General features: G+C 34.7%; 41 protein-coding genes (2 of these 41 running past the window's edge). 23 read left to right on the top strand and 18 right to left on the bottom strand.

Annotated elements, in window-relative coordinates:
• Both QLQ94_RS14650 and QLQ94_RS14655 read right to left on the bottom strand, forming a co-directional pair.
• Window positions 1-483, bottom strand: the 5' portion of a protein-coding gene (locus tag QLQ94_RS14650) for a hypothetical protein (RefSeq protein WP_427403110.1). It extends 18 nt beyond the left edge of the window; 483 of the gene's 501 nt are visible here — the first part of the coding sequence; it begins with the start codon at window positions 481-483; its stop codon lies beyond the left edge, outside the window.
• A gap of 178 nt (window positions 484-661) precedes the next feature.
• Entirely contained in the window at window positions 662-973 is a 312-nt protein-coding gene (locus QLQ94_RS14655; RefSeq protein ID WP_271338097.1) for a hypothetical protein, read from the bottom strand.
• 189 nt (window positions 974-1162) lie between these two features.
• On the opposite strand from QLQ94_RS14655, the gene QLQ94_RS14660 reads away from it, so the two are divergent.
• The 3 genes from QLQ94_RS14660 to QLQ94_RS14670 all read left to right on the top strand — a co-directional run bounded on the left by QLQ94_RS14660 (window position 1163) and on the right by QLQ94_RS14670 (window position 3253).
• Window positions 1163-1735 carry a YciE/YciF ferroxidase family protein gene (locus QLQ94_RS14660; protein ID WP_271338095.1) on the top strand — a complete coding sequence of 191 codons (573 nt, stop codon included), beginning with the start codon at window positions 1163-1165 and terminating at the stop codon, window positions 1733-1735.
• A gap of 76 nt (window positions 1736-1811) precedes the next feature.
• Window positions 1812-2543, top strand: a complete 732-nt coding sequence (locus tag QLQ94_RS14665; protein WP_427403111.1) for a DNA-formamidopyrimidine glycosylase family protein — start codon at window positions 1812-1814, stop codon at window positions 2541-2543.
• Window positions 2540-3253, top strand: a complete 714-nt coding sequence (locus QLQ94_RS14670; protein WP_427403112.1) for a DUF72 domain-containing protein — start codon at window positions 2540-2542, stop codon at window positions 3251-3253. The genes QLQ94_RS14665 and QLQ94_RS14670 overlap by 4 nt, the downstream gene beginning before the upstream one ends.
• 571 nt (window positions 3254-3824) lie before the next feature.
• On the opposite strand, the gene QLQ94_RS14675 is transcribed toward QLQ94_RS14670, so the two are convergent.
• Entirely contained in the window at window positions 3825-4325 is a 501-nt protein-coding gene (locus QLQ94_RS14675) for a pyridoxamine 5'-phosphate oxidase family protein (RefSeq protein WP_271338089.1), read from the bottom strand.
• Between the two features lie 253 nt (window positions 4326-4578).
• On the opposite strand from QLQ94_RS14675, the gene QLQ94_RS14680 reads away from it, so the two are divergent.
• Entirely contained in the window at window positions 4579-5010 is a 432-nt protein-coding gene (locus QLQ94_RS14680; RefSeq protein WP_271338087.1) for a response regulator, read from the top strand.
• A gap of 5 nt (window positions 5011-5015) precedes the next feature.
• Here QLQ94_RS14680 and QLQ94_RS14685 read toward each other — a convergent pair whose 3' ends face one another.
• A complete protein-coding gene (locus QLQ94_RS14685; RefSeq protein WP_427403113.1) occupies window positions 5016-8225 on the bottom strand; it encodes a PAS domain S-box protein in 3210 nt (1069 codons plus the stop codon).
• 226 nt (window positions 8226-8451) lie between these two features.
• Between QLQ94_RS14685 and QLQ94_RS14690 the strand changes: the two genes are divergently transcribed.
• Together QLQ94_RS14690 and QLQ94_RS14695 are read left to right on the top strand one after the other, a co-directional pair.
• Complete coding sequence (locus QLQ94_RS14690) at window positions 8452-8790, top strand: hypothetical protein (RefSeq protein ID WP_271338084.1); 339 nt, start codon at window positions 8452-8454, stop codon at window positions 8788-8790.
• 1623 nt (window positions 8791-10413) lie between these two features.
• Complete coding sequence (locus tag QLQ94_RS14695) at window positions 10414-11244, top strand: hypothetical protein (RefSeq protein ID WP_427403058.1); 831 nt, start codon at window positions 10414-10416, stop codon at window positions 11242-11244.
• Window positions 11245-11680: 436 nt separating this feature from the next.
• On the opposite strand, the gene QLQ94_RS14700 is transcribed toward QLQ94_RS14695, so the two are convergent.
• Together QLQ94_RS14700 and QLQ94_RS14705 are read right to left on the bottom strand one after the other, a co-directional pair.
• Window positions 11681-11941, bottom strand: a complete 261-nt coding sequence (locus QLQ94_RS14700; RefSeq protein ID WP_427403059.1) for a SemiSWEET family sugar transporter — start codon at window positions 11939-11941, stop codon at window positions 11681-11683.
• 259 nt (window positions 11942-12200) lie between these two features.
• Window positions 12201-13049, bottom strand: coding sequence for an SDR family oxidoreductase (locus QLQ94_RS14705; protein ID WP_427403060.1), 849 nt, complete (start codon window positions 13047-13049; stop codon window positions 12201-12203).
• A gap of 301 nt (window positions 13050-13350) precedes the next feature.
• Between QLQ94_RS14705 and QLQ94_RS14710 the strand changes: the two genes are divergently transcribed.
• From QLQ94_RS14710 to QLQ94_RS14730, 5 genes are all read left to right on the top strand, one after another.
• Window positions 13351-14565 (top strand): hybrid sensor histidine kinase/response regulator, encoded by a 1215-nt coding sequence (locus QLQ94_RS14710; protein WP_427403061.1) that lies wholly within the window; start codon window positions 13351-13353, stop codon window positions 14563-14565.
• A 14-nt stretch (window positions 14566-14579) separates the two neighbouring features.
• Window positions 14580-18149: a response regulator gene (locus QLQ94_RS14715; protein ID WP_482497597.1), complete on the top strand. Its 3570-nt coding sequence runs from the start codon at window positions 14580-14582 to the stop codon at window positions 18147-18149.
• 210 nt (window positions 18150-18359) lie between these two features.
• Complete coding sequence (locus tag QLQ94_RS14720) at window positions 18360-18725, top strand: response regulator (RefSeq protein WP_271338073.1); 366 nt, start codon at window positions 18360-18362, stop codon at window positions 18723-18725.
• Window positions 18726-18732: 7 nt separating this feature from the next.
• A complete protein-coding gene (locus tag QLQ94_RS14725; RefSeq protein ID WP_271338071.1) occupies window positions 18733-19542 on the top strand; it encodes a CheR family methyltransferase in 810 nt (269 codons plus the stop codon).
• Window positions 19524-20108, top strand: a complete 585-nt coding sequence (locus QLQ94_RS14730; protein ID WP_427403063.1) for a chemotaxis protein CheB — start codon at window positions 19524-19526, stop codon at window positions 20106-20108. Before QLQ94_RS14725 ends, QLQ94_RS14730 begins: the two co-directional genes overlap by 19 nt.
• On the opposite strand, the gene QLQ94_RS14735 is transcribed toward QLQ94_RS14730, so the two are convergent.
• On the bottom strand, window positions 20109-20879 hold the full coding sequence (locus QLQ94_RS14735) for a porin family protein (protein ID WP_427403064.1): 771 nt from the start codon (window positions 20877-20879) through the stop codon (window positions 20109-20111).
• Window positions 20880-20889: 10 nt separating this feature from the next.
• Window positions 20890-22014, bottom strand: coding sequence for a hypothetical protein (locus QLQ94_RS14740; RefSeq protein ID WP_427403065.1), 1125 nt, complete (start codon window positions 22012-22014; stop codon window positions 20890-20892).
• Between the two features lie 317 nt (window positions 22015-22331).
• Between QLQ94_RS14740 and QLQ94_RS14745 the strand changes: the two genes are divergently transcribed.
• The 5 genes from QLQ94_RS14745 (at window position 22332) to QLQ94_RS14765 (ending at window position 30896) form a co-directional block, all read left to right on the top strand.
• Window positions 22332-22655, top strand: coding sequence for a DUF6660 family protein (locus QLQ94_RS14745; protein ID WP_271338062.1), 324 nt, complete (start codon window positions 22332-22334; stop codon window positions 22653-22655).
• A gap of 97 nt (window positions 22656-22752) precedes the next feature.
• A complete protein-coding gene (locus tag QLQ94_RS14750; RefSeq protein ID WP_427403072.1) occupies window positions 22753-25878 on the top strand; it encodes an efflux RND transporter permease subunit in 3126 nt (1041 codons plus the stop codon).
• A 183-nt stretch (window positions 25879-26061) separates the two neighbouring features.
• On the top strand, window positions 26062-27345 hold the full coding sequence (locus QLQ94_RS14755; protein WP_482497600.1) for a TolC family protein: 1284 nt from the start codon (window positions 26062-26064) through the stop codon (window positions 27343-27345).
• Window position 27346: 1 nt separating this feature from the next.
• The gene (locus QLQ94_RS14760) at window positions 27347-28639 is read left to right on the top strand and encodes an efflux RND transporter periplasmic adaptor subunit (protein ID WP_427403067.1); all 1293 of its coding nucleotides are present in this window, start codon (window positions 27347-27349) and stop codon (window positions 28637-28639) included.
• A 262-nt stretch (window positions 28640-28901) separates the two neighbouring features.
• On the top strand, window positions 28902-30896 hold the full coding sequence (locus QLQ94_RS14765) for a heavy metal translocating P-type ATPase (RefSeq protein WP_427403068.1): 1995 nt from the start codon (window positions 28902-28904) through the stop codon (window positions 30894-30896).
• 66 nt (window positions 30897-30962) lie between these two features.
• On the opposite strand, the gene QLQ94_RS14770 is transcribed toward QLQ94_RS14765, so the two are convergent.
• From QLQ94_RS14770 to QLQ94_RS14815, 10 genes are all read right to left on the bottom strand, one after another.
• On the bottom strand, window positions 30963-31361 hold the full coding sequence (locus QLQ94_RS14770) for a tautomerase family protein (RefSeq protein WP_427403069.1): 399 nt from the start codon (window positions 31359-31361) through the stop codon (window positions 30963-30965).
• Window positions 31362-31422: 61 nt separating this feature from the next.
• Complete coding sequence (locus QLQ94_RS14775; protein ID WP_482497602.1) at window positions 31423-32073, bottom strand: VOC family protein; 651 nt, start codon at window positions 32071-32073, stop codon at window positions 31423-31425.
• Window positions 32074-32375: 302 nt separating this feature from the next.
• Window positions 32376-33518, bottom strand: coding sequence for a cytochrome-c peroxidase (locus QLQ94_RS14780; protein WP_427403071.1), 1143 nt, complete (start codon window positions 33516-33518; stop codon window positions 32376-32378).
• 101 nt (window positions 33519-33619) lie between these two features.
• Complete coding sequence (locus tag QLQ94_RS14785) at window positions 33620-34525, bottom strand: transposase (protein ID WP_482499983.1); 906 nt, start codon at window positions 34523-34525, stop codon at window positions 33620-33622.
• The gene (locus tag QLQ94_RS14790; protein WP_482500005.1) at window positions 34444-34803 is read right to left on the bottom strand and encodes a hypothetical protein; all 360 of its coding nucleotides are present in this window, start codon (window positions 34801-34803) and stop codon (window positions 34444-34446) included. The genes QLQ94_RS14785 and QLQ94_RS14790 overlap by 82 nt, the downstream gene beginning before the upstream one ends.
• Window positions 34804-34907: 104 nt before the next feature.
• A complete protein-coding gene (locus QLQ94_RS14795) occupies window positions 34908-36374 on the bottom strand; it encodes a hypothetical protein (RefSeq protein WP_427402824.1) in 1467 nt (488 codons plus the stop codon).
• Complete coding sequence (locus tag QLQ94_RS14800; RefSeq protein WP_427402823.1) at window positions 36361-37818, bottom strand: RagB/SusD family nutrient uptake outer membrane protein; 1458 nt, start codon at window positions 37816-37818, stop codon at window positions 36361-36363. Before QLQ94_RS14800 ends, QLQ94_RS14795 begins: the two co-directional genes overlap by 14 nt.
• Before the next feature lie 4 nt (window positions 37819-37822).
• Window positions 37823-41182 (bottom strand): SusC/RagA family TonB-linked outer membrane protein, encoded by a 3360-nt coding sequence (locus tag QLQ94_RS14805; protein WP_271337143.1) that lies wholly within the window; start codon window positions 41180-41182, stop codon window positions 37823-37825.
• 10 nt (window positions 41183-41192) lie between these two features.
• Complete coding sequence (locus tag QLQ94_RS14810) at window positions 41193-42296, bottom strand: FecR family protein (protein WP_427402821.1); 1104 nt, start codon at window positions 42294-42296, stop codon at window positions 41193-41195.
• Between the two features lie 67 nt (window positions 42297-42363).
• Window positions 42364-42963 carry an RNA polymerase sigma-70 factor gene (locus QLQ94_RS14815; RefSeq protein ID WP_271337141.1) on the bottom strand — a complete coding sequence of 200 codons (600 nt, stop codon included), beginning with the start codon at window positions 42961-42963 and terminating at the stop codon, window positions 42364-42366.
• Between the two features lie 498 nt (window positions 42964-43461).
• Here QLQ94_RS14815 and QLQ94_RS14820 point away from each other — a divergent pair, with 498 nt between their 5' ends.
• From QLQ94_RS14820 to QLQ94_RS14850, 7 genes are all read left to right on the top strand, one after another.
• Window positions 43462-45510, top strand: a complete 2049-nt coding sequence (locus QLQ94_RS14820) for an alpha-galactosidase (protein WP_427402820.1) — start codon at window positions 43462-43464, stop codon at window positions 45508-45510.
• 9 nt (window positions 45511-45519) lie between these two features.
• A complete protein-coding gene (locus QLQ94_RS14825; RefSeq protein ID WP_271337139.1) occupies window positions 45520-47493 on the top strand; it encodes a sialate O-acetylesterase in 1974 nt (657 codons plus the stop codon).
• Window positions 47494-47512: 19 nt separating this feature from the next.
• Entirely contained in the window at window positions 47513-49717 is a 2205-nt protein-coding gene (locus tag QLQ94_RS14830) for an alpha-galactosidase (protein ID WP_271337138.1), read from the top strand.
• Window positions 49718-49780: 63 nt separating this feature from the next.
• The gene (locus tag QLQ94_RS14835; RefSeq protein ID WP_271337137.1) at window positions 49781-50797 is read left to right on the top strand and encodes a GntR family transcriptional regulator; all 1017 of its coding nucleotides are present in this window, start codon (window positions 49781-49783) and stop codon (window positions 50795-50797) included.
• A gap of 3 nt (window positions 50798-50800) precedes the next feature.
• Window positions 50801-52393, top strand: coding sequence for a solute:sodium symporter family transporter (locus tag QLQ94_RS14840; RefSeq protein WP_482497606.1), 1593 nt, complete (start codon window positions 50801-50803; stop codon window positions 52391-52393).
• An 819-nt stretch (window positions 52394-53212) separates the two neighbouring features.
• Window positions 53213-56236, top strand: coding sequence for a SusC/RagA family TonB-linked outer membrane protein (locus tag QLQ94_RS14845; protein WP_271337135.1), 3024 nt, complete (start codon window positions 53213-53215; stop codon window positions 56234-56236).
• 32 nt (window positions 56237-56268) lie between these two features.
• A protein-coding gene (locus QLQ94_RS14850) for a RagB/SusD family nutrient uptake outer membrane protein (protein WP_427402818.1) crosses the window boundary here: on the top strand, window positions 56269-57671 show its 5' portion. 127 nt of this gene lie beyond the right edge of the window; 1403 of the gene's 1530 nt are visible here — the first part of the coding sequence; it begins with the start codon at window positions 56269-56271; its stop codon lies beyond the right edge, outside the window.

Here is a 57671-nt window from a genome sequence, read left to right on the forward strand (position 1 = left end):
TTCTACATCTTCTTCCTGAACATCATCTTCGATGTATTCATCCTCTTCTTCATCCTCGTCGTCATCGATATCGTCCAGATCATCTTCGGTTTCATTTAAGTCTTCCTCTTCTCTTTCCAGAGATGCCTCAGACGGATTATCAAGTTCGTCATTTACATCATCGACATTGTTGCCGTTCTGATCCAGTTTTTCTTTGTATAAATCATCGCTATCATGCTTTAGATCATCTTCGTCATGAAAGTCATCGTTCAGGTCTTCTTCGTCATCAAGTTCATCTGGATTTGGTTTATCGGGATTATGACCATTTCTAACGGTATAACCACGTTCAGCGATTTCTTTGTTACTATCATCGCCTTCTTTCATTTCATCGATATTATACATTTCTTCGTTCATAAGTGTATTTTTATCTGTCGTATCTGGATTCTGATTTCTAGGATCTCTATTTCCTTTAATCATGCTGTTTTTTTGATCTGTAGTATTCATGATTTCTGTGTTTTAATATTTTTATATTACAAATCTATAACGAAACCCACCGATTGTATTATAAAATTATGTGATGTAATTGTATAATTAACAGATGGTTATATTTTATTTAAGTTTACAACAAAAAAAAGACCGATATGTAAATAACAGTCTTTTGTGTTTAGTATGTTCAGAAACATTAGTTATCGTTTCTTTCTAAATCATCATCATCAAAATGATCTTCGTCTTCGATATGTTCTTCGTCATCCAGATTGTCAACATCAATAATTTCAAATTCTTCGTCCTGATTATTGTTGATGTAGTCGTCCTCATTTACTGCCTGTTCTTCATTTGGGATATTTTCATTTCTTGCAATATTGTCTTTCTTAAGAAGATTGTCAATCGCATTATCAATTAAAATAGCCGTATCAACATCTAAATGTCCCCTTTGATATTTTTGTTGAAAGTAAAGTTCAGCTTCCTGATAGGTATAGTCTGTATATGTTTTCATTGTAATATGTTTTTTTAATATTGATACTACAAATCTATCTCTCAAAGCAAAAAAATGTCTTACAGAATTCTAAAATCTAATTGTATAATATACAGGTGCTTAGAATGAAATTTTAACTTATAATAGTATAACCGGCCTGATAATCAAGATGGTAATTTTATCAAATATTAATTAGCAAAAATTATTACCATGAAAAGTACAGATAGCAAAAAAGAGACAGCTTCTAAACCAGAAGTAAAAAAAGGAGCTACAAAAGCAAAGTCAGATGCAGCGTCAGGACTGACAGAATTATTTGAAGATGGATTAAAAGACATTTACTGGGCCGAAAAGGCTTTGACCAAGGCAATACCTCTCATGACCAAAAACGCAACGTCAGAAGAGCTAATAGACGCTTTAAACAATCATTTGATCGAAACCGAAGAACATGTAACAAGATTAGAGAAGGTTTTTGCGCTAATTGGTAAAAAAGCTTCGGCAAAAAAATGCGATGCGATGGCCGGCTTAATCGAAGAAGGGAAAGGCATTATTGAAGAAACAGAAATTGGAGTTGTGCGTGATGCAGGTATTATCGCGGCAGCACAAAAAATAGAACATTACGAAATTGCTACATACGGAACTTTAAGACAATTTGCAGAAACTCTTGGTTTGCCTGAAGCTGCCACAATCTTAGAACAAACACTTGACGAAGAAAAAGGAGCTGATAAAAAACTTACAGAAGTGGCTGTAAATGCCGTAAATCTTGAAGCTGCAGAAGCAGATTAATTCACAACATAAATATCCTGAAAAGTGCGACCGCCAGGTTGCACTTTTTTTAGTTTATAAATTTAAAATTGATATTATGCCAGAAGGTCCGTCTATAATAATTCTAAAAGAAGAAGTACAGCAATTCGCGGGACAAAAAATAATCGAAGTTGATGGAAATAGTTCTATTGACATTGAACGTCTCAAAGACAAAACAATTCTTGATTTTAAAACATGGGGAAAACATTTTTTAATTTGTTTTGATGATTTCACCGTTAAGATTCATTTGCTCATGTTTGGAACATATCGAATAAACGAACGCAAAGAAACCAAGCCAAGATTGAGTATGATTTTTTCTAACGGAGAATTGAATTTTTATACATGCTCAGTTAAAATTCTCGAAGGCGATATTAATCTTTATTACAATTGGAGCGAAGATGTAATGAATGAAAAATGGAATCCCAAAAAAGCAAAAAAAAGTTTAGATAAAATTCCGGACGAAATGATTTGTGATGCAATCCTGGATCAGAATATTTTTTCGGGAGTAGGGAACATTATTAAAAATGAAGTTTTGTACCGATGTAAAATTCACCCCGAATCTTTGATTGGAAAAATCCCGTCTAAAGATTTAAAAAATATTATCAACGAATGTTCGATTTATAGTTTTGAATTTCTGGATTGGAAGAAAAACTATGAATTAAAAAAACATTGGCTCGCTTACACCAAAAGTGTTTGCTTGCGATGCAATCTTCCCATTCACAGGAAACACACAGGGAAGAGAAATCGCAGAAGTTTCTTTTGTACCAACTGTCAAAAACTACACGTATGAAAAATCAGGTTTTAATAGGCTGCTCAAGTTTCAATAATCGCTTTTGGAGAGGGATTTTCTATCCTGACAACTTGTCATCTTCTAGATGGTTTGAGTTTTATTGCCAGTACTTTAGCACGTATGAGTTCAACGGAAGCTTTTATAAGTTTCCAACAGTTAGAATATTTGAAAACTGGTACAAAAAAACACCCGAAAATTTCATTTTTTCCGTAAAAGCACCAAAAGAAATTACGCATATTAAGAAATTTTCTGATTGTCAGGACCGTATAAATGAGTTCTATAATGTATGCAAAACAGGTCTGAAAGAGAAATTAGGCTGTATTTTATTCCAATTTCCTCCCAGTTACCAATTTAGCACCGAAAAGCTCCATCAAATCATCTCTAATTTAGATTTAAACTTTCAAAACGTGATCGAATTTCGTCATGAAAGTTGGTGGAATGAAGAAGTTTGGAATGCATTTCGAGAAAATAATATTACGTTCTGCAGCGTCAGTCATCCGCAATTACCGAGCACTATTTTTAAAGATTTTCCGCTAATTTTTATTAGATTACATGGAAAACCCAAAATGTTTTACTCCAGTTATCTGCCTAAAGAGTTGCTTTATATAAAGGAAGTAATACATTTAAAATCAGCATTTGTGTATTTTAATAATACTGCAAGTGAGGCAGGGGTCCTGAATGCTTTAGAACTAAAACATATGTTGGAATGATGTTTTTGAGTATTTGAAAAATTTAACTGTAAAATACTATGGTATTCGATCAGAATTTATCAATTTATGAACAAGAGAATCGTATTTAGCATTCGAAGTATAGTATTTTAATCAGGTGCAATTCTCACTTCTGTCAATACGATAAAAAAAACACAATCTTGGTCATTTCTACAAAGGAGAAATCGCATCTAATATTCGACAAAAAACGCAATCTCTGTCATTTCGATGCAGGAGAAATCGCATCCAATATTCGACAAAAATGCTTCAATCTAGTGTGATCTCTCCTCTATCGAGATGACAAAAAAACGCAATCTGTGTCCTTTCGACGAAGGAGAAATCACATCCAATATTCGACAAAAATGCTTCTAATCGAATGCATTTTTTTCTTGATTGCGATCATGAAAACACAATCTGTGACATTTCGACGAAGGAGAAATCGCATCCAATATTCGACAAAAAATGCTTCCAATCTAGTGTGATCTCTCCTTGGTCGAGATGACAAAAAAACACAAAAAAAAGATCGGTAGTTTCTATTTTAGAAACTACCGATCTTTTTTTTACTTTTTAAATACTACAATTTCAAAGTGCCTTCAATCCCGTCGTCCATGGTTTTTCCGGTTACAAAAGCAGTTGCCATTTTTGCTATGGCGACCATTTTTCCGTTTTTATTGTTCCAGTAATAACCATCTTCCGGAACTACCTTAATAACACTTAAGTTGGGATCATCTTCGCCTTCGGGCATCCAAACTTTTACAATTGGATCGTACAATTCTTTAATTGTTTCCCTATCATATGATATACTTGCGCTCCCATGCAGTGTCAGGAATTTATCGTGTGGCTCAGAGAAAAACAGTTCGACTTGCGGGTTAAGGCTTATCTCTGCATTTACGTTGCTATTTCTGTCAGATAAGAACCAGAGCTGACCTAAATCGTCAATTTTCTGGACTGACATTGGGCGTGATTGCAGTCTGTATTCATTATATGTACAAAACATACACGTTTTTATGTTTTCTGCAAGATTTTTTATTTTATCTACAGCAAATTCGTTTGTAAGGTCTTTATGATCTCCCATGACTTTATTTTTTATAATTTATAACTGATTAATTTGTTAATACGCTCATTTTATGAGTAATATGTGTGTGATTTTTGTTTAACACTACATACTAACAAAATTCAGATTTTTGCAGCTTTTGAGCTTACACAATTAGATTTAAAAATTATGAGATTTCAATTACTAAATTTTTATTTGTTACTCTAAAAGCAATTGATTTTTCTATAAATTTGGTTATCTTTGAGGGAGAAAACACCCAATTTACAAATAACACATGACTGATTTTACTATATTTTATACTGATGATGATGAAGATGATTTGAGCATTTTTACAGATGCAGTAGAGTCATTGCCAAAAAAAATTACACTTCAAACATATAGTGGGGGAGAAAAATTATTAGATGCTATTTATAATCCGCCACCTACGCCGCATGTAGTTTTTTTAGATTTGAATATGCCAGGAAAAAACGGATTCGATGTTTTGACTGAGCTTAGAAATTCTGAAATAAAAAATGATATTCCGGTTATTATCTTCTCGACTTCAAATGAACCAAGTATAATAGAAAGATGTCGCATTTTAGGCGCTAATTACTTCATTACAAAGCCCGTTTTGATGAAAGATATTATAAAGTCTATTAATCACGCCTTAGAGATCGATTGGAAAAAATTTAATCCAACAGATAAAGACTTCGTTTATAAGTTATAATAAACCTACTGTAATTCAGGAATGTAAATATCAAAAGTGGCGCCTTTATTCTTTTCGCCACTTGCTGTGATAATTCCTTTATGGTTTTCTACAATCTTTTTTACAATAGCCAGGCCTATTCCTGTGCCTGCAAACTCAGTATCAGTGTTTAAACGTTTGAATACTTCAAAAATACGTTCCTTGTATTCGGCGTCAAAACCAATTCCGTTGTCCGAAATCTTAAGATGATAATACATTTTATCAGGGAAATCGACAAGTTGTTTTATCTTATTACCTTTAATTCTGTTAGCTTTAATTTCTATGATTGGAGATATGCCTTTTTTAGAAAACTTAAGGGCATTTCCAATTAAATTGTGAAGCAATTGTCTGAATTGAAACGGAATAATTGTAGCTTCTCCTAATGGATTAAAAATAACCTGAGCATTTTTTTCTTCAATACGTTCTGAGAAATCACTTATTATTTCTTCGGCAATATCATCAAGATTCACTTTTACAAAGACTCTTTCGGCGGAGTTTGTTCTCGAATATTCTAAAAGGTCCTGAATTAGAGTCTGCATCCTTTTTGCTGCAACTTCAATTCGGCTGAGGTAAGTTTTGGCTTTCGCCGAAATATTCTGCTCATCTAAATCTGATAATCGGCTTGCGAAGGTTTGAATTTTTCGGAGTGGTTCCTGCAAATCATGACTCGAAATATAGGCAAAAGACTGCAGTTCAATATTCATATTGATTAAATCCCTGTTTTTAATTTCTAACTGTTCCGTGCGTTCAGAAACTTGTTTCTCAAGCTGGTTTGTAAAATTCTTTTGATCCTGAATGTCAGTACTTGTACCTACCCACATCTGAATTTTTCCTGTGTTATCTTTTTGAGCAATTGCACGGCTTAACTGCCATCTGTATTCGCCATCATGACGAAGAAAACGATGTTCTAATAAAAAATCATTTCCTGTTTTTATAGCCTCTATCCAGGCATTTACATTTGCTTCCCGATCTTCAGGATGTACAATCTGAAGCCAGCCTTTTTTTACAATTTCGTCAACAGGAATTCCGGAATAGGTATAAACAGATTGATTAAAATAATTTAGATTCCCCAACGAATCACTTGTCCAGATATGCTGTGGCATAGAGTCGGCGAGGAGTCTGAATTTTTCCTCACTTTTTATCAATGTCTCCTGATTGTTTTTTTCATCCGTGATATCTATAATAGTCCCCAGCATTTTTACGGGTTTTTTGTTCTCGTCAAAAAATATCTTCCCATGTGCTTTTATCCAGCAAATAGAATTATCCGGTTTTATAACGCGTGATTCGTATTTGTAAATACTTGTTTTCAGTGCTAAATTATAGGCGTTTTCAAGAATAATCTGATCATCAGGATGAACCTGAGCTTTAATCTGTGCGCGGGTTATTTTAGATACTTTATCATGTCCAAAAATAGTTGCGAGATTTTCTGAGTAAATTAAATCCTGAGTTACAATATTTAAATCCCAAGTTGCAATTTCGGCAATTTCAACAGCTAATCTGGCACGTTCCTCGGCAACTTCTACCTTTTTTCGGGCTTCTACTTTTGATGTTATATCAGTTACAGTTACCATCACTCCTGAGGCTTTCCCTTCTTTTTCTAATAATGGAGTGTATTGATAATCAAGATAAAACTTTTTAAGTTCTCCTTTTATGTCTATGTATGCAATTGCTTCGTTTTCGCGAATAATTTTTTTATTCAAAACAACCTGATCGAGGAGTTCCGGGTATTTTTGTTCTGATAATTCCGGGAAAACTTCCAGAATGGGCTTACCTATAGTTTCCTTTTTCTTTCTTTGCCAGATGGTCTTCATCATGGTATTGTTGGCCATCTCGATAATGTGATCTTTCCCTCTAAAAATTGCCATTGCAATAGGAGAATCCATTACTAAATTTCTAAAAGCTTTTTCACTTTCAGTTAAAAGATGCTTTGCTTTTACAGCTTCAGTAACTTCGTGAGCCACAATAATAACTCCTTCAATATTGTTGTTTTCTTCTCTTAAAGGATGAAAAACTAAATTAAAGTAACAAACTTCCTGTTTGCCGTAACGATTTAGAGTAACTTCTAATTCATCCGAATAATAGGGAATGCCTTCCTGATAAACCTTAGAGAGTAACGGATAAACAGTCTCTTTTGCTTCAGGAACTGATTGAAATATGGGTTTGTTTAAAACATAGTCTTCAGTTTTATCAATGATCTGAAGATAAGTACTATTAGCCATTTCAACCATCAGATCGGGACCTTTAAGAATCGCTATTCCAAGCGGAAGCTGTTTTACAGTATTCCTGAAACGTTTTTCACTTTCCTCAACCGCTGTTCTGGCAATAACCTGTATAGTAACATCATTGGCTATTGCAACAATGCCGGAAATGGTTCCGTCCGGTTCTTTTAATGCTTCATAAACGACATTGATAAAAGTATTTTCGATTTTACCTTTTCGGGTTAACTTAACGGGTAATTCGTATGCTGTAAATCGTTCTCCTGTAGTATATACGTTTAGTAAAACATCCTCAAGTCCTTGACCTGTAACCTCGGGCAATGCTTTAAAAATGGGCTGATTGATTACTTCTTCTATCTTTCGTTCCCAAATTTCAAGCATTAATTCGTTCGCAATTTCAACAACATAATCGTTGCCCCTAAAAATGCACATCGCATTAGGAGTCTGAAGAATATTATTGCGATAGCGTTCGTTGTTATCTTCTAAATTTTTAAGGATTTTTACCTTATCAGTTGTTTCATTGCAAATAACCAGAACTCCATCTACTTTTCCATCATCATTATTTACGGGACTATAGCTAAAAGTCCAGTAAACATCTTCCATTTTCCCGTTTCTGTATATAGGCAAATATTGGTCTTCATGCCATGTGGCTTCACCCAAAGTAAGAACCTGATCGATTAATGGTTTAATAAAATCCCAGATTTCCGGCCAGAACTCAGCTCCTTTTTGTCCCAGTATTGCAGGATGTTTTCCGTCATTTCCCAGACTTGGGCGATAAGCATCATTATAAAAACAAATTTGTTCCGGTCCCCAAAACAAAAACATTGGAAATTTTGAGTTTAAAAGAATTCCTAAAGTAGTACGCAAACTTTGCGGCCATGAATCAATAGCGCCAATTGGAGATTTTGTCCAGTCTTTTGCACGCATTAATGCGCCCATTTCGCCTCCGTTAGTAAGGAAATTGTGATTTAAAGTACTCATTAAAAGTTGTTTCGTTTTGGTGAACACAATATAGTAAACTTAATAAATAACATTGTTTGCAAATATTGTATATAGATAATTGTTAAAATTAGTAAAATATTTATTGATTTGATTTTGATTTTTTGAATGAGCTAATTTTTAAATCAATTGAGTTAATTTAATTTGAATTGAATGATGAAATTTGATTTAACAACAGATTTGAAAAAATCTTAAACTCAATCGAATCATGAAAAAAGAGCAAAAACACGAAACTGACTATATAAAAAAGTACCAGGACGAAGGTTATACTTCTAATTTTTTATTTACAGATGGTACCTTACTAGATTCGGAGACAAAATATGCATATGCACCAAATGAGATTTTTATTGTAGCACATCACCGTTACGAAGGAATGAGTGACCCTGATGATATGTCTATTTTGTATATAATCGAAACAAAGGATCAGATAAAAGGAACACATTTAATAGGATATGGTCCAACTGCTGATCTGGAAGAAGCTGAATTTTTTAAAGATATCCCAAAGGCAAATTATGCTAAGAATGCGGATATCAATGAACTTACATAAAATAAAATAGAGAGTATTTTTTATTTTGCTGGGGAGCAGTTGTTTCAGATTTATCTGGAGCAGCTGCTTTTGTTGTGTGCCCAGCATGGGCGGTAACTCTAGGGTGTAAGTCCCGAACACGCCTTTACAGTGGGAAGTGTTAGCTGAATGCAAGGGTGTCCATCGCGAGGTGGAATCTGAAGGAAGCAGTAGGCAAACTCTTGACCTGACGAACAGAAACTATATAATAGGCCAAAGATGTTGGATAAGGTTGCAACACAAACTGAAGTCCAAAACTGTACGGAAACATGATGGTAAATATAGCAGGTATATGAGAGGAAAGTTGTCGTTCTTACCTGGGGAGGTCTTATAGACATAGGGGGAGTTTTTTTTTTAAGAAAAGCACTTATGGATAACAATTGCTATAAGAAGTCAGCAGAGGTCATAGTAGGTACTGTAAATGAGTACCGAAGGACTGAACTTAATTAAGTGAGTAGTAAATGAATGTTACCTATGAAGGCACGAATGCAGAAAATATCAAGTAATTTGATAACTACCTTGGGAAGGATAGGACGGAATCCGACAGCTACCAAGGAGTGCAGACCTTTATTGGGATAACTGAAAATAACCTCACGGAAGTACTTTAGGTTAGGTATCTATCTTAAAATGTATCGTAAATTAAGAACCGCCTTGGTACGGATCCGTATGCCGGGTGGTGTGGAAGGTCGCCTAGGGAATTAATCCCTAGGCTCCTATCCGATTTTTACAAGGTGTTTTTTATTCTTGCCATGAAGGGTTTTCTGCCACGAAGGCGCTAAGGCACAAAGTTTATTCAGGAGGATTGTTAAAATCTCGGCAAAGTGTAGAGGCGTAAGTTTTTTGCCACGAAGGATTTTCTGCCACGAAGACACTAAGGCACAAAGTTTCTTCAACAGAATTGTTAAAATCTCGCAGAGGCGCAAAGTTTTTTTGTCACGATTGGTTTTTCTGCGAGAAGGAGTAAAGCACAATGTTTTACTTTTTTTTCTTTGGGACTTAGCGCCTTTGCGCGATTATAAATATTTACCATAAACCATCATACTTCAATTTAAACTTTGTGCCTTAGTGTCTTCGTGGCAAAATCACCTCACTTTGCGCGATTTTAAATATTTACCATAAACCAGCGTACTTCAATTTAAACCTTGCGCCTTAGCGCCTTCGTGGCAAAATTACGTCACTTTGGGTGATTATAAGATTTACCATAAACCAGCGTACTTCAATTTAAACTTTGTGTCTTAGTGTCTTCGTGGCAAAATCACCTCACTTTGCGCGATTATAAATATTTACCATAAACCAGCGTACTTCAATTTAAACTTTGCGCCTTAGTGTCTTCGTGGCAAAATTACGTCACTTTGGGTGATTATAAGATTTACCATAAACCATCATACTTCAATTTAAACTTCGTGCTTTTGTGTCTTCGTGGCAAAAATATGGGTGTTTGTAGTTTGTTTTTACGTTTCCTTTAATTATGAAATATCTGACTGAAATTGTATAAGGCTTTGATTAACAATATTTATGAAATTTGAATTATCAAAAAAGAAATAAAACCAAAGTTGAGTTTTGTACGTAAATAATTACGGACTAATTTATAAAAACCAAACCATTATGAAAAAACTATACTTAAATGCAGGAGGATTTGATGCTATTTTTAATGATCTTAAAGATAGTTTTAACGGTGATTTGATTCTCAATAATAACGAATACAATTTAGTTATTAAATCAAAATGGGCAAAAGGGACTATTACCGGAGTTTGTCTGGATAATAAAATGTCGCATTTGAGTTTTGATCTTGTATTGAATCAGGATGTCAGTTTAAGTATAGAATCATTTCAATCAGCGCCTATATTTTTCGCGTATTGCGAAGACGGACGATTGACACATAGTTTTGGTGCGAATGGAGAGAAAAAAAGCATTAAAAAGAATCAAACCGGTATTTTGAGTAATACATCAGTTATAAATAGTGTTTTGTATTTGGAAAGTCATAAACACATTCAGTTTTCATTAATAGGAATGCCAACGAATGTATCAGCTGAAGGACAGAATGCTGAAACGATTTCTCAATTAAAGAAAAGATTCATGAGCGAATCAGGCAATTATTTTTATGCAGGAAGCCAAAGTTTGAAAACTGCTCAGAAATGGCAAGAACTTAAAACGCTTCCTCAAAAAGGAATTGTTAGAAATTTGCTTAAAAAAATAATATTAAAAGAAATTATTGAGATAGAGATAGCTCAACATAGTTATAATTATATCAAAACATTTGAACCTATTTTAAATTTGGCCGTAAAGCAAATTAATGAAATTAAAAGAATTTCGAATATGAATATAACTGAAGTAATTATTGCTGCAGGATTAGCGAGCCGACACTATTTGCCACGTATTTTTAAAGAAAAATACCATTTATCATATAAGCCATTCAATCAGAAATTAGCTAGCTAACAAGCATCATATATTACTTCTTTTACGAAAAAAACAGCTTAAACGAGCTGTTTTTTTTAGTTAAGAATGTTGCTAAAATAGCGCGCGGATGACGCTGATTCGCTTTGCGAAAACGCTGATTGACGCGGATTTTTTATTTTGTAATGAAATTTTAGTGTGTGTCATTGCGGTGAAATTGCCCACGGATGACACGGATTCGCTTTGCGAAAACGCTGATTTGCGCAGGTTTTTTATTTTGATGATTGCTTGTTTTTTGTCGTTCTGACGTAATTTATTACCTTATAATTAATAAAAACTTAGCATCTTCGTGGCGGAAAACTACTGTCTTCGCAGTATAAAAACTTTGTGTCTTAGTGTCTTTGCGGCAAAAAAACTAATGTATTTGCTGTCAAAAACCTTTGTGTCTTCATGACAAAAAAAACGTAATACACAAGTCTCATTCTTTCTCATAATAAATAATAAAATAAACCATAATCAAATTCAGGCATAACGAGACGCTATTGGTAATTATTATGGGTAAATCATTTTTTAAAATGCCGTAAATAATCCAAACCAGGATTCCGAAAGTTAGAATTCCAAAGGTTTTAAGCGAGATTTGTTTCACTTTTTTGGTTTTCCAGACTTTTAGAATCTGCGGAATCACTGATATCGTAACACAGGTTCCGGCGAAGAGTCCGATAACGTCTATTAAATTCATTTTTTTTGAGTTGCTAAGGTTCTGAGATACTAAGTTGCTGAGTTTTTTAATCTCGCAAAGGCGCAATGTTTTTTTTAGTTACTAAGTTTCTAAATGGCTAAGTTTTTTAATCTCGCAAAGACGCAAAGGCGCTAATTTTTTTTTTGAGTTACTTAAATAAGCTCACGCAAATTAACTTCGCATCTTTGCGCGATTAAACTATACACAATAAAAAACTTTGAACCTTTGTCCCTTTGCGCCTTTGAACCTTTAAAAAAATCTATCCGCCAATCATTTCTCCACCATTGACATGAATGAATTGTCCGGTGATATAGCTACTGTCTTCGCAGGCAAGAAATACATAAGCAGGTGCAACTTCTGAGGGTTGACCGGCTCTTTCCATTGGATTGTCTTTACCAAAATCAGATAATTTATCAAAAGTAGCCACAATCAAAGGTGTCCAGATTGGTCCAGGCGCAACGCCGTTTACACGTATTTGCTTTTTGGCCAGCATAGTCGATAATGATCTTGTAAAACTAACAATGGCACCTTTTGTACTCGCATAATCCGCAAGATGTTCGCTGCCGCGATACGCCGTAACAGAACTCGTATTAATAATAGTATCGCCTTGCTTCAAAAATGGCAATGCCGCTTTTGTAATATAAAAGTAAGGATAGATATTGGTTTCGAATGTCTTATGGAGCTGTGCAGCGGTTATTTTTTCCAATTCGGTTTGAGGAAATTGTACAGCTGCATTATTAACCACAATATTTATTTTTTTAAATAAGGTACGGCACTTTTTTACAGCACTTTTACAAAATTTCTCATCTTTCAAATCGCCACTAATAATCAGGCATTGTTGGCCTTCTTTCTCAATTAATGCCTTTGTCTCTTTAGCGTCTTTGTCTTCTTTTAAGTAAACTATGGCAATATCCGCACCTTCTCTGGCAAAATGAACGGCAACACTACGGCCAATACCACTGTCGCCACCGGTTATAAAAGCAACTTTTTTGAGGAGTTTACCGCTTCCAACATAATTTTCTCTTATAATTTCCGGTTCAGGGTTCATTTTATGTTCGTTCCCCGGAAGATTTTGTTTTTGTTCAGGAAATGTCTTTGTCTTTTTCATAATACTTTAATTTTAGAGCAATTAATCTGACTCTAAAATAGTTAGCAGATTATTAAAAGCTTAACTGAAATAAATTTAAGATTACCTCAATAAATTACATCTAAAATTTAAAGCCCAAACATGGGAATTATGTAACTAATTTGCTTTTCGATAAAAAGGCAATATGCTTTTTTTTTATAAATTTGAAGGTTTGACTGCCGTTATTTAAAAATAGGATCAGCTATTTTGAATAGCATTTTTCAAAGCGATTTTCAAATTAAAAACAAATTTATTCATTACAACTTTACTCCCCCAATACAGTATGGTATTAATCGTCGACGATATAAAGGCAAATATAATTGCCTTGAAGAAAACATTAGAACTACATGATATTGATGTGGACACGGCTGAGTCCGGCGAAGAAGCCCTGAAGAAAATCCTAAAAACAGATTATTGCCTGATTATTATGGATGTTCAGATGCCGGGACTTGATGGTTTCGAAGTAGTAAAAATCCTCTCAGGTAATAAACGCACCAAAGACATTCCGGTGATCTTTCTTTCGGCACTAAATATCGAAAAGAAATACATTTTTAAAGGATATGAAACCGGTGCAGTCGAATACATTACCAAACCTGTAGACAGTGATTTGCTGATGTTAAAAGTAAAAACTTTCCTGAAACTTTATGAGCAGCAAAGAGAATTAAAAGGTATAAAAGAACTCCTTTCTAAAGAAATCATAATAAGGAAAGAAGCTCAGGACAATCTCGAAATTAAAATCGCGGAAAGAACTAAAGAACTGGTTTTGAAAAACGAAGAATTAGAGATGAAAAATCACGAACTGCAACAATTCTCCTGGGTAGTTTCGCACGATTTAAATGAGCCCATCCGTAAAATTCAGATTTTTATAAAAATCATCAAAGAGCTTTATTTGGCTGATGATGTAAAAGCAATTGATTACGTAAATCGTACAATTAAATCAGCAGAACGAATGCAGACTTTAATTACTGATTTACTAGCATACTCAAGATTGTCGTCGCAGGTAAAACCTGAATCAACCGATCTGAATGAGGTTTTGCAGGAAGTACTTTCAGATTTTGATTATTTGATCGAAAGGAAAAATGCGACTATAAAAACAAATGAACTCCCAACAATAGACAGCATTCCGAGTCAGCTGAGGCAGGTCTTTCAGAATTTGATAGGAAATGCACTCAAGTTTTCCGGAAATTCCCAACATCCTTTGATCGAAATTACATCTGAATTAATTTCAGATAAATCTTTTGAAAGTCCTGTTGCTGCAGATGGTAAATTTTGCAGGATTACAGTAAAAGATAACGGAATTGGTTTTGATGAAATTTACCTCGATCGGATATTTATCATTTTCCAGAGCTTAAACGATCGACAGTCGTATGAAGGAACCGGAATTGGATTGGCGATTGCCAAAAAAATCATAGAAAAACACAACGGATTAATCACAGCAAAAAGTCAGGTAGGCAAGGGCGCAAGCTTCATTATTGTTCTTCCTTTAAAATACGAATAAATATAACCAAAAACATGAAGAATAACTTTAAAAGGAATTTATTAATAAGTTCGATGATCTCGTTACTGGTTCTGATGATCAGTTCTACGGCCTCATTTGTAAGTATAAAGAGCTTACTGAACAGTAATTTTTGGGTCAACCATACTCAGGATGTAATTTATAATCTGAACGAAGGTTCTGCGATAATTACCGAAGCGCAAACCAGTATGCGTGGTTTTTTGATTACCGGTGACGAACAATTTATAGAACGATATAATGATGCCGAAGCAAAATCAAATAATTATTTTGAAAAAGTATTAGAGCTTACGGTTGATAATCCATCTCAGCAAGCACAATTAAAGGAATTAACCACACTTCGTTCTAACTTTTTTAAGTACCTGAACAATCAAATCGTAAAAAAGCGCCTCGGAAAAAACGCGGCTACTTTTGATCTCACTGAGGGCAGAAATATGATGAATGATTTGCGTGCTAAAATTAAAACAGTTGAAAATACAGAGCAGAATCTTTTAAAAGAACGCAATGAAAACTCAGAACGTTATGGTACTTACAGTATCATTTTGATAATCGTTGCTTTTATAATTGCCTTTATTATTTCGATTGTATTTTTGATCAGGATTCTAAAAGATTTTAATGAACGTGCGCTGCTTCAGGCTGAACTAGAGAAAAAAGATCGTGAAACAGCTCAAAGAATCGAAGCAATAAGTTCTATTGCCAGTAATATTTCGAACGGAAATTATGACATTCGTGTAGATGATACAAAGGCTGATGCATTAGGAAGCGTGGGCGAATCCTTGAATAGTATGGGAGTTTCCCTGAAAAATTCTTTCGATTTATTGTCTCAAAAAGAATGGCTTCAAACCGGTATTGCGAATCTCAATAATGTAATGCTGGGTGATAAATCAATGCAAAAATTATCAAAAGATGTTATTGAATTTGTGTGCCAATATACCAATAGCAGTGCCGGAGTTTTATATGTTTTAGAAGAAAATGAACTTTTTGTTGCAGGCGGTTACAGCTATATACCAAGTAAAAATCGAGAACGCATTCAAAAAGGAGAAGGTTTAATTGGACAGGCCATTGTTTCAGGAAAAATTCTACAATTAAAAGCATTATCGCCAGATGATATCCAGATTAATTATGCTTTAGGTCAGATAAAACCAACCCATATTGTGGCTATTCCGTTGTTGGATACTAAAATTGAGGGAGCTATTGAATTGGCGAGTATTTACGGGTTTTCGGATTTGCATTTAGAGTTTTTGAAGAATGTTTCTAACAATATTGGAATTGCAGTTAAATCTACTCAAAATAGAAAAAGAGTAATGGAATTGCTGGAAGAAACGAAAGCTCAATCTGAAGAGTTACAAGTACAACACAGCGAACTTGAAGCAATAAATGCCGAATTAGAAGCACAAACTGAGAAACTTCAGGCTTCTGAAGAAGAACTGAGAGTACAACAGGAAGAATTGGAGCAAACTAATGAAGAGTTGTCTGAAAGAAGTGTTTTATTGGAAGAAAAAAACAACGAGATCCAAAAGAAATCTGAAGCTTTAGAGTTAACAACTCGTTATAAATCAGAGTTTTTGGCAAATATGTCACACGAATTAAGAACGCCTTTGAATTCGATTTTGCTCTTGAGCCGTTTGTTATCTGAGAATAATAACAAAAGCATGGTCGAGGAAGAAATTGAGTTTGCAAAAGTAATTCAGAGTTCCGGAAACAGTTTGTTAGGATTGATCGACGAAATTCTGGATTTATCCAAAATTGAAGCGGGTAAAATGGAACTTGAATTTCTGGATGTTTCTACTAAAGAAATCACGGATACTTTATGGAATTTATTCAATCAGGTAGCAAAAGAAAAGGGAATTAAGTTGGAAATTCTTTCGAATGATGCACCAATTGTCATTAAAACGGACAAGATGCGTTTGGAGCAGATCCTGAAAAACCTGATTTCGAACGCCATTAAATTTACTGAAAAAGGTACTGTAAGCTTAGAAATTAAAATTAATGAAGACGATGATAAAATCATTTGCTTTATTGTAAAAGATACCGGAATTGGAATCCCGTTAGAAAAACAGCCACTGGTTTTTGAAGCTTTCCAACAAGCGGATGGCTCGACAAAACGTAAATACGGAGGAACAGGTTTAGGATTATCGATCAGCAGGGAATTAGCAAAATTACTTCGCGGTGAAATAATCTTGCATAGTAAAGTTCAGGAAGGCAGTACGTTTACCTTGTGCCTTCCGGTTTTTGGATCTGCAATTGGTAGAATTAATGTCGAAAAAATTCCACCAACAGAATTTACAGAAGTAGTAGAGACAGAGAAAGCCCCTGTAAAAAATAAATATTTAAGCGCGACGATTCCGGACGAGATTGAAGATGACAGAAATTCAATTTTGCCAAACGATAAAGTAATCCTGATTGTTGAGGATGATATTAATTTTGCGAAATCCCTTTTAACTTTTACGAGAAAAAAAGGATATAAAGGAGTCGTTTCTGTTCGTGGGGATTATGCTTTGAACTTTACTTTGTTGTATAAACCTGTTGGCGTTTTATTAGATATTGAGCTGCCAATAAAAAGCGGTTGGGAAGTTCTGGAAGAATTAAAAAATCATAACGAAACCAAACATATCCCGGTTCATATTATGTCATCGCACAAATTAAAACAGGAAAGTTTACTAAAAGGAGCCGTGGATTTCTTAGACAAACCGGTGGCTTTTGAGAAGATTCCGGATGTGTTTTTGCGAATTGAGCACATCATTAATAAAGAAGCGCAAAAGGTTTTAATTATTGAGGACAATCCAAAGCATGCAAAGGCACTGGCTTATTTCTTAGAAACCTATAATATTAATTCTGAAATAAAAAGCGAAGTTTCGCAAGGACTGGAGGCTTTGAATAAAACCGAAATTGATTGTGTTATTCTCGATATGGGAATTCCGGACAAATATGCTTACCAGATTTTAGACGGGGTAAAAAAATCGCCTGGATTGGAGAACTTACCTGTAATTGTTTTTACAGGAAAAAGTTTATCGATGAAGGAAGAAGTAAAGATTAAAAAATATGCCGATTCTATTATTGTAAAAACAGCGCATTCTTACCAAAGGATGCTTGATGAAGTTTCGTTATTCCTTCATTTAGTTGAAGATAAAAAAGACGGAAATGACAAGAAAGAAAGCTATAAAAAGCTAAATTTACTAAACAATATTCTTCATGAGAAAAAGGTATTGATTGTAGACGATGATGTTCGTAATATTTATTCATTGACAAAAGCACTTGAAGTTTTTAAAATGAATGTGATTACTGCTTTTGATGGTAAGGAAGCGATCAAGATATTAGCAGAACATCCGGATACTGATGTTGTTTTATTAGACATGATGATGCCTAATATGGACGGTTATGAAACGGCTGAAAAAATTCGTGCTAATCCTAAATTTTTAAATTTACCGGTAATTGCCGTGACAGCCAAGGCCATGACAGGCGACAGAGAAAAATGTATCAAAGCAGGAGCGTCAGATTATATTACCAAACCGGTAGATATCGATCAGCTGCTTTCGTTATTGAGAGTATGGCTTTACGATAAAATATAAAAAAGTTAGCCACAGATTAAAAAGATTCTCAGATAATTTTTGATAAAGAAATCATTTTAAATCCTTTAATCTGTGGCAAAAAGACAAGAATTTTTAAGGATTCATTGTTTAAATAATTTTTGAAATTTGTGCTAATTCGCAATTCGTAGCGAAAAAAACTTCGCAAAAAAATAATTCGTGACAAAAATAAACCAAATAAAAGTGGACGAAATGAATAAAAAAAGACTTTTGATTATTGATGATGATTCTAGAAATATTTTTGCTTTAGAACACACTTTACGTGCAAAATCATTTGATTGCTTGTCTTGTTTAAGTGCCGAAGAAGCTTTGAAAATATTAAGCTCTGATGAAGTTATCGATGGGATTCTGATCGATATGATGATGCCGGAAATGGATGGTTATGAAGCAATCCCGTTAATAAAAGCACTTCCTAACAGAAGATCAGCTTATATTGTGGCGGTAACTGCTCAGGCAATGATAGGCGACAAAGAAAAATGTTTAGAGGCTGGGGCAGATGCCTATATTTCAAAACCGGTAGATGTAGATAAATTACTGCTTATCTTGGGCAAAATTTGAGAGTATTATGATTGAGGATATCGAACTAGAAACACTTATTAATGACGTTTATGAATATTACGGTTTCGATTTTGGCAGCTATTCAAGAGCTTCATTAAAAAGACGTGTAAACAGAGTAATGCATTTAGATGGATTTACGCATTTTCATGAATTTCTCTCCAGAGTTCGGTATGATCCGGAGTATTATAAAAGAATGGTCGATGAGATCACCGTCAACGTAACAGAGATGTTTCGGGATCCGGCTTTTTATGCCGTTGTGCGAAAAGAAATTTTACCTTTATTAGGTACAAAACCCTTTATTAGATTATGGCACGCCGGCTGTTCTACAGGCGAAGAAGTATATTCTATGGCTATAATGCTAAAAGAAGCCGGTTTACTTCATAAATCATTAATTTATGCGACAGACATTAATGCGACGGTTTTAGAAACAGCCAAAAAAGGGATTTTTCCTTTGCGAATGATGAAAGAATATTCAGAGAATTATCGCGATGCAGGCGGGCAGGAAGATTTTTCCAGTTACTATATCGCCAATTATGGGATTGCTAAGTTTAATGAAGAATTAGCCGAAAAGATGGTTTTCTCACAGCATAATTTAGTATCAGATACCTCGTTTAATGAATTTGATATGATCTTATGCCGTAATGTTTTAATTTATTTTGATAACGATCTCCAAAAAAGAGTCATTAATTTATTCGATGAAAGTCTGGCAGTTTTAGGGTTTTTAGCCTTAGGAACAAAAGAAACTATTAAATATTCTATTGCTCCTAACAAATACAAACAGCTGGATAAAGAAAAAATATGGAGGAAGGTAAAATAATATCAGACTGTAAAGTGGTTATCATAGGCGGATCTGCAGGAAGCTTAAATGCTTTAATGCAAATTTTGCCGGAATTAACTAAATTAAATGGCTTTGCAATTGTAATTGTGGTACATAGAAAAAGTACAGACGATCAGACTTTAGAGGAACTGATTGCTTTAAAATCAAATATTTTAGTAAAATCTGTCGAGGATAAAGTACCTCTTGTACCGGGTTTTATTTATATAGCGCCGTCTAATTATCATTTGTTATTTGAAAAAAACGAGACGCTTTCGCTTGATATTTCTGAGAAAATAAATTATAGCCGACCTAGTATTGATGTGTCATTTGAATCTGCTGCAGAAATTTATGGGAAATCACTGGTAGGAATTTTATTGTCCGGCTCAAATACTGACGGAACCTACGGTCTAAAAAGTATTCATGCTGCAGGAGGAACAATAGTAGTTCAAAATCCGCTTGCTGCTGATATGCCTTTTATGCCTCACAATGCGATTTTGAATACTAATCCTGATTTTGTTCTGGATAATAATGAATTGTTAGACTTTATTAGTACGATAAATGGTTAGCTATTTTTGAGGTTTCGCTTCATCCTCCGGAAGGACAATTTTATTTAGTTCAGCTTCTTTTTCAGCCCTTCTTTGAGCTGCTTTCCCTTTTCCAATAGGGAGACCTGCAGTTACATACAAAGATCTGTTGTATACATTTGGGCCGTCACCTTTCATTACAGGAACCAACCCGTAATAATATTGAACCGTTACGTTCAAACCATTTCCAATTTTCATATGATAACCTGCTCCCAGCGCAATTCCCGCATCGATAACCCGTATTTGGTCCCGGATATTTTTTTTATAAACCACATCATCCTTATTCACTTCTCTGGTAAACTCATCAAAAGCTTTGGCTAATAAACCAAACTGAGGTCCAGTTTTAAGATAAATATTATTCCTGAACTGATATTTAATTAAAATAGGAACATTAAAGTATCTTATTTCGCGATTTACACTTCCGCCTGCAAAAGTATTGTCAAGAGTAGCGTCGTTTAGAGAATACACCGGTATTCCGTGTGCGCCCATTGGAGATTTTACAATTACTCCGGTATTAATCATCCAGGCCGGATTTTGTTTAGATCGAATATCAAAATAAAATCCAAGATTAAAACCCAAATTGGTTCCCGAAGTATCAAGGTCAGAAATTGTCGAGAAATTCACGCCGCCTTCTAAACCAAACTCCAAAAAAGGAGAATTCAGTTTGTCTCCAAAAATTAAGGAAATTAAAACTTGAGAGCGTGCCGGAACAATACAAAACAATGCGATAAGTAATAATAATCCTTTTTTCATATAATTTGGTTTAAAGTCCAAAACGATACTGAAGCCCGCCTAAAACCTGCGTTCTGGTTCCTAAAAAACCTGCTTCTACTCTAAACATAATATGTTTACTATATTGAAATTGAGATCCTACAATAAAATTCCACATATCTTTTGGCGCTTTATGCAATGAATATTGAACCGTTGATGATTCAGCCGTGCTTAAAGCACCATCTAATGTAGTCAGAAAAGTTCCTGCTGACTCCAGCGCCCTGTCTGCCGTATTATGCTTCGCAACATTTGCAGGATTTTTTTGCTGAGATGGCGTTAATCCGTCCCACCAAGTGTCAACCTTAGTTTGATTATCAGAGACTTTAGTCAATCCGTCAGCTACTTTTTGTTCAGCACTGTTGAGATCTAAAACATCACTCAAAGAGATAGTTCCGTTAGTATTGCCAGAGATATGAACCCTAAATCCACCAACCCAAAGAGCAATATTTCTGTCCGGTTTATGCAGTTTAAATGTTTTACCCAATCGTGGACCAAAAATATAAGAAAAAGCAGGTTTGTCAAGAGAACTAATATCAGTCCACGCCATATTCATATCAAGGGCAAGCCAGCCGCCGCCAATACCAATAGTAGGTGTCATCCCGAATCCGAATGTTGTGGCATCAAAATTAGCACTTGTATTAATAGAGGTAATTTGAGTCCAGTTATTATCGGCATCCGGAATCCATATTCCGGCATTTATTTTTATAGTGGTTTTAGACTGGCCAAAAATTCCATATACATTTAAGAATGGCAGCAGCCAGATATCAGGTCGGATCGTAACAGAACTCGTTACTACAGAAGATTTATCAAAACGAACGATTTCATCTAAATTATATAAAGGGCCATTATTAAAGCCAACTTCTAAATCTTTTATGGTAATATCAGAATCCTGCCAGAAATAATTTATGGAAAGTCCTGCGGAATAAGGTAATTTATATCCTTTTTGAGCTACTTTTTCTCCCCAGATGGGTAAAGCATAAGGGTATTTTTCTATTGCAAGGCTGTCTTTTAGCTGCTGATTTTTTTCTCCTACGATTTTTTCGGTATAGACCTGACCGTAAATTTGCATGCTAAAGAATAATGATGATAAGGCTAATATTAATGTATTATATTTCATTGATTTTCGTGTTTATAATTGTTAATTAATAGAACTGCGTAAAAGAAATATGCACTAAATGTATTCTTATGAGGGTGTAGATGTATCTTTTTGGTTTATAGGAGAATATGAATTGAAGGCTTATAAGGATGAACTCAAAACATATGTTAATTATTGTTAAATTTAACTAAATTTTTTTATCATTAATCATATTTTTTTAAGAAAATGCAATTTTTTAGGGAAACGAAACTCCAAGTAAATTTTAGAGAATTAATCCTTTTTCTCTAACATTTTCAACTAATTAAGTTTACAATAGAAATAAATAGTATTTTTGCAACGTGAAATGGATAACTATTATATTATCACTTTATTTAATGGCGCTTTCAAATATGCCTTGTGCAGATATGGAAGTAAATAGTGCTGCTCATAAAATTGCCCAATTTTCATCAGATGCAAATCATTCACACGATAAACAAAACGATTTATGCTCTCCGTTCTGCGCTTGTAATTGCTGTGGAGCACAAGTATTAAGTTATCAGACTGCCATAAGTTTTGATTTTCCTGTGTCTTATTCTATTATTGCAATACAATTACCTAATTATACCTCAGTTTTTGCTTCCAATTTCTATGGAAGTATTTGGCAGCCACCTCAAATAGCATAATGATGCCCGATTAAGTTCGGGTTAGAGAGTTGTGGATTTTCCACAGTATTTAAATAGACAGACCTTGTCTAATTTCTCACATCATTATACCATTAAAATGTTAGATAAAATCATACAGTTTAGTATAAAGAACAAGTTCGTTATACTGCTATTTACCCTTGTATTAATAGCTTGGGGAAGCTATTCGCTTAAACAATTACCATTAGATGCTTTGCCGGACATTACCAATAATCAGGTGCAAATCATTACGGCTGCGCCAACCTTGGCAAGTCAGGAAGTCGAGCAATTAATCACTTATCCGCTGGAACAGGCAGTAAAAACGGTTCCCGATATTATAGAACTCCGCAGTATTTCCCGTTTCGGATTATCAGTTGTTACTGTTGTTTTCGAGGACGATGTTGATATTTACTGGGCAAGAGAACAAATATTTCAACGCTTAAAACAAGCCGAGGAAAATATCCCGGCCTATGCAGGTTCGCCAGAATTAGCACCAATTTCTACAGGATTAGGAGAAATTTACCAATATGATGTTTATGCCAAAAAAGGTTATGAAAACAAATACGATGCAGTAAAATTAAGAACCATTCAGGATTGGATTATTATTCCGCAGCTGCAAGGTGTTAAAGGTGTTGCAGATGTAAGTACCTGGGGCGGAAAATTAAAACAATACGAAATTGCCGTTAATCCCAATACACTGAACAGTCTTGGAGTTACAATTACCGAAATTTTTGAAGCCTTAGAAAAAAACAATCAGAACACAGGTGGTGCTTATATTGAAAAAGATCAATATGCCTATTTTATTCGTGGTGTTGGAATGGCAAAAGGTGTAAAAGACCTGGGAAATGTGGTGGTTAAAAACCGAAATGGTTCGCCTGTTTTAGTTCGTGATGTTGCCGAAGTACGCGAAGGAGTTGCATTACGTTACGGAGCATCGACCAAAGATGGAAAAGGTGAAATTGTTTCCGGAATGGTTTTAATGTTAAAAGGCGAAAACTCGAGTGCAGTTGTAAACAGAATCAAGGAAAGAATGATTCAGATTAATAAAAGTTTGCCAGAAGGCGTAGTGGCAGAAGCTTTTATCGACAGAGGAAAATTAGTCGATAATGCAATGGGAACGGTTACAAAAAATTTACTGGAAGGAGCTTTAATCGTGATTTTTGTACTGATTTTGTTTCTGGGAAATCTTCGTGCCGGTTTAATTGTTGCTTCGGTTATTCCGCTTGCGATGCTGTTTGCCGTTATTTTGATGAATGCTTTTGGCGTAAGCGGAAACTTGATGAGTTTAGGGGCAATCGATTTTGGAATTATTGTCGATGGAGCCGTAATTATCGTCGAAGCCACGATGCATCATTTACAAAAACTCAAGCGCAAGAAAGAATTAACGCAGGACGAAATGGATGCGGAAGTTTATAACTCAGCTTCAAAAATTAGAAATAGTGCTGCTTTTGGAGAAATCATCATCTTAATCGTTTATCTGCCAATTCTGGCTTTAGTAGGAACAGAAGGAAAAATGTTTAAACCTATGGCAATGACCGTTGGTTTTGCAGTTGCAGGAGCATTTGTACTTTCATTGACGTATGTACCCATGATGAGTGCTTTGTTTTTATCGAAAAATACAGAACACAAAGAGAATTTCAGCGACAGGATGATGGCTTGGTTAGAGTCGATTTATACGCCATTTTTAGAGAAAGCCTTACAGTTTAAAAAGTTGGTTTTAGGGATTTCGCTGGGTTTATTTACTGTGGGATTACTTGTTTTTAATAGTATGGGAGGAGAGTTTATCCCAACCATAGAAGAAGGCGATTTAGCAATAAATGCCACTATCATGACAGGAAGTTCGCTGACCCAGATGATAGAAACAACTACGAAGTACGAACAAATACTAAAAGCCAAATTTCCTGAGATTAAAACTATCGTAACCAAGATAGGAAGCGGGGAAATCCCGACAGATCCGATGCCAATTGAAAGCGGCGATTTGATTATTGTCTTAAAAGACAAAAAAGAATGGGGCAAAAAATACCGCAATTGGGAAGAATTGGCCAATGCAATGAAAGAAGAAATGGAAGTGATTCCGGGCGCTAATATTGAGATTTCTCAGCCTATCCAGATGCGTTTTAATGAATTGATGACCGGAAGCCGAAGCGATATTGCTATTAAAATTTTTGGCGATGATTTAGAAATTCTTGATGCAAAAGCAGCGGAGTTAATTTCGAAAATAAAAGGGATCGAAGGAATTGGGGATTTAAAAGCTGATAAAGTAACGGGATTGCCACAAATCACGATAAAATACGATTATAATAAAATTGCTTTATACGGATTGAACATTTCGGACATTAACCAAATAATCCGATCTTCATTTGCGGGAGAAAGTGCAGGAAAAATCTACGACGAAAGCAAAAGATTTGATGTTGTAGTCCGTATGAACGAAGACAATCGTGCGGATATTACAGATGTTAGTAATTTATTTATTCCGTTGCCAAATGGTCAGCAAGTGCCGCTTTCGCAAGTGGCGACAGTCGATTATGAACAAGGTCCCGTACAAGTTACCCGCGAAGACGGAAAGAGAAGAATTACCGTTGGATTAAACGTTCGTGGTCGTGATATAAAAAGTGTAGTTGAAGAGATTCAGCAAAAACTTGATAAAGACCTGAAACTTCCTGCTGGTTATTATGTAACGTATGGCGGTCAGTTCGAAAATCTGATCGAAGCAACCAAACGACTTTCGGTAGCATTGCCAATCGCTTTGGGATTAATATTAGTCTTGCTTTATTTTACTTTTAAAAGTTTCAAACAGGCAGGATTGATTTTTACAGCTATTCCACTTTCAGCAATTGGAGGTGTTTTTGCACTCTGGATGCGCGGAATGCCGTTTAGTATTTCGGCAGGAATTGGTTTTATTGCTTTATTTGGAATCGCAGTTCTGAACGGAATCGTATTGATTTCATATTTCAATCAACTGAAAAAAGAGGGAGTTTTAGATCCGCTGCAAAGGATTTTAATAGGAACCAAAACCAGATTACGTCCCGTTTTAATGACTGCGGCTGTTGCCTCTTTAGGATTTTTGCCAATGGCATTATCAACCAGCGGCGGTGCAGAGGTACAAAAACCTTTGGCAACCGTTGTTATTGGAGGTTTATTCTCAGCAACATTATTGACATTGATCGTTTTACCGATTCTTTATTTGTTGCTAGAAAAGAAGTTTAAGAATAAAGAGACAGAATAGTAAGTTTTTTTTGCCACAGATTAAAGGGATTAAAATGATTTTGTTTAACGCAGATTTTAAAATGATTTAAGCAGATAGGCGCAGATTTTTAATCCTACGAACTTTATAAAATTAAATCTGCCAAAATCTGCAGAATCTTCGTGAAACTAAAAATTAAGGCAAAAAAATTAAAACATTAAAAAAATGAATTCAATATATAAAATCAATGTAACAGCCTTTGTGAACTTTGCGAATGTTCCTTTGCGAGCTTTGCGGTTAAATAGGTTTCTATTGGCACATAAAACATTGTGGTTAATAGCATTTCTATTAATAAGTACACTAACATCGGCACAGGAAAAAATCAGTCTTGAAAAAGCAATTGAACTTGCGAAATCAAACAATATTGATTTAAAAATTGCTGATAAAGAAATAGAAAGACAAACCGTTCTTAAAAAGACAGCCTTTCAGCCGGAACCGCTTCAGGTACAATATCAGGGCGGACAATTTAATAGCGTCGATTTTGATCATAACGTTTCGATTCAGCAGTTTTTCTCGATAGGAAACATTACAAAAGCCAATCGACAATTACAGGAAGAATTGGTGAAACTAGCCGAAAAACGCAAAGCTTTATCCTCTTACGAAATAGAAAAAGCGGTAACATTGGCATATTATCAATATTTGTACGGAGTTTCTATTCAGAAGTTAAACTCAGAATTAAATGAGATTTATATCAAATTCCTTAAAAATGCAGAACTGCGTTTTCAAACCGGAGAAAGCGGAAATATCGAAGTAATTAGCGCTAAAGCCAAAGTAAAAGAAATTGAAACGCAAAAAGCGCAATTAGAATATGATTTGGCTATTTATCAAAAGCAATTGCAATTTTTTGTTCAGACCGACGAAAATATAGTTCCGGATGAAAATACGTCTTTGCAATATGCTGTTCTAAAAGAAGAAGGAAATTCGAAAGCAGAAGGATTAATGACAGATTATTATCAGCAGCAGATTTCGGTTTATCAAAAAGAAGCCAATACCTATAAAGCGATGCGAACGCCTAAATTAGGATTGGGATATTTTGCCCAAACGATCAATACAGAATCACTTTTTCAGGGTTTTACAGCCGGATTACAGATTCCGTTGTTTGGCGGTGTAAATACGGCAAAAGCTCAGGCTTCGGCAATAAGTATTTCGCAATCGCAATTGGCTTTAGATAAAAATAAATTAACGCTGAACCTGCAAAAACAGGAGTTGCAAAACAACTTTGCCAAACAGCAAAAAGCATTAGACTATTATCAGAAAGAAGGACTGCAATATGCAGATCAGATTATAACGACGGCGCAAAAAAGTTATGCCAATGGCGATATGAGCTATTGGGCATACATTAGTTTTTTAAATCAGGCAATTGATATTAAAAAACAATATACTGAGGCCACTCATACTTTTAATCAAAGTGCTATCGAACTTCAATTTCCAACTATCAAAAACAATTAGAATGAAAAATATAAATAATTTAACCGCAAATAGTGTAACCACAAAGAATGTAAAGAGTTTTTGGCAAAGAACGCAAAGTTTAATTTCATTGTGTGCTTTGCGTTTTTCTCTCTTTGCGTGCTTTGCGGTTATATTTTTCGGCTGTAATGAAAAGAAAGCTGAAGAAAAACCTGAAGAAGAAAAATCGCAAACAGAAGTGGCTTTAAATGAATCCCAATACAAAACAGTTGGGATCGAAACGGGATTTGTAGAAAACAGAAACCTGAACAAAGTCATAAAGGCAAATGGTTATACAACAGTTCCGCCGCAAAACTCTGCAGAAGTTTCTACTTTAATAGGAGGAACCGTTAAGGACATTTTTGTTTTAGAAGGTACGTATGTCAATAAGGGAAAAGTTTTGGCAACAATCCAGAATCTGGAAGTTATCGAAATGCAGGAAGACTATCATTCGGCTACAGCCAATATCGAATACCTGCAATTAGAATACAACCGTCAGAAAACTTTAAGCGATGAAAATGTAAATCCCAGAAAAGTTTTTCAGGAAGTAAAATCTAAACTGGCAGCCGAAAGAGCGCGTGCACAAGCAGCAAAAAATAAGCTGGAAGCTTTGCATGTCAGCACAAAAGGAAGCACTTCGTTAGTACCAATTGTAGCACCAATTAGTGGTTATGTGGGCAAAATAAGCATTGCAAAAGGAGCTTATGCACAAACTGGTGTAGCATTGTTTGAAGTAGTCGACAATAGCCAGATGCATTTAGATCTAAATGTGTATGAGAAAGATTTAGGTTCAATTTCGATTGGTCAGGTAATTGATTTTGTCCTTACAAATCAGTCGAATAAATCTATCAAAGGAAAAATCTTCGGGATTAATAAATCATTTTCTAATGAAAGTAAAACAGTTGCCGTACATGCCAAAATAGAACCTGCTGATGCGAAGGGGTTAATTCCCGGAATGTACGTTTCGGCAAATATTAACATCACAAATGCCACAGTTCCGGCTGTACCAAAAGATGCGGTGGTTCGAAATGCAGATAAGTATTTTGTATATATTCAGGAAGAGGAACATGAAGAGCATGGCGAACATGAAGAAAGCGATAAAAAGAAAACAGAATCAGGAACACCGCACGAAAACGAAATTCATTTTAAAGCAGTTGAAGTCATTCCCGGAACTACAGATTTAGGTTTTACAGAAATAAAATTTGTAAATGACGTTCCTGCCCACGCAAAAATTGTTACAAAAGGAGCTTTCTATTTACTTTCTGCAATGAAAGGCGGAGGAGAGCATGGGCATTAAAAGGGTTTCAGGTTTCTTTGTTTCAGGTTCTTGAACTTGCGAACTTTGCGTAAATTTTTGCTCCCGATGACTATCGGGATTGCAGTTAAACTTACTTGAAACATACAGTTCAGCTCCTGATAGTTAATGGGTGGGTGAGAGATTAAAATAGTTCAACTTAAAACAATTGCAACAAAATCCGTAATTTTAGACGAAGTTTAAACTTAAAACCTGAAACAAAGAAAACCTGACACAATAAAATTAAAAACTTGAAACTCATTCTATGGAACATATACATAAAGAAGAAAAAGTAATAAAAAAGAAAATTAACCAATCCGGATGTTGTTCCGTGCATGAAGATAAAGGTCTTTCAGATGATGACGGACACGATCACGATCACAGCCATAATGCTGATGGTGGTGTTTTTCAAATGTTTTTACCTGCGATAATCTCATTTGTTTTATTGCTTATCGGGATTGGTTTTGATAACTATTATCCGCAAACCTGGTTTTCAGGTTATGTAAGGATTGCATGGTACGTTATAGCCTATTTACCGGTTGGATTACCCGTTTTGAAAGAAGCTTACGAAAGCATTATAAAAGGAGACGTCTTCTCTGAATTTTTCCTGATGTGTATTGCTACAATTGGTGCCTTTGCAATAGGAGAATTTCCAGAAGGAGTTGCTGTAATGTTGTTTTATACCATTGGAGAAAACTTTCAGGGATTGGCAGTTAGCAGGGCAAAGTCTAATATTAAAAGTTTATTAGATCAGCGTCCTGATGAAGTAAGCATTTTAGAAAACAATATTGCGGTAATAATAAAAGCGGCTGATGCTAAAATAGGTTCGATTATTCAGCTTAAAGCCGGAGAAAAATTAGGTCTCGACGGCGAATTGTTATCAGAAACTGCGTCGTTCAATACTGCGGCATTAACAGGTGAAAGCAAACCCGACACAAAAGTAAAAGGACAAACTGTTCTTGCCGGAATGATCAACGGGAATACAATTGCTTTAGTAAAAATAACGACTGCATATAAGGACAGTAAACTTTCTAAAATTTTAGAAATGGTACAAAATGCCACGACTAAAAAAGCCCCTGCCGAATTGTTTATTAGAAAATTTGCTAAAATATATACACCAATTGTTGTTTATCTGGCAATTGCCATTTGTGTATTGCCATGGCTTTTTGTCGACAATTATGTTTTTAGCGATTGGTTGTACAGAGCTTTGGTTTTCCTTGTAATTTCATGTCCATGTGCTTTGGTAATTAGTATTCCGTTAGGTTATTTTGGCGGAATTGGAGCTGCGAGTAAAAACGGAATTCTTTTTAAAGGCAGTAACTTTCTGGATAGTATTTCGACCATACAGAATGTGGTGATGGATAAAACCGGAACCATGACAGAAGGTGTTTTTAAAGTTCAGGAAGTTATTATTGGCGATGAATTTGATAAAGAAGAAATCCTGAAATTTGTCAATGTTCTCGAAAGCCAGAGTACACATCCTGTCGCGACTGCGATTCATAATCACGTTGGCAAAATTGATCCTTTGATTAAATTGAAAAATGTGGAAGAAATTTCCGGACATGGCTTAAAAGCAGAGATTAACGGAAAACAATTGCACGTTGGGAATTTTAAATTGATGGATAAATTCAATATTAAATATAATGTTGATCCCAATGCAGTAGTTTATACCACAATTGCAATTGCATACGATAATAAGTTCGCAGGGTATTTGACGATTGCAGATGAAATTAAAGAAGATGCCCAGGAAGCCGTAAACAAGTTAAAAGCATTAGGTGTTAAAGTAACCATGTTGAGCGGAGATAAAACCAACGTTGTACAATTTGTTGCTGATAAACTTGGAATCTCAAATGCTTTTGGAGATTTGCTTCCCGAAGATAAAGTGAATAAGCTAAACGAAATAAAAGCCAAAAACGAAACTGTAGCTTTTGTTGGTGATGGTGTAAATGATGCTCCGGTTATTGCGTTAAGCACGGTAGGAATTGCGATGGGAGGTTTAGGAAGTGATGCCACAATCGAAACGGCAGATGTTGTCATTCAGGACGATAAACCAAGCAAAATCCCGATGGCAATAAATATTGGGAAACAAACCAAGAAAATCGTCTGGCAGAATATTACACTGGCTTTTGTTGTAAAAGCTTTTGTATTGATTCTTGGCGCTGGCGGATTAGCCACAATGTGGGAAGCTGTTTTTGCCGATGTTGGAGTGGCGCTGTTGGCAATATTAAATGCCGTGAGAATTCAGAAAATGAAGTTTTAATTCATCATCATATTAAATTACAAAATCCCAATTCATTAGTTTGAATTGGGATTTGTTTTTATAAATCTATTTTTTCAAATGCTTTGGTTCCTGAATTTCTCCATTACCAAAAGACCAATTTTCTAAACCATTATTTTCTAATAAAACAATGATCACATTATTGATCAAAATTGCTGTTGAGGTCGAAATTCTGGTTGCAATCTCATGGTATAACTTCTTCTTTTGTTCTAAAGTTCGCCCTTGTCCTGCCGTAATCTGAACATAAACGATATCTTCAGAATGTGAAATACTAAGATAACTTTCAGGATATTTGATCTGATGAGGTTCGAGTTCTTCAATTACATGAAAATAATCATCCTTCGGAATATGAAATTCCTGAATTAAAGATTCATGGATTGATTCTGAAATAGTATTTTTTGTTTCTAATGAAAGTTTCTTCGGTAAACTGATTCGGACAAATGGCATTTTTTTTACTTTAAATTTTTATAAAAATAAGCATTATTGAGTGCAAGAAATAAAAACGGTATTAAAATTTTAATTCAATTTCACTTCCCTTATTTTCTATTCTAACTTCAGTTCGGTTACTTTCAGACGGTGTTTGCGTAGGATACCAGTTTCGGTTTGGCTGTACGATAATCAGTAAACCTTCGTCATCACCAATTGCGGAGAAAAGCTCGCTATTCGCATTTTTAGAAAAGAATTCTAATCCATGCTTAGTTTTTAATAAGTTTCCCAATTCTAATGGATTTTCATTTACGATTCCAATCTCGCTTATATTCAAAATAGATTTAGAACTAAATGCTGTAGTTTGGGCATTGTTGAGATCATGTCTGGCAATAAATTCTAATAAATTACCATTATTGTCATAGAAATAAACCGCGTTGGCTTTCCAGTTTTCAAAATTAGTAATGAGTTTTTCATCTTCAATAAAAATCAAATCAACTTTGTTTTTACACCAGTCGATAGCTTCGTCTAATTTGTTCTCAGGAATGTTAAAAGCAAAATGATAAATAGAGTGAAATTGAGGATTGTCTACAAATTTTAGAATAGAGTTTCCGGTCTGAATGCTAACTGATTTTGAGTTACTTTCTATAATTGGAAGATCAAGAATATCTTTATAAAAAGCGTTAGTTTTTTGTATATCGTTTGTCTGAATTTGGATGTGTTCTAACTTCATGGTGGTATTTTTTATAAAAGAAGAAAGCTTCTTTTCGTTTCAGACAAATTTAGGAAAAGATGGAAGGATTGTGATAGACAAGCTATTTTATACTTCAATGAAGAGATAGTAAATTGTTATGAAAGTTTCTTTTATTAAAGGCGTAATTTTTTTTAATACTGCTATGAGATTTATCCGTAGTGAAACGTGTTCTACATTTTAGTTGAACTATGTTTCTATGTGTTTAAAAATATAAAAGCCCGTTTCATAAAAGAAACAGGCTTTACAGATTTGAAATTTTTTGGCGCAATTTGCAAATTAGTTTATTTCGGCATTGTTGGCGTCATAATTCTTCGTGTTGGCGTGCTCAGTGTTTCGATAAAAGCCAAAAGATCACCGATTTCATCTTTACTTAAATCTAATTTTTTAAGCATCGGATCTACTTTTGGAATCAAAGTATCTCTGGCAGTTCCCAGATATTTTTTCTGAACAGGCGATGGGTTTCCTAAATTATACAATTCTACAACATCCAATAACGACGGAAAATGTCCGTGATGCATCCAGGGTTTTGTATTGGCCACTTCACGCAATGTTGGCGTTCTGAATTTTCCGATATCGTCTTTGTTTTTAGTAACATTATAACGTCCGAAATCTTCATTTTTTGTCCCAAATAAAGTCTGGCCGTCATTATGAAACTCATTGTCGCTAAAATAAGGCGTATTATGGCAATTGATGCATTGTGCTTTGGTTCTGAACAAATGCAAACCTTTTACCTGAGAATCTGTATAAACATCAGATTTTCCGCTAATGAAGTTATCAAATTTGCTTTTAGGACTATTGATCGATCTTTCGAAAGTGGCAATCGCATATTGTATTCTTTGTAATGACACTTTTTTATCTCCAAAAGCAGCTGTAAACAATTGATTATACCCTTTAATTTTGGCAATTTTATCAACGGCAATCGTCAGTTTTTCATTCATTTCAAGCGGATCTCCAATCGGGAATTGTGCCTGATCCTCGAGACTTGAAGCGCGTCCGTCCCAAAATAAGGAGGTAGCATACGCCGAGTTTAATATTGTCATCGAATTACGTTTTCCGGTTTGGCGATCGTGACCAAAAGAGCGCGTTAGATTATCTGTCCATCCCAATTCAGGATTATGGCAGGAAGCGCAGGCAATTTGTCCGCTAACAGATAATCTTGGATCAAAAAATAATATTTTACCCAGACTTTCTTTTTCCTTCGAATACGGATTATATGCCGGATAGGGAACAGCAGGTAAAACTCCAATATCCTGAAATTTAGATTTATCTATACTTTCATGTAATTCCGCAGCAGGCCATTTTGCAGCATCGCCGCCGGAATATAATTTTCGTAATTCCTGAATATCGATATAATCCGGTTGTTCGACACTTTTGTAAGCTGTTAAACTCAAGAGGAACAGGATAGGGAATATTAGCTTTTTCAATTCTTTTGTTTTTTGTTTTTTATTTGATTTGTTTCAGTCTCGATTTTCGTTTTCAGAAAACTTTGTCAAAGTTTAAAACCAAGAGTGTAAGGAACTTTCTTTCATGTATTGAATGTTTCTAATTTACTAGGATCCCCACCACAATGTATTACTACTTGTTGAATGATTTCATTTTGTAATTGATTACAAAATGAAATTTTGGGGATCTTATATCCTTTTAAGCCATTGAGTTTTATGTAACTCAAAAGTAAAATGGATGCAATTAGAATAATATATATCATTACTTGAATTCCATTCCATTGTCTTGAAAAATAGTGTTTAAAATTAAGTTCTTGTTTTATAAATCTAAAGAAACGCTCAATATCCCAGCGCTTTTTGTAAATTTTTGCTATTTGATCTGCCGTAAATTCTTCTTCGGGCAAGTTGCTTAAAAATAATATTTTTTCTCCATCAGATTTCAATATCCCTTCTACTAATCTAAAAACTATTTTAGTCTTTTTTTGATTGGCATAAAGATGAACTTTACTGTGTTTTATCAACTTAATAGTTTCATCTTCAAAATCCAACGGTATAACTTTACTGCCTTTTTCTATTTCATACTTAGATGATTTGTAAATTCGAGTAACAAAATATTTATCCTTATTGGAGAGCTCAACCATTGTTTTTCTTTCCTTCATTCCTCGATCAAAAACCGCAATATCTTTTTTATTACTTATGTGTTCTTGAAGAATATTACCCAAAGCCAAATCTTCACTAATCATTTTTTGATCTTTGTGAAAATTTACATTAAATGGCAATTCACTAAAACCAATTGTAAATTTTATACTGTTTTTACCTTGCTCTCCTTTTTTATTTTTCTGTCCATTTTGCATTCCAAAACTTAATAAAGAAGCAGATAAACTTGTAATTGTTGAGTCGTATAAGCTTAATTTTGCTTTATCTTTCTGTTCAAGTTTATCCTGAAAAACAGTAACAGTATACTGATATAGTTTCTCGAAATATTCCACGTTGATTTTTCCAATTCTCTCTGCAATACTGCTATGACTAACACTTTTATCTTTAGGAATCTGAGCATATTTACAAAAAAAATGATTCTCGTAAAAATTCTCAAACACTCTGGAACTGGCTCTGGTTTCATTAAGATACCAAAAATACAAAGTTTAAATAATTCCTTACCTTTTAATTTTTTAGCATTCCAATCAACCATTGTTTGCTGAGCAAAAAAATCAAGTTGATCTTCTGAAATATAATTTAATATTTCTTTTACTTCTGTTCTGATTTGCATTTTCTGATATTTATTGACATACAGAAAATAAAAATAATAGTTTTTTACAAAAGTTCCTTACACTCTTGGTTTTAAACTTTGACAAAGTTAGTGCGACTAAAAACTTAAAGCGTAACTTCTTTCGGACAAGGAATACTTAAAGCCGCTGGTTTTGGATAAACCCGGTTATTATACATTCGATATTGTGTCGAAACGGTTCCTCCAAAGAGTTTGTCGTTTGTGAGTTTTAATTCAAATGAAATTTCATATAAACCTGCACTGATTTCCTTGTACGTTCCTTCTCCTGAAATAGAAATAATATGGGTGTTTGACGCACTGGATCCAATCGTTAAATCTTGCGGAATTACCAGAACCGTTCCCTGTGTTTTGCTGTTTCCGTTTTCCGGGAAAAACTCTAAAGCAGAAGTAATATTAAATCCCGGAGATACGGCCGCAGCGTTGCTTTCGTTAGAAAACCATCTTTTTAAACCAAAAGAGTTTACTGTATTTGCCCCCGTAGAAACGTTAAAACCAATTTTAAAGGCATCGTGATATACATCGTCATTAGGGTTTGCTGTTCCTTTGTCGCTATAAAGTATGGCATTTTCATTATCCTTAGTAACCACAACAGGAAAGGTTAAAGCATTAAAGGTCTGCCATGTGCAAGTGCCATTATTGTTAAACCAGTGTTCCCCGTAGGTCAAATAAAATGCATTTGTAGGATCTGTAAATTTTGAAGCTGGATATGCCTGTAAATCTCTGGGTGATTTTGTTGGTTTTACAATCGTCAGGTTAAGGTTTCCGGTTGCATTGTAATTCGGAATATTTACTAAGCTTATTTTGGATTCGTAACGGGCATCGTCATTCTGAAGATCCTCTAAAAGAGTCAGATGATAGGTTATTGAACTTCTGTTGTCGCCATAATCATCATGTGTTAAAGAATATTCAAAACCATTTTGAAATTTAAAAATAGCAGCCTTTTCTATTTCAGAAGGAAAAAATCCGTTTGGGAAGTTAACTTTAAAATCAATTGTTTCGCCAACTTCGCCTTTTATCACATATTGGGTAACCGGAAAAGTATAATTGGTAGTAATGGTTCCCAGATCAATCTTAAAGGTATCATTAGGATAAGTTGAATTTAGATTTCCAATATGGATCTCCGGATCAGATACAGTTTCTAATTTTAAAGTAATACTTTGATTGGCAGTCCATCTTTTATCAAAAGAAACAAAAATAGTATCCGTTACTTTGCTTCCTTCAAAGACTAACTGATTGACCGGATTTACTGTAAAACTATCGTTATCACCAGTTGTTGATACTGCACTGAAGTGAGCCGTTACAGCACCTTTTAAAGGATTAGCTGTTAAAGCAACCGGAATTTTCAAAGTTTTTACCGAACTATTTTTGTAAGTAGATTGAGGGATTAGAATTCCGCTTACTGTCGGATATTCTAATGGAACATTATTACTGTTTACCATGAAGTTAAATCTTAAATAAGGATCTATTTTTGAACCTAATTTATAATCGTCTTTTGAGCATGATGCCAATAGCAATGCTATGCCAAATATGCTGAATATCTTAATAAGATTCATTTTGTTGTAAGTTTGAATTAAGATTAATATTGGATTGTGGTATTGGTAATACGAATTTCAGAGACGGATAAGCCATACCGCAATTTGTCGAAATACAGCCATCATTTCTTGTAATTCCTTTATGGTTGCGAACAAGATCAAAGAATAAATGCCCTTCAAAACAAAGTTCTTTTCTTCTTTCTAAAAAGATATCCTCTTTCAGGTTGGCAGTATTCGTTAATAAAGCGGCATTGGCGCGTGCACGAATGGTATTAACATCGGCCATTGCAAGTGCTGGCTGATTGTTTTCGAGAGCGGCTTCGGCACGAATTAAATACAATTCACTTAGTCTAAAAGCCACATATCCGGCATTATCCTGAAATTTACGCGTAAAATTGTACGGAACAGCCGTTAAAACTCCGTTTACTAAAGTCTGAAGATGTACAGTAATAAATAATTGTTTCCTTATATCATTACTTTCATAAAGATCAACAAGGTCGTTTGAAGCTACATAATGGGCATAAGTGCTTGAAGTAACACCAAAATAATTTGACATTGATGTTGATACGATACTTTCTGAATCCTTTGATACTGAAAATTCTAGCAAAGCTTCAGAAACAGGAAGATCTGGCTGTGCCCATTGGGAAACTAAATCAGTAGCATTTACTAATTTAAATCCGGAATTTGCAATTACGTCATTTGCAGTTTGGTAGGCATTAGCCCAATCTTTTTTGTACAGATATACTCTTGCCAGCAACGCTTTTGCATTATTTTTATTGAAATAAGAATAAATGGGGCCCGCCATGGCAGCAGTTTCAGAATAATTCTCTATGGCTGTTTTTAAATCAGTAATGATTAAGGAATAAGTATTTGTAAGAGTTTCCCTTTTAGGATATTTAAGTCCCGATTTTATCGATTCAGTATTATAGACAATTCCTAAATGCGAAGCATCAGGCGTGTATTCATAATCCTGGCAATAAATCTGTGATAAAACAAAATGGGCATAAGCTCTAATGGTTAAGGCTTCTGCTTGTATCTGCTTTTTTTCGGTTTCAGTAGCATCTTTAAGCTTTGGCGTATATTCTAAAATCAAGTTAGCCTGATTAATAATGCTGTAATTACCACTGTAAAATGATGCAAAATTGCTTGTCTCGGCCATATCTTCAAAAGAATATGCTTCCCTAAGATTAACTCCCGGTGTAATCTGTCCTAAACTGTTTCCTGAAGAAGTGGGTGTAAATTTGATATTTCCGCCTTGTAAATCAGAATAAACAGAAAAACGTTCTTCTCTTACCGTACCTTCTACATTGCGATAAAGACCTTTTAAAGCTATTAAGACACCTTCCTTATTTTGTAGAAGTTCGTCTATAGAAGTTTGTGTTCCGGGTTCCTGCTCCAGAAAATCACTGCAGCTTTGCAATGTAAAAATCAGGAAAGCTATTGTGATATATTTTAAATAATTCATCGTCTTAAAATTTTGCATTTACACCAAGTGAAATTGTTCTTGCCTGTGGATAAGTGTAGCTAAACTCCCGTATTCCGTTCATTCCTTTCGGACTTTTGTCTTTGTACCAGTACAACACATTTGTAGCATCTGCAAAAACAGAAAGTGTATCCAAGAAAATATTTTTTACAGGCACATTATAACTAAGATTAATGTTGCTTAATCGTACATAAGTAGCGTCATAAACATACTTGCTTAAATTTGCCGTAACCGGTACAATTGTTACCGCTGAATACGGTACAATATCTCCTGGATTTCTCCAGTGATTAGCAGCATTTACAGAAAGATTTCTGTTGGATGTATTCGAGTATTTGTCAATTATAGCATCAGATGCAAAGAAATCGCCACCCAATTGGAAATCTCCTCTTAGTGATAAAATTAAATTGCTGAAAAAGGTAAAACTATTATTGAAACCACCATATGCTTTAGCCTGCGTGTCGCCAATAGGTTCCCAGTCTGCTATTGTAAATAGCGTTTTATAAGTGGCTAGGTCATATACCTGTCCGTTTTTAGTAACCAGGTCTCTGCCGGTAGCGGGATCAACACCCACCCATTTTATTCCCCAGACTGAGGTAGTGCTGTAACCAATTTTTTGTGCCAAAGCAAGTTCTGCTGTAGAGAATTCGCTTCCTAAACCTTTTAAATCAGTTACTTTACTATCTACGGTAGAAATATTAAAAGAAGTAGTCCATTTAAAATTTGTGTTGGTAATCCATTTAATTCTAGTCTGAAATTCAAACCCCTGATTGTACATGCTTGCCGCATTCAACAACATAGAACTATAACCGGTTTCAGTAGGAATATTTCGGGTTGTAATTAAATCACTTTTGTCATCACGATAATATTCTACAGAAAACTCGACGCGATTGAAGATATTAAAATCGATTCCGGCATTAAACTTCGTGTTTTTTTCCCAGCTTAACCTTCCATTTGGAGCAGAGCCCGGAGTAGCACCAGTTCCGCCATTATAATTATTTTGTTGATAATTGTATAAACCCTTTGATCGGTAAGAACCAATTCTCGAGTTTCCTGTTGTACCGTAACTCGTTTTTATTTTTAAAAAGTTAATCCACGAATTGTTATTAAGGAAGTTTTCATTACTAATAATCCAACTGGCTCCAAGGCCGCCATTATTAGCCACATCAGTATCATCTCCGAACACAGAACTTTGATCGCGACGGAAATTGGCTAATACATAATATCGTTTTTTATAATTATAATTTAGCTGAGAAAATAAAGATACTCGCGAGTTATAACTAATTTCCTTTCCAATTACCTGATTACTTGTAGATTCATCCACATCAGGAGTTAATGGATTATCATCTTTTATAGCATTAAAGATCGGATTGATAACATTAGGATTTACAAAACCAGTTCCGGACTGATAATCAAAATCAGTTTTATCCTCAGAAAGTTCAAAACCAACAACACCATCAATAGCATGATTTTTAGTAAGCTGTTTGTTAAATAAAGCTTGTCCTTGCCAGTTCCATTTAGTCGTGTTTCTTTGGTTTAAAAGTCGGCGCCCCCATCTTTTATAAGTGGTATCGTCTAAAACAAAAGTTCCGGGAAACTGACCGCTTTCATTTTCAGCCGAAAAATATCGATCCTGATCTTTATCAGTATAGTCCATACCAAACAGCGTAGAGAATTTTATAGCATTACTTAGTTTATAAGAAAGACTTAAACTACCTAAAATACCATACGTTTTTGCTTCATTTTTGTTTTGCTCTATCGCTGCCAACGGATTTCCTCTCATCATGCCACTAACGCCTAATAATGAGTACGATCCATCCTCATTATAAGGAGAAAGAGTAGGCAGGTAAGCAAAAGAATAAAAGATATTGGGTGCAGTCTTCTGAGTATAACTTGGATTAAGCATTAAGCTGATATCTAGTTTACCGGAACTGTAACCTAAATTGATCCCCGCGTTCAATTGTTTGGTATTGTTACCCATTTGCGGTTCATCAATTTTTGTATAGCTAATATTGGTGCGATATGAAATTTTTGATGTTGAGCCGGAAACATTAAAATTATATTTATTGAAAATTCCTGATTGATTCAATAGACCAAACCAATCTGTATTGACACCATTATAGGGAGTCAGGACGGCTCCCGGAGTAGTATTTTTTACAAATTCGTTCCTAAGCTCATTGTATTGCTCTCCGTTAAGATATTTAATCTGATTGATGGCTGATGAAACCCCAAGCTGATTGGAGAAACCAAATTGTGTTTTTCCTTTTTTTCCTTTTTTGGTCGTGATCAAAATAACACCATTTGCACCGTCAGCACCGTAAATACCTACAGCCGCTGCATCTTTAAGAACTGAAATGCTTTCAATATTTTCGGGAGCGATTTTCATCAGCGGATTACCAAAACTTTCTGTAAAATCTCCGTTTCCGCTAAAATATGCGCTGTCTATTCCGTACTCTTCTCCCATGATTACGCCATCAATAATGATCAGTGGCTGACTTGAAGTTCCCGTTCGTGCACCGGTAAAAGAAGATAAAGTTCCCTGTCCGCGAATATTAATTTTTACCGGACCACCAACACCAGAAGTATTTTCGACCAATACACCGGCGATTTGACCAGTAATCATTTTATCGACACTTTCTGAAGCTTGCTCAACGGCTATATCTTTGGCATATAGGGTAGAAATACTCCCAACGATTTCCTCTTTTAGTTTTGTAGTACCGTAAGACGAAGTAATTACGACAGGATTTAATTCGTCCGTCGCTTCTTTAAGATAAAAAACAAACTGTTTTTTGTCATTTGTTTTTTGCGATTGAGATTCCATTCCTAAAAATCCAACTTCAAGAATCGTATTAGCAATATCATTCCCTTTTAACTCATAAACAAATTTCCCGTTAAAATCAGTTATAGCGCCCATTCCTGTATCTTTTATGCGAATGGTTGCTCCGGGAAGCGGTTGTTTGTCTTTTGCACTATAAACTGTTCCGCTAATGAATCTCTCTTTTTCATCAGAAGATATAGTAGATGTTGGAGCAGGAGCAGCGTTCGTTAATAAAACCTGTTTTTTCTGGATATAAAACGAAATGTTTTTACCGGCTAACAATTGTGTCAGCGCCATTTCTAAAGTGGCATTCTGAACATTAATATCTGCTAACTGATCAGCATCTATTTTTCTGGCGTTGTAAATAATCCTAAAATCAGTTTGTTCTTCAATAGCTTTAATAATCAAACTAATAGGTTTGTTTTTGAGCTGTAAAGTGATGCTTTTATTCTGAGAAAAACCTTTGAAACTGGATAAAAGCAGGGCTAGGAAAAATAGAATTTTCCTTAAATCGGGTATCGTAAAAGTCATGTTTATTTAGTTATGGAAGGTTGGTAATGGTTATTGTATTTCCTTTAATGGAATAATTAAAAGGCGTGTCACGTTTTAGAAGTTCTAAAATGTTTTCGACACTGGATTCGCTAATTTTAATAGTACCGGTAAAATTCTGTCTGGCCAAAACAGTATTTTCATTGATAATTTCGACGTCGTAAGTACGCTGAATTATTTTAGCGATGGTAGAAAATGGAGTGTCTTTAAAAGCAAGTTCACCTTTTGTCCAGGCAGAATAGAAAGCAGGATCAACTTCTTTTGTTGTAATTTTTTTAGAGTTGTTTTGCCAGGTTGCCATTTGGTTAGGCTTTAACAAAATAACATTTTGTTTGTTTTCGACTTCATACATCTGAATACTTCCTTCGACCAGAGTACTGTTGACCGTTGGGTTTTCAGGATACGCACTAACGTTAAATTTTGTTCCCAGAACTTCAACATCAACCTGATTGGCGCTGACAATAAAAGGATGTTCTTTGTCTTTGGCCACTTCAAAAAAAGCTTCACCGGTTAAATACACATTTCTTTTTCCGTTGATGCCAAATTGCTCCGGATATCTTAATGTTGTTCCTGAATTTAAACTCACCACCGTTCCGTCTGAAAGCGTCAATTTGAATCTTTTTCCGTAAGGAACTTTCAATGTATTGTAAACCAATTGCTGATCCTGAACTTTTCCAAAGTAAATGATTTGGTTTGGAAACTTCTTAGCAATTAGATCGCCTTTAGCGTTTACCAATTTTGTATGGTTGTCTTTCGTAATATATTCAGAACGTCCATCAGCTAATTCTAAAACAATTTCTTTTGCTGATTTTGTTTTTTCATTCAAATTGAACGCTAATTTGCTTAATCCGATCAGGACAATAAATACCGCGGCATATTTCAGATAATGAATTATTTTATTTTTTGGTCGAATTAAAACTACAGGAACACTATCGCTTGAAAGATTTTCAGAAAGTGCCGTTAACGCCCAGGTTTTCTTTAAAGTTATAAAATGCTTTTTATTTTCTTCCGAGGCTTCAATCCATTCAAAAAGAATTTGAACTTCTTGTTCTGAAGCTTCATTAGAAAGGTATTTATAAATGATTTCTGATGTCATATTTGAGTTTTTAAACTTCTCGCTGTAGTAAGTACACTTCAGAATTAAAATACCCTACCTTTTATTTTTAATTATTACAAATAAGGATAAAAATAAGAAATAAATAATCCGATAATTTCGTTTTTAAAATCTTCAAAGCCTTTGTCATATGGGCTTCTACAGCTTTTAAGGTCACTTGCATTTCTTCGGCGATTTCTGCATTTTTTTTATCTTCGTAACGTTTTTTTATAAAAACCTCGCGGGTTTTGGGAGGAAGTTCACTAATCGATTCCTGAATTAAACGTTCTAATTCCGTTAATTCTAAAGTATCAAACTGAACCGAATTTAAGATTTCGATATCCAGTTCCCTTTCTTTCTGATTTAAAATCTCACTTTTAAATTTATCTTTCACCTTATTGTGCCGGATCATATTCAGACATTTCGATTTGGCATAAGTATACAGGAAGGATTGAATACCATTTACAGATTCAACAGTTTCTCTGTTTTGCCATAAATGAACAAATGCCTCTTGCGCAAAATTCTCAGCTTCGTCTTTATCATAAATAAACTGAACGCTGAACGCTGTAATTCGGCGAAAGTATTTGTCGTAAAAATAAGTGAAAGCAGTTTCGTCTCCTTCTTTGAAAGATTCAAAAAGATGTAATTCGAAACTGGTAGTATTGTTCATTATAAAAGGATCACTTTTTTAGAAAGCAATATAGGTAATTTATCCAAAAGACCTTTTTTGCCTGGAAATCGGCAAATATAAAAGTTTATTTATATTAATTCTAAATAAAATTTAAATAAAGATCGTTTTAAAAAATATTATTCAGAATAAGTGTAAAAAATGCCTTTATTTTATACGTTATAATTAAGTTTAGTATTGCTGTGTGTTTTTTGAACCATATAAGTTATAGAATCTCGATGTTTTTTTGAATTGTAAAAATCATATAAGGAAGTCTAATATGAACTTATACGTTAGAACCATTTTAATTATACGAACCAATTTTAATATGAACTTATATAGTGAAGCATTTTTATTAAAAAACAAAAATTGTGCGAAACAACTTTAATAGGTACTTATATAATGTATCAGGTAAAAAATTTCATACTCAAATATTGGTAACTAAATTTTAATTTGTATCATTGTAGTATAGAATAGTATAATAACTTAAAAATTTATTGAATGAGACAATATCCTTTCCTACTAAAGAGCCTGTTTCTGTCCGTTTTATTAACGGCATTTTTTTGCAATCCGGCTTTTGCACAAAATGATATCAAAATGACTTTTGGCAAAAACGGTACTATTACTTATGATGCAAAACAAAAAACAATTGCAGTAAGTCAATCCGGCAAAACTATATTTAGCGGAGCAAAAGCTTCAGTAGTTGTAAATGGTAAAACAATTTCAATAAGTTCTTATCCGAAAGCTGTTTTTGCAAAAGAAACTCTTAATGATGATTTAGGAAAAGGTCTAAAATATACGCTTACTTATAAAGATAAAAGTAAAGCGACGGTAGTTCAGAGTTTTTATACGTATAACGATCAGGACTATTTTATTACTCAATTAGAAATTTTGGGTAACGGGCAACAAATCGCAACCAACTATATTGCTCCATTAGATTTAGGAAAAATTGCTTTTGACAAAATAGAAAATCTGCAAACGGTTTTTGTTCCTTATGATAATGATGCCTTCATTAGTTATAACTCTAAAAAGTTAGATACCATTTCTTATAATACAAGTGCCGAAGTTGGAATCATATTTAATAATACTTCCCGTAACGGTTTTATCGTAGGTTCTCTTGAACATACAATCTGGAAAAGTGCCGTAAAAACGATCAATCAAAACAAACAACCTTTGTTTTCTGCCTGGGCAGGATATTCAGAAAAAGAGAACACACGTGATAGTATTGCCCACGGGATTGTAAAAGCGGATAAAGTTGCTTCTCCAAAATTTTTCGTAGGATACTATTCAGATTGGAGAAACGGTATGGAACAATATGCGAAAACAAATCGCATTGTAGAAAAGCCTTTTGTTTTTGCATGGGACAAACCAACTCCGGTAGGCTGGAACAGTTGGGGAGTTTTGATGGAGAAAATTAATTTTGAGAACACGACTAAAGTGGCTGATTTCTTTGCTAATTCAGTTCCGGAATTTCGTGTTGGCAATACCGCTTATATTGATCTTGATTCGTTTTGGGACAATATGGTTAAAGGTGGTTTTACCGGTGATTTTAGTAAACTAAAAGAATTTGCAGATTATTGCAAAAAGAAAGGTTTAGAGCCGGGAGCATACTGGGCGCCATTTACAGATTGGGGATGGAAAGATGGCCCAAACCGCAAAGCCGAAGGAAGTGATTATACGTTTGGAGAATTGTGGACAAAAACCGGAAACACTTATTTTGATTTTGATGGCGCGAGAGCGATAGATCCTACACATCCGGGAACGCTTAAACGTGTTGATTATGTGATTAATAAACTGAAAGAGTGTGGTTTTAAGATGATTAAAATCGACTTTTTAGGTCACGCAGCTGCCGAATCGACTTCGTTTTATGATAAAAATGTAACTACAGGAATGCGGGCTTATAAAGTAGGTATGGAACATTTAGTAAATGCGCTGGATGGCCAAATGCTTATTTATGCAGCAATTTCTCCAAACATGGCTACATCTCGTTATGCGCACATTCGCCGTATTGCATGTGATGCCTGGAAAACAATCGAGCAAACACAATATACCTTAAATAGTGTAAACTACGGTTGGTGGCAAACGTATTCATACGATTATATAGATGCAGATCACGTTGTTTTTGCTGATGTTACAGAAGGAGAGAACCGTGCGAGATTAATTTCGTCCGTTATTACAGGAACTTTAATTACGGGTGACGATTATAGCAAAGACGGAATCTGGAGCAAACGCGCAAAAGAATGGCTTCAGAATAAAGAAATACTTAAGATTGTAGAAAATGGTGTAGCGTTCCGTCCGGTAGAAGGGAACACAGGAAAGTTGACTACTGAAGTTTTTGAACAAAAAATAGGTAACGATTGGTACATCAGTATTTTGAATTACGGAAATACGAGTAAAACATATGCGCTTCCTTTAGAACGATTAGGCATAAAAAACGGAAATTATAAATTACACGATGTTTTTACTGCAGAAAATATTGAAGTAAAAAACAACACTATAAATCTAAGTCTTGGGGCTAAAGATGCTCGTTTATTTAAAATTGTAAAATAAATTACCGGCATGAATAAATACCTCTTAAGAAAAGCGATACTTGTATGGGTACTCTTTAGTGCATTCAATACAGCCAATGCTGCGGTAATATTGCCGTCATTCTTTACCGATAATATGGTGCTGCAACAAAAAAGTGCAGTTCCGTTTTGGGGAGAAAGCGACGCAAAATCAGTAAACATTAAAACTTCCTGGGATAAAAAATCATATACAGGCAAAGTAGTGAACGGCAAATGGAATGTAGTTTTGAAAACCCCAATTTATGGAGGACCTTATACGATTACCATAAATGACGGAACGATTAAAACGCTAAAGAATGTTTTGATTGGCGAAGTTTGGTTGTGTTCCGGACAGAGTAATATGGAAATGCCATTAAAAGGCTGGGGAAAAATTGATCATTATAAAGAAGAAATATCCAATGCCAATTATCCTCAAATACGATTATTACAGGCCGAACATATAGAAAGTACGCTACCATTAAATACACTAAAAGTACAACACGGCGGATGGAATGTTTGCAGCCCTGAAACCGTAGCTGATTTTAGCGCAACGGCTTATTTTTTTGCCAGAAAGATTTACAAAGAAAAAAATATCCCAATAGGGTTAATTCATTCTTCCTGGGGAGGAACACTAATTGAAGCATGGACAAGTTCCGGAGCGTTAACCACTATTCATGATTTTGATACCGAAATTCAGGCAATGAAATCGGAGGTTGATGCAGCAGCATTATTAAAAAAGTATAATGCTGATATGGAGGATTGGGAAATGAAATTAAGAGGTTCAGATCAAGGATTTGAGACTGGAAAAATAATTTGGGCAACACCCAATTTTGATGATTCATCCTGGAAAACAATGACATTGCCTTCATTTTTTGACAGCAACGGATTAGGCAATTTTGATGGTATTGTTTGGTTTAGAAAAAAGGTAACACTTTCAGAAAATAGTATAAAAAAAGACCTGATCATCAGTTATTATGCAGATGATGATGATATGATTTGGGTAAACGGAAATTATATTGGTGAAACCAAGGGATATAATGTAAAACGTCATTACACAATCCCCTCTCAATTTCTAAGAAAAGGCGAAAACACCATAACCATCAGGGTTTTTGACGGATCAGGAAATGGTGGAATTTACGGAGACGAAAACTTTGCTGCAAAATCAGAAAAAGAAACCATTTCGTTAGCCGGAGACTGGAAATATAATATTGGTGCAGATAGTAAAAATTTGCCTGCTAAACCGTATTTGGCTCAAGGCCAAAACAGACCAAGCGCCATATACAACGCAATGATCGCACCTTTGACAGATTATAAAATAAAAGGAGTAATCTGGTATCAGGGAGAAAGCAATGCAGAAAGAGCATACCAATATCAAAAGTTATTTCAGTTGTTGATAAACGATTGGAGGGATAAATTTAAAGATAAAAATTTGCCTTTTTTCTTTGTTCAGTTAGCCAATTACAAACAACAAAAACAAGAACCGGGAGAGTCAGATTGGGCAGAGTTGAGAGAAGCACAGTTTAAGGCTTTAAAGTTGCCAAACACCGGAATGGCGGTTACAACTGATATTGGGAACGGAGAAGATATTCATCCAAAAAACAAACAAGATGTTGGAGGTCGTTTGGCCAGTATAGCTTTGGCAAAAGTATACAATACCAAAATTGATTATTCCGGACCATTGTATAAATCCTATAGCATAAAAGGAAATACAGCTACAATAGATTTTGACTTTAATAAAAATATAAAAGCGCGAGACGATGCACTTAAAGGATTTAGTATAGCAGGATCAGACCAGAAATTTTATTGGGCAGATGCTAAAGTAGTCAAGGGAAAAGTTGAGGTATATTCTCAGGAAGTACCAAATCCGGTGTCTGTTCGCTACAATTGGGCTGATAATCCTATTGGGAATTTAACGAATGCATCAGGATTACCGGCATCATCGTTTAGAACAGATATTTGGGCAGGAATTACACAAGAAAAGAAATAGAAATAAAAATATAGTAAAAATGAAAAAACATATTACCACTTTAAGGCAATCTTTTGGGATAGCATTTTTTATGCTGGCGAGTTATTGCAGCCCGGTTACGGCGCAACAAATTATCTCAGTAAAAACAAAAAGTAATGCGCTTGTTTTGCAGGTAACTCCCGGAAAAGAATTGAACACCATTTATTTAGGAGAAAAACTGGCAAATGATTTTGAGTACGTAAAAATACAAGCTCAGTTCAAACAGGGAGTAGATTATTCGGGGATTTATAATGCAGCTTATACACCATCGGGTTCTAAAAACTTACTGGAGCCGGCAATTGCAGTAACGCATGCTGACGGAAATAATTCATTGGATTTATTATATGTAGAGCATAAAACAACAACAATAAGTACAGGGGTTTCTCAAACAGAAATTACATTAAAAGATAATGTATATCCGGTTGAGGTTCATATGTTTATTCAGTCCTACTATGATACTGATGTTATCGAGCAATGGACAACAATTAAACACACAGAGAAAAGTAACATTACTTTGAACAAATATGCTTCGGCTAATTTGTATCTGAAAGGATACAACAACTTTTATCTGAATCAATATCACGGAGACTGGGTAAAAGAAATGCAGCCTGAAGAAACAAAACTGACTCACGGTATCAAAGTATTGGATTCTAAATTAGGATCGCGTGCCAATTTGTTTCAGCCGTCGGTTTTTATGGTTTCTCTGGATAAACCGGCAACCGAGGATGAGGGGAAAGTTTTGTTTGCAGGTTTAGAATGGTCAGGAAATTTCCGTACAGATTTAGAATTGGATCCATTGAATAATCTTCGTGTTATTTCAGGGATTAATAATGCAGCGGCAGCTTATTCTTTGGCAAAAAACACAGTATTTACAACGCCTAAATTTTGGTATACATTATCTTCTAAAGGAAGAGGAAATGCAAGTCGTAATTTGCACGACTGGTCAAGGAATTATAAAATTTTAGACGGAAAAGGAAGTCGTTTGACATTGCTGAACAACTGGGAAGCTACTTATTTTAACTTTGATGAAGATAAACTAAAAGTACTTATTGCTGATAGTAAAAAACTGGGCGTTGATATGTTTTTATTAGACGACGGATGGTTCGGAAATAATTATCCTCGTAATAATGACGATGCAGCTCTTGGAGATTGGGATGTAAACAAAAAGAAATTACCAAACGGAATTGGAACTTTGGTAAAAACAGCCAAAGACAATCAGGTAAAATTCGGAATCTGGATCGAGCCTGAAATGGTAAGTCCAGCGAGTGATTTGTACAAAAAACATCCGGAATGGGTTATCAAACAACCAGGAAGAGCAGAACATTATTTCCGTAACCAATTGGTATTGGATTTATCAAACCCAAAAGTACAGGATTTTGTTTATGGAATTGTGGACAATCTTTTTACCGAAAATCCGGAATTAGCCTATATCAAATGGGATTGTAATGCAGTAATTTACAATGCGTACTCGAGCAATCTAAAAGACAAACAAAATAATTTTTATACAGATTATGTAACGGGATTGTATAATGTTTTGGAACGTATTCGTGCCAAATATCCTAAAGTACCTATGATGTTATGCTCCGGTGGTGGAGGAAGAGTGGATTATGCAGCATTAAAATACTTTACGGAGTTCTGGCCAAGTGATAATACAGATCCTCTGGAGCGCGTATTTATGCAATGGGAATACTCTTATTTCTATCCTGCTTTGACCATTGCTGCACACGTAACAGATTGGGGAAAACAACCCATAAAATACCGTACAGATGTTGCGATGATGGGAAGATTAGGTTTTGATATTGTAGTGAAAGACCTGAATGAAAAAGATTTGGCTTTTGTTCAACTAGCGATTAAAAATTATGGTGCATTGAGCAACACCATCTGGCAAGGAGATCAATATCGTTTGCAAAATCCTCTTGGTAATGATGCAGCAGCAGTGATGTTTGTAAATAAAAATGGTAACGAAGCAGTAGTATTTGGTTATTCAGTTAATTCTAGATACGAAGCGGGAACACATCTTCCGATAAAACTAAAAGGATTACAAGCAGGACAAAATTATAAAGTAGAAGAAATCAACGTATATCCGGATAAAAAGCCAGTTGTAGAGACTGCAACTTATTCAGGTGATTTTTTAATGCAGGTTGGAATTAATCCAAATGTGAATTCTTCGAATACAAGTGTTGTTTTAAAAATTACAAAGGCCTAAATCTCAAACATTAGTATATATTTGTATTATCATTTCTAAATAAATACCTATTAAAAACGTTTTATGAAGCAAATTATTCAGCAGATAAAAAATCTTGAATCTATAAATTCCTTCTCTAAACATGAACAATTGGTTCAGGGAATAATTAATTCTATTGATGAAAAAGTAGTAACCAAAGGAGATTTACTTCCGTCTGTAAATACTTTTATAAACGAGTTGGGGTTTGCGAGAGAAACCATTGCGAAGGCTTATAAAGAACTTGTTCATAGAGGCATAATCGAATCTAAAAACCGATTAGGGTATTTTGTTGCTACCAATGATGTGAAACAAGAATTAAAAGTCGCATTGCTGATATTTGCATTTGATATTTTTCAGGAAACGTTTTATGAGAATTTCAGAAAAGGTCTTGGAAAAAATATTCAGTTGGATATCTTTTTTCACCATAATAATTTTGATACGTTCGAAAGTATTGTTCAGAATATAAAAGGAAAATACGGAATGTTTGTTATTGCTCCAATTCCGAGTAAAAAAACGCCGGCTGTTTTAAAACAATTGCCTACCAACAGAGTATTACTGGTAGACCGTTTTATAGAAACAGATGAAGATTACAATTATGTTGCACAAGAGTTTGGAGATTCGTCTTACAATGCTTTTGTGCAGCTTAAAGATAAAATTAAAAAGTACGACGAAATCATTTTCTTTTTCAAACCATCGTCTGCAGAGCCTGATGAAATCTTAAATTCGTTTAAAAGATTCATGAAGGATTATGATATCAAAGGTGTTATAAAAGAAGAGTATGTGTCCGGTTCTCTGGAGAAAGGAAAAGTATATTTTACGATTCACAATCTCGAGCTTTGGGAAATGCTCAAAGACTCCAAAATAAAAGGACTCAAAATAGGTTCAGATATTGGTTTTATATCCCACAATGATGATATCGTAAAAGAAATCATCTTTGATGGCGTTACCACATTCTCAACTGATTTCTCTGAAATGGGAAAAAAAGCAGCTAATTTTGTTCTGAACCGTAAAAAAATTCAGGAGATTATTCCAACCATTTTAGTTGATAGAAATTCGTTGTAGTTTATGAGTGTATTGTCCATTGTTAGTTTTTTACTAATTACCGGTTTTATAGCCTTATTTTCAGCTTTAAAAACACGCACAAAAAAAGTACAAACCACGAACGGGCTTTTTTTTGCAGATCATAATAACAATTTTTTTATAGTAGGAGGAGCACTATTATTAAGTAATATTAGTGCAAATCAATTTATAGGCGAAAACGAATCCATATACACCAACAATATGAGCGTTATAGCATGGGGGGTAAGCTCTGTGTTTGCGATGTTGCTTGTGGCGGAGTTCTTTTTGCCTATTTATTTTCGTACCGGAGCCATGACAATTCCCGATTATCTGGGAAAACGTTACGATAATTCGACCAAAAAACTGGTGTCAATTGTATTCCTGTGCAGTTATATAGTAAATTTATTGCCAGCCGTTTTATATGGTGGTGCAGTTGCTCTTACCGGAATGTTCAATTTTTTACTGCCTTTGCAATTAACCTATTGGCAAAATATCTGGATTATGGTTTGGGTTATTGGCCTGACAGGATGTGCATATTCAGTTCTGGGAGGATTAAGGGCGATCTCTATAAGTGATACTATTTTAAGTGTTGGATTATTGACGATTGGAATTGCTTTTCCATACTTCGGATTTAAATTTTTAGGCAATGGCGATTGGTCAAAAGGATTCCATATTTTGCTTTCTCAAAATATAGAGCACTTAAATGCTATTGGAGGCGCTCATGATGAAATTCCTTTGAGTACCATTTTTACAGGTATGTTTATAATGAACCTTTATTATTGGGGAATGGAACAGTTTATCGTTCAGCAAGCGCTTTCGGCAAAAAGTTTATCACACAGTCAAAAAGGCATGGGATTAGCTTGTCTAGGCAAATTGCTTTGTCCTTTTATTATTAATATTCCCGGATTGATAGGCGTTCACCTTTATAAAAATCTTGAAAACACTGCTGAGGTTTTTCCTTTGGTTGTAAAAGATACATTGCCGGCTATTATGATTGGATTAACTGCTGCCGTTGTTTTAGGAGCAGCAATTAGTACTTTTAATGCAGGATTGAACAGTAGTAGTACACTTTTTGTCCTTAGCCTTTATAAACCCTGGTTAGAGAAAAGAAACAAAGAAGTTACAGAGAAACATTTGGTATATACAGGACGTAAATTCGAGATCATTGTTTCTGCTTTGGCCATGTTTTCGGCGCCTTTTATAATGTTTAGTAAAGCAGGTTTTTATACTTATCTGCAACAGCTTGGCGGAATGTTTTGTCTGCCAATTTTTACTATTATTCTGGTTGGTTTTGTTTCGAAAAAAGTCCCGCCGCAAGCCGCTAAAATCGGAATGATATTTTTTATATTTAGTTACATCATCTTTAATTATATATTGAATATTCAGTTGCATTATTTGCATATGCTCGCAATATTATTTGTTTTCACTACAATATGTATGTTGGCAGTTTCTAAGTTTTATCCTAATTATCATTATACCGAAATCAAACTTGAATCTGTTAAACTGTCTCCATGGAAAAACCGTTACTGGTATTTTGGCGCATTGTTGATAGGTATGATAAGTATATTCGTTTTGTTTTCGAAATGGGGAATAGCTTAGGAAAGGATCAGAGGAGCAAAGGGATAAAGGAACAAAAGGTTTTCTTGTAGAGACGTACAGTTTTTTGTACGTCTTTTTTTGTTCGGTACAACCCCAACAGGATTTTAAAACCTGTCGGGTTTAAGAGCGTAAAAATCTTCGGCGATAAAGGTTTTCTTGTAGAGATGCTTTTGCGTCTTTTTTTGTGTTCAATACAAACCCGACAGGGTTTTAAAACCTGTCGGGTTTAACAGCATAAAATTCTTCGGCGATAAATAATCTCTCTTATTTCTGGGATGCATAGGTATGGCAGCGTTCCTAAATATTGTCTTTTATAAGATAAAAGTTTAATTTTTTGGTAACAGAAAGATATTGTAGCGTATTATAAAGTGTTAAATACATTAAAAATTATGTGCTAAAATTCACAAATTAGTCTCTTTGTCAGATTATTAAGAATGGTTTTGAGGCTTTTATCGCTGTTTTTTTTGTGTTTTGTTTAACATTGTGCAAAATGTAATTTGTAAGTTTTGAATTACGAGATAATCTTCATTATCACTTTTTTATAAGAGATGGTGCTTATTTATGCCTGAGATTTCTCTATTTATTCCTTGGTTTATTTATTTTTTTCTTTTTAAAGTTTAAAATTTATACTAAAGCCGAAAAAAAAACTCGAAAAAAATATCAATTTCCTAAAACATAAATTTGGATGTTATGAAAATATTTGTATGTTTGTAATGTTGTAGTATAGTATAGTATAAGTCAATTCGTTTTCTCATATTTTAAATGCTCAATATTCAAAAAACCAAACAAAAGATTTTATTAACTAAAAACCAAATCATTATGAGAATTGCAATAAGATACTTATGCTTCTTAGTAGTTATGATGTCCGCCGGTACACTTTATTCCCAAACCATCACCGGTAAAGTTACAGATAATGAAAATTTACCACTGCCCGGTGCCACAGTACTTGTAAAAGGCACACAAAACTCAACCGTAACTGATATTGACGGAAGTTACAAAATTACAAATGTTAAATCAGGATCTTCTTTAGAATTTAGTTTTATTGGATTCAATTCACAAAGTGTTTCTGCCAATAATGCAGTTGTAAATGTTGCATTAAAACCAAGCTCACAGGAACTAAATGAAATTGTTATTGTAGGTGCAAAGGTAAAACGTAGCGATCTTACGGGTGCTGTGGGAAATGTTTCGGGCGATAAATTGACTGAAACACCAACGGCCAACGTTGTACAGGCATTGCAAGGACGTGCGGCTGGGGTTTATGTAACACAAAGTGGTAAACCCGGAGATAGTGGTGATATTAAAATTAGAGGAAATAACTCGATACAATATGGTACAAAGCCAATATTTGTAGTCGATGGTCTTATTATAGAAGGTGGATTCGAATCGATCAACCCGAATGATATTGCTAACGTTGATATTTTAAAGGATGCATCTTCTACAGCTATTTACGGAGCCAGAGGAGCAAACGGAGTTGTTGTAATTACGACCAAAAAAGGAACAAAAGGAGAAGGTAAAGTAAACTTTGATACCTGGGTTGGATTGTCTGAGTTTAGTAAAATGTTACCATTGATGAACGGTCAGCAATTATTTGATCTTAGAGTTGACGCTTTTGCGAATCAATACATGGATCAGAACCCAACAGGAGATCGTGCTGCTTATATCAACCAAATTAAATCTGACGGTTCTAAGGTATTTGCTCCTTATGAATTAGACTCTTATAGAAATGGTAAAAGTTATAATTGGTTAGATGAGATCAAGCGTACAGGTGTACAGACGAATTATAATCTTTCATTTTCTGGAGGCGGAGACAAAGGTTCCTACTTTATGAGTTTCAGTTATGCTGATCAGGATGGTTTACTTAAAAATTCTTCCTTTAAAAGATATAATGGTAAAATCAACCTGACACAAGATGTAAAAACATGGTTGCAGGTAGGTACAAATACTACTTTTTCAAATAGCAAAGCTACTTACATTAATGATAGTGCTTTTCCTAATGCTTTAGGAGCGAATCCTTTATTGCCAATTGATCCTAATGCAACGTATTTGAAATACGGAGATGCTTTAAATTCAGATGCTTACAATCCTATAAGAAGTTTAACTATAGATGATAATAGTACAAAGAACCGCTTGATGTCAAGTAATTACGTAAATATTAAAGCAGCTGAAGGATTAAATTTCAGGACTACTTTTTCTGTAGATGTTCTTGATCAGGCTAACTTTAAATATTATCCATCAGATACAGGACAATCGATAAGAAATTCTGCAAGCGGAGAAGCAAATCACTATAGATATAGTGAGTTAAACTACCAATGGGACAATACGGTAACCTATAATAAAACAATTGGTAAACATGATTTAAATGCGCTTGGAGCTTTCTCAATTCAAAAAAACACAAATAACAACTCTGAAGTTACTGCAAGAGGATTTGCATCTGATGATTTTACTTATATGTATTTGGATGGTGCTTCGCAAAAAAATAATTTCACACTTAAATCTGATTTTATAACGACAACATTAATGTCATATACAGGAAGATTAAATTATTCTTACGATAAAAAATATTTCGCAACCGTTACAACACGTTTAGATGGTTCTTCTCGTTTTGGAGGTAACAATAAGTGGGGAACTTTCCCTTCTGTGGCTTTAGGCTGGGATGTTGCTAAAGAATTTTTACAATCTGTAGAAGCTATCAAATTATTAAAACTTCGTGCAAGTTACGGTATTGCAGGTAACCAAAACATTCCTAATTATGCATATGTGAGTCAATACAGACCACAATATACTAATGGAACAGCAATATTAAGATCAGATGGTCGTTTGGGAAATCCTGATTTACAGTGGGAAAAACAAAAGCAATTTGATTTAGGTTTAGACTTTGCCTCGGCGAATAATAGATTGTCTATAACTGTAGATTATTTTAATACAACAAATGATAATTTATTAATGGAAAGAACATTATCAACCGTTACCGGATTCAAGAATATGATAGATAATGTTGGTACAATGGTAAATAAAGGAATTGAATTTGGTGCCACTTATAAAATCTTAAAACAAAATGATTTGAGTTGGGATGTTTCAGGAAATATTTCATCTGCTAAAAATAAAATTACAAAATTATATGGCGGAGCAGATGTAATTTACAAAAAGGGCGGTTGGACTGGTGTCGAAATTCAAAGAGAAGGAAATTTATTTGTGGGTAAATCAATCAATTCTATTTACGTTTATCAGTTTGATAAAATTGCTCAAACAGCTGATATGGCTGAAATCAGTAAAATTGATTTTGGAGGAAGAACAGTTAAACCTGGGGATCTTGTTCCTGTTGACAGAAACAAAGATGGTAAAATCGATGATAATGACCGCTATGTAGTAGGAAATACAGATCCTGATTTTTACGGAGGATTTGCAACTGATTTTACTTACAGAGGTTTTGGATTGAATGCTGTATTTGCTTACTCTTATGGAGGAAAAAAAATCAGTTCAGCTTACGAAAGTTATATGAATTCAGGCGGAATGAGCGCTGCTCATACAGATCTTTTAGATCGTTGGACACCGGAAAATACAAATACAAATGTGCCAAGAGCGTATTATGGTGGCGGAAGATTCAATACTTACGAAACATCACTGGCCATCCAGAATTCATCTTTCTTACGTTTGAATGCACTTACATTATCTTATAATTTACCAAGTCTGTTTTTAGAAAAAGTATATCTTCAAAATCTACGTCTGTATGTTACAGGATCTAATTTATTTACGATCACAAAATACAAAGGTTACGATCCGGAAGGTGGAGATGCATATCCTAATTCAAGAATGTTTGTTTTAGGCTTGAATGTTTCATTATAACAATTGTTTTGGCAATAATTAAAAATACAATTATGAAAATAAAAATTTTAACAGCAATGGCATTCGTAATGCTTTTTGCTTCCTGTTCAGATTTTTTAGAGCAGGATCCAAATACTTCTCTTACAGAAGAACAGGCTTTTTCGACATTAAAAAATATAGACCCAATTGTTTTAGGAATGTATATCTCATGGAGAAATATACAAAAAGACAGGGGAGGCTTGATGTTTCAATTAGGAACAGATGAAACACAACAAGGTGCACTTCAGGTAATGACTACTCCCGGGCAAGCAGGATTAGATTATTATAATGGGTTTCTTTCTAAAGAGAATACCGCATTGGCAGAACAATGGGATTCTCGTTGGCCGGTGGTAAGTACTGCTGCAAAAGCCATATTTGCATTAAACAAGAATACAGAAGCTGATATTGAAAAAAGAAAAATATTATTAGGAGAAGCTAGTTTTATTAGAGCTACCATAATGTTTGAGTTAACACAGTATTGGGGAGAAATCCCAATTCTTGATGAAACACATAGCAAAGAATTAGGTCACGGAAGACAACCTTTGAAAGATGTCTATGCCTTTATTATAAATGACCTTAAGGTAGCTGAAGAAAACTTACCTCTTACACAAAAAAATCCATCTTTTCCTGTAAAATATCTGGCACAGGCACTATTGGGTAAAGTATACTTATATGCTCCTGAAGCATCTGGTGCACACGATTATACCCTGGCTAAAGAAGCATTTGCTAAGGTTATAAATTCCGGTAAATATAATCTGTTAGCAACTTATGCGGATGTTTTTAGCCCAGATCACGCTAATTCTTCAGAATCACTTTATGAGTTTCAGTTTACCAATGATTATCCGGATAACAACCAAATACAATGGCAAACAGGATCCAGAGCATTAGCAAACATAGATCAGTACGCTTATTTTGGAGGATACGATTTGTTGTTGCCTACAAAGTATTGTTATAATGATAAAACGAGCGGCGGAATTTGGGAATCTGGTGATAAGCGTAAAGATGCCAGTATCCGTTATGATTTTACTTATAAAGGTATTGTACCAACAATTCCGTCAGGTTTTGGAGGAGATGAACTAGATCCACACATAAAAAAGTATGAGGATATTCGTATCGATGGGAAACAATCGTTCTGGAATTCAGGTAAAAATAAACCTTACATCCGTTATTCAGATGTATTGCTTTGCTATGCAGAGTGTTTGAATGAATTAGGAAATACTCCTGACGCAGAAGGATTTGTAAATCAGGTTCGTAAACGTGGTTTTGGAGGATCATTACCTGCAGGAATGGAGTGGAGCGGACTTTCGAAAGAACAATTTAAAGAGCAGATGCTTGATGAGCGTATGCGCGAATTAGCTTTTGAAGGGTGGAGAAGAATGGATCTTATTCGTTCCGGAAAATTGGTACAGTACGTAAA

Source organism: Flavobacterium sp. B114r (assembly GCF_056824125.1).

Excerpts from the sequence above, each read along its gene's own strand:
- QLQ94_RS14655 (WP_271338097.1), bottom strand. The coding sequence starts at position 973 with ATGAAAACATATACAGACTATACCTATCAGGAAGCTGAACTTTACTTT.
- QLQ94_RS14835 (WP_271337137.1), top strand. The coding sequence starts at position 49,781 with ATGAAGCAAATTATTCAGCAGATAAAAAATCTTGAATCTATAAATTCC.
- QLQ94_RS14730 (WP_427403063.1), top strand. The coding sequence starts at position 19,524 with ATGGAGGAAGGTAAAATAATATCAGACTGTAAAGTGGTTATCATAGGC.
- QLQ94_RS14830 (WP_271337138.1), top strand. The coding sequence starts at position 47,513 with ATGAAAAAACATATTACCACTTTAAGGCAATCTTTTGGGATAGCATTT.
- QLQ94_RS14715 (WP_482497597.1), top strand. The coding sequence starts at position 14,580 with ATGAAGAATAACTTTAAAAGGAATTTATTAATAAGTTCGATGATCTCG.
- QLQ94_RS14760 (WP_427403067.1), top strand. The coding sequence starts at position 27,347 with ATGAAAAATATAAATAATTTAACCGCAAATAGTGTAACCACAAAGAAT.
- QLQ94_RS14740 (WP_427403065.1), bottom strand. The coding sequence starts at position 22,014 with ATGAAATATAATACATTAATATTAGCCTTATCATCATTATTCTTTAGC.
- QLQ94_RS14665 (WP_427403111.1), top strand. The coding sequence starts at position 1,812 with ATGCCAGAAGGTCCGTCTATAATAATTCTAAAAGAAGAAGTACAGCAA.
- QLQ94_RS14805 (WP_271337143.1), bottom strand. The coding sequence starts at position 41,182 with ATGACTTTTACGATACCCGATTTAAGGAAAATTCTATTTTTCCTAGCC.
- QLQ94_RS14795 (WP_427402824.1), bottom strand. The coding sequence starts at position 36,374 with ATGAATCTTATTAAGATATTCAGCATATTTGGCATAGCATTGCTATTG.
- QLQ94_RS14810 (WP_427402821.1), bottom strand. The coding sequence starts at position 42,296 with ATGACATCAGAAATCATTTATAAATACCTTTCTAATGAAGCTTCAGAA.
- QLQ94_RS14750 (WP_427403072.1), top strand. The coding sequence starts at position 22,753 with ATGTTAGATAAAATCATACAGTTTAGTATAAAGAACAAGTTCGTTATA.
- QLQ94_RS14675 (WP_271338089.1), bottom strand. The coding sequence starts at position 4,325 with ATGGGAGATCATAAAGACCTTACAAACGAATTTGCTGTAGATAAAATA.
- QLQ94_RS14690 (WP_271338084.1), top strand. The coding sequence starts at position 8,452 with ATGAAAAAAGAGCAAAAACACGAAACTGACTATATAAAAAAGTACCAG.
- QLQ94_RS14670 (WP_427403112.1), top strand. The coding sequence starts at position 2,540 with ATGAAAAATCAGGTTTTAATAGGCTGCTCAAGTTTCAATAATCGCTTT.
- QLQ94_RS14725 (WP_271338071.1), top strand. The coding sequence starts at position 18,733 with ATGATTGAGGATATCGAACTAGAAACACTTATTAATGACGTTTATGAA.
- QLQ94_RS14755 (WP_482497600.1), top strand. The coding sequence starts at position 26,062 with ATGAATTCAATATATAAAATCAATGTAACAGCCTTTGTGAACTTTGCG.
- QLQ94_RS14765 (WP_427403068.1), top strand. The coding sequence starts at position 28,902 with ATGGAACATATACATAAAGAAGAAAAAGTAATAAAAAAGAAAATTAAC.
- QLQ94_RS14775 (WP_482497602.1), bottom strand. The coding sequence starts at position 32,073 with ATGAAGTTAGAACACATCCAAATTCAGACAAACGATATACAAAAAACT.
- QLQ94_RS14705 (WP_427403060.1), bottom strand. The coding sequence starts at position 13,049 with ATGAAAAAGACAAAGACATTTCCTGAACAAAAACAAAATCTTCCGGGG.
- QLQ94_RS14840 (WP_482497606.1), top strand. The coding sequence starts at position 50,801 with ATGAGTGTATTGTCCATTGTTAGTTTTTTACTAATTACCGGTTTTATA.
- QLQ94_RS14735 (WP_427403064.1), bottom strand. The coding sequence starts at position 20,879 with ATGAAAAAAGGATTATTATTACTTATCGCATTGTTTTGTATTGTTCCG.
- QLQ94_RS14770 (WP_427403069.1), bottom strand. The coding sequence starts at position 31,361 with ATGCCATTTGTCCGAATCAGTTTACCGAAGAAACTTTCATTAGAAACA.
- QLQ94_RS14695 (WP_427403058.1), top strand. The coding sequence starts at position 10,414 with ATGAAAAAACTATACTTAAATGCAGGAGGATTTGATGCTATTTTTAAT.
- QLQ94_RS14720 (WP_271338073.1), top strand. The coding sequence starts at position 18,360 with ATGAATAAAAAAAGACTTTTGATTATTGATGATGATTCTAGAAATATT.
- QLQ94_RS14660 (WP_271338095.1), top strand. The coding sequence starts at position 1,163 with ATGAAAAGTACAGATAGCAAAAAAGAGACAGCTTCTAAACCAGAAGTA.
- QLQ94_RS14710 (WP_427403061.1), top strand. The coding sequence starts at position 13,351 with ATGGTATTAATCGTCGACGATATAAAGGCAAATATAATTGCCTTGAAG.
- QLQ94_RS14700 (WP_427403059.1), bottom strand. The coding sequence starts at position 11,941 with ATGAATTTAATAGACGTTATCGGACTCTTCGCCGGAACCTGTGTTACG.
- QLQ94_RS14825 (WP_271337139.1), top strand. The coding sequence starts at position 45,520 with ATGAATAAATACCTCTTAAGAAAAGCGATACTTGTATGGGTACTCTTT.
- QLQ94_RS14680 (WP_271338087.1), top strand. The coding sequence starts at position 4,579 with ATGACTGATTTTACTATATTTTATACTGATGATGATGAAGATGATTTG.
- QLQ94_RS14800 (WP_427402823.1), bottom strand. The coding sequence starts at position 37,818 with ATGAATTATTTAAAATATATCACAATAGCTTTCCTGATTTTTACATTG.
- QLQ94_RS14685 (WP_427403113.1), bottom strand. The coding sequence starts at position 8,225 with ATGAGTACTTTAAATCACAATTTCCTTACTAACGGAGGCGAAATGGGC.
- QLQ94_RS14815 (WP_271337141.1), bottom strand. The coding sequence starts at position 42,963 with ATGAACAATACTACCAGTTTCGAATTACATCTTTTTGAATCTTTCAAA.
- QLQ94_RS14820 (WP_427402820.1), top strand. The coding sequence starts at position 43,462 with ATGAGACAATATCCTTTCCTACTAAAGAGCCTGTTTCTGTCCGTTTTA.
- QLQ94_RS14845 (WP_271337135.1), top strand. The coding sequence starts at position 53,213 with ATGAGAATTGCAATAAGATACTTATGCTTCTTAGTAGTTATGATGTCC.
- QLQ94_RS14790 (WP_482500005.1), bottom strand. The coding sequence starts at position 34,803 with ATGCAAATCAGAACAGAAGTAAAAGAAATATTAAATTATATTTCAGAA.